Source organism: Rhizobium sp. WYCCWR 11146, assembly GCF_013591995.1.
In the GTDB taxonomy this organism is placed as follows: domain Bacteria; phylum Pseudomonadota; class Alphaproteobacteria; order Rhizobiales; family Rhizobiaceae; genus Rhizobium; species Rhizobium indicum.
On record NZ_JACCEY010000023.1, the window covers coordinates 391,275 to 440,157 of the forward strand.

Sequence of the window (48,883 nt, forward strand, 5' to 3'; positions counted from 1 at the left end):
TCGGCGAGACGTTCAGCACCGTGACATAGGCGTTCTCGGTCGACTGGATGAAGAGGCCGACAACTTCGCCGATGGCGTATTTGGCTTCAGCGCGATCGAAGGTGATGGTGACAGGCCCGGTCTGCGCCGGCGCTTCGGTCAATGTGCGTTCGTTCTGCGCCTCGACGGCGGGAACCACCGAAAAGAACGAAAGAAAGGTGGCTGCAGCCAGGATGGCTTTGCGGTTCGGCATTGAAAAACCTCCTCTTCGAACATCTCACACTGTGTTGAAGATGAGAATAGCACTGACTGGCGAAATTGGGATGGTTTCGCCTGTCTTGCTTGAGGGAGGGTTACAAATTATTTGGAGCCTGGAAGAATCCGCCAAGGCAAAGACGTGAGCAAGACTCACGCTCTGGAATGCCCGGGGCCTGTTATAGTCCGTTCAACTGCGAGGAGGCGGTTAGTTCTTGGGTTTCTGCCCGGCTGATTTCAAAATCGAGATCAGGTCGCTCATTCCCTCGGGCGAGGAATTGTAGAGCCAGAGAATATCCGGATTGTCGACCGTGAATTCCTTGCCGGGGCCTGAGCCCATGTCGCGGCCGGGCGAGGTCGCATCGGGCAGCTTCGCCTCGCCGGGCGCCAGCCCCTTGGCGCGCTCGTGTTCGGCGATGATCTCAACCGCCGCAGCAAAGGCCTTCTCGTCATGTTGGCGCAGCGCCGCCAGCGAGGGGTTTCGCGCCGCAAGCGCGTCCTCAGTCGGGCCGGAATAGGCAAGCTGGGGTATCTGCAGCGCCAGCAGAAGGCCGATCGACAAGGTTATGAGCCATGATTTCGTCATCGTCGTCACATCCGTCTTATTCGCGCCACTGCGCGACAAAAGCACGTCGCATTAAACTTGATTCATGCGACGTGCTTTCGCTCTTCGTTTTTATGCATGTCGTTGCCCCGGAACCGCTGCACCCTTCCGGGCGACATGCATAAGCGCCCCGAGAATAGGGAGAGGCCGGAAGGAAGGCAACGGCCCTCGGTGCCAATCGATTGGGAGGGTTGAAATCGGCTGGCAGCGGCGCTTTCGCTCTTTGTTTCATGCATGTCGTTGACCCCCGCTGCACACTTCCGGGCGACATGCATTACAGGATCTTCAATTGCTGCAGGCTTAGGCGCAGATCGCGCAGCATCTCGCCGAAGATCTCCTCGATCATTCCGGTCGACCAGACGACCATGGTGCCGTAGGGCGAGCGCTTGCGCTGCATGAAGCCCGCCGTCTCGAAATCGATCAACGTCTTGCGGCAGGTCTCGCTCGACATCACCGCGACAAGGAAACGGGCGAGATTGGACTGGTCGATCGCGCCTGATTTATCAGCCCAGTTCTGGATCAGCCGCGGCTTGGTGTCGGCGGTGAACATCGACGCGAGCGCACGATCTTGCGAGAGCCCCAGACGCTGCAGCTTGGCCGGATCGCGGGTGAGCGAAACCACGTAATCATTGTGCAGATCGGCGAAGCGTTCGATGTCCTCGGCGGTGTTGATGCCGAAGACCTTCATCGAATAGAGGAACTCGGCCATCAGATAGGTCGGCTCCGAGCGCAGTTGCGCCAGATGCTTGTCGTCCTTGCTGGCCGAGGCGGCGCAGACGCGATCTGAGAAGTTTATTCTCGCCGCGCGAACCTGCTCCAGCAAGCTTATGTCGAGCGCCAGTTCGTCACCGTTCCATTCCAGCATAAGCATTTCCTGCCGACAAATCTTCGAGACGATGATCTTGTACTATCGCCGGCGCAGATCTCCAAATCGTTTGGAAAGCAACGGCTTGCTGAGAAGTCATATCTAGCCTACCATTTTTGAAAGACGTGACGGTCCTTGGGGGTCGAGGCAATGCGTAGTTTTGGGTCGCATATTTTGTTTGCCGCGGCACTTGCGGTCGCCTCGCCGGTTTTCGCCAAAGATACGACGATCATCGAGCTTCGTGGCGGCGACGGCGCACGTTCGGTCGGCATCATTTCTTCCAACGAGGAAGCGGAGGCATCCGGGCCGGCGGCGATCACCGTTGGCGACGATGGCACCATCTACATCCTCGACCAGAACAACGGCCGCGTGCTCGCCGTCGACGCCGAACGCTCGCAAGCCGAGCCTGAGATCCTGCCGCTGCCGGGAAATGCCACGCCGGAGGACCTCGCCGTCGTTCACAACGAACTCTACCTCTGGTCCGACGGCGTCGTGCCGCTCGAGCGCTCCACCAATGCCGACGGCCGGTCGCAGACGCTGCGCGCCGTCGACGGCGGCGGTGATGCCGACGACTACACCCGCTCGGTCTTCGCCTCGATGGGCTCGGTATCGCCGGGGCCGCTGAACAGCATCATCGACGAGATCGGCCGCAGCACCAGCCGGCCCGAGGCCCGCACGCCGGTCATTCAATACGTGCCGAGCCGCGGGCTCGGTGATATCGTTGCCGAGGTCTCGGCTGCCGCAAACGACAAGGCGGAGATCCTGCTGCGGCGCAGCAGCTCGGAGGAGAATTTCCTTTCGCTGCAGCTGACTTCGGAAGGGCGGATCGGCACCGTCGAACTTCTCGACATCGACACGACAGGCAGGCCCTATGCGCTGGTCGAGCTCGTGCCCGCCGACCGGCCCGAGCGCACCGGCATGCTGGTGGTGCGCTTCACGCCGAACGGGGCGATGGACCGGGTTTACGATCTGCCGATCGAACCGGGCACGGTATTTTCCAGGCGCTTCGTGGCGATCGGCCCGCGCGGCGACGTGCTTTATCTGCGCTCGCAGGAAAGCCGGGCGCAGGTGCTGCGGCTCGACGGTCGGGAGCCCGGCCGCAAGCTCGCCGTCGCCCGCCCGGCCAAGCAGCCGACGGCCGGCAAGCCCGGCAAGACGCCGAAGGTAGCGATCGTGCCGAAATCGCGCAGCGACGTCATCGAGCGGGCAATCGGCTTCGAGACGCTGAATTGGCTGGTGACATCAACCGCCTATGGCAGGGATCCCGGCCCGGGCTGCGTCAACATGAACCGGCTGCGCCGCCCGATCTACCTGATCGGCAAGCGCGGCCAGACTGTCAAGGGTGTTCCCTACTGCTGGGGCTGCAAGACGCCGCTCGAAAATTTCGTCGGCGGCGTGGAGAAGGGCCAGACCGCGGGCAATGTCTGCACCAAGAGCGCGCCGCAATCCAACATTCTCGGCGTAGACTGCTCCGGCTTCGTCAGCGACGCCTGGGGCTTGAAGATGCACGTTTCGACGCGCGCCATACCCGGGATCACCAAGCGCCTCTCCGACCCCTGGTCGATGCGGCCGGGCGACGCGCTGAACAAGCCGGGCTCGCATGTGCTGTTGTTCATGCGCTTCACGGCCGACAAGAAGGTGGAGGTGATGGAGGCCTCGCCGAATGCCTGCAAGGGCCGCGTCTGCCGCAATACCTATTCGCTCGGCAGCCTGTTGATGCGCGGCTACCAGCCGGTGCGCTTCAAGGGGCTCGACGGCTGAACGGTGGGAGTCACGCCGCCGGTCTTGATGTCAGCCGCCGCTTCGCCATCGCCAGAAGCCCGTGCGCTGCCACGCTGTCGACATAGTCCCGATAGGCGGGATCCCGGCTCAGCATGCGCTCTTCGGCGCGAGCGCGCATGACGTAGATAAGACTGACGATCGCCAGCATGCCGGCCCGGGCAAGCCCTTCCGCAAGGCCGCTGGCGAGGAAGCCTGGGATCGCAACCAGCCACCAGGCGATGTTCTTCGAGACATAGGCCGGATGCTTCATGAAGCGATAGGGCCCTGATGTGATGATGCCGCGATGCGTGAGATTTGAAAATCGCGGCCCGAAAGCGACGGTCGCCCAGACATAGATGATGGTGCAGAGCAGCGTCGCGACGCTCCAGAAGATAAAGACGGTCGAGCCTTCCTGGATCACGGTCTCCCAGCCCGGTCCCTCGCCATAGGGCACGAAGGCATGTGAGATGGCAGGGAAGAACGGCTCATAACAGATGAGGCAGACGAGCCAGCCGAGTGCCGTGGTCTCCGTTGCCCTGACATGCCATCCGAAAAGCTTGAAAGTCGCGACATAGCCGCCGGCGGCAAGCACGACGTCGAGCAGAAAGGCAAGCTGCAACAGGCCTTCGAACCAGGCCGCCGAGAGCGGCGGAAACGCCCAGGCCGGCTTCTCGGCAAGATTGGAAAGAGCTGCCATGCCGCCCGAGAACATCAGGACGAGAAAGAAGCATTTGATCGCGAGCAGGCGCAATGCGAACAGCACGTCCTCCTCGCGAAAATCCTGCATCAACACCGCGCGCCCGACCTGATTGAGATAATCGTCGGGCTCCTCCGCGACCAGATCGGTGACCGCGACGTAGAGCATGGTTGCGCCGGCAAGTGCGATGGAAAGGGGAATAGTGGTGTGCCCAGCCTCGATGATCCATCGGACCGCCGATGACTGCGTGAAAAACGGAAAGACCGAACAGGCGATGACGACCACGCCAAGCAGCGCGGCGAGGCCGACAAGCTTCGTTCCGATGCGGCGCCAGAAGCTGGCGGCAGCCTCGTTTCGTCTCTTTCGCGATACCCAGGTCGAACGAGCAGCGAATGTGCCGTCGACGGCGATCCACGCCAAGAGAAGGCAGAACACGGCAAGCGCCATTGCCTTGCCGGGTTCAAGCTGCAGATAGGTCGAAAGCGCGATGCCGATCAGGACTCCGGCAAGGGTCGCCGCTTGGCTGACGAGAGGGCTCCCAGTTTCGGTATCCCTGTCTTGCGGTATCGGCACGCGCTCGGCCTTCTCGATTACGTTGCCGGCTGGACGGAGCCCCGAGTGCGCATCCGTGCCGCCCGGGTCGCAAGCGCCATCACGGCTTCAGCCGTAAGCGGAGACGCATCCTCCGGCAGCGAGATCATCGCAATATCGAGCTTGTCATAATCGACCATGTAGTAACCCGATGCGGTTTCGATGACTGCCTCCGGCCTGATCGCCAATAGATCCTGCGCCATCGTGCCGACGAACAGCGGGCCGCCCCAGATGTAGCGGAAGGCATAGACCGGTATGCCCTCAGCCGAGGTGCCGAGCCGACGAATATCGATCTTCAGTCGGCGATCGGACCAGCCCCCGCTGGAACTCGATGAACTGCTCGAACCAGAAGAACTGCTAGAGCCAGAGCCGCCGCCCATGCCGCCGCCCATGCCGCCGCCAGAGCCACCGCCGCCGGAATTCCCACTGGAACTGTTCTCGGAGCGGGCGAAAGCCGGTTGATTGCTCGTTGTGGGCACTCTTCTGACGGTGGACGTCGTTCTCCTGGTCGGCGTGGCGCTCCTGGCCACCGGCTCTTCGCTGGCAAACAGTGTCCTGGCGCCAGGATCGAAGATGCAGCTTTGCAGGATTGCGCCTGAGCCTGCGATGAATGTCGAGCACAATAGCATACGGATGATTAGCTTGCTGTTCATGTAGGGCGCCCCCGGACCGCCGTTTTAGAAGAGATCGTACCTCGGATTTCGCTTTACCCACGTCGCCTTGGCGAGCTTGACGAGCCTGTCATCGAGCGACTTGGTCTTAGGAATTGACTTTTTTTCCTGAGCGGTCAGCTCGGCGACAAAGGCGGCCTCCGCTTTTTTCTTGGCAGCGCCAGGCATCTTCTTGAGTTCCGCCAGCGCCTGGTTCTTCGGATCGCCGCTGCCCGGCATGTTGATAGCGGTCGCCAGCGCGAAATAACGGGACGCGATTGCAAGGCTGTCAGCGTCCGCCCCCTCATCCTTCGCGAGCATCGCGCGGTCGAGCGCACCCCAATAGTCGCCGCGTTCCGCGCCCATCTCCAGCCACTTCACCGCTTCCGCCTTGTCCACGGCAACGCCGACGCCGTCGCGGTACATGCGCCCGAGGTTTGTCGGGGCATAGGGCTGACCGCCCTCTGCCGCTCGCGTGAAAAGGTCGAGCGCTTTCGGGAGATCCTCCGGAGCGCCTTTTCCGAAACGGTAGACGAGCGCAAGATTGTTCAGCGAATAGATGTCGTTGCGCTGGACACCGGCTTCGTAGAATCGGACAGCCCGCTCAGGGTCGGCTGGAACGTTGACGCCGTTGAGGAAGATATAGCCGAGCTCGTTCATCGCATAGGTATGGCCGAGATCGGCGGCCTGCAGCATCAACCGCAGCCCGAGCTGCTGATCGGCCTTTGTGCCGCGGCCGTAATAGAGGGCCTTGCCATAGCTGTGCAGGGCAAAGGGATCGCCCTTGGCCGCTCCCCCCTTGGCGATCTGGCTTGCCTTGGCTGCGTCGCGCGGAACGGAGGCGCCGAACTCGTAAAAGCTCGACAGTTCGTAGATTGCCCGGACATGCCCGGCATCCATCGCCTTGTTGATCGTCGCAAAAGCCGTCTTGGCGTCGCGGTTGGCAAGCTGGGCACGGCCAAGTTGGTAGACGAAGCGCGCCACCTCGGGATAGGCCTTTATCGCCTCCGTGCAGGCCGGCAGTGCTTCATCGGCGTCGATCTCGTTCGGCAACTTGCCTGCCGTCACGCCCTGCAGGTCGAGCGGAGCCGCGGCTGATGTATCGCAGGCGTCGAGCGCCGGCTTGAAAGTGACGGTCGCCGGCGGCAAGTCGTCGTTAGCGGCCTGCAGCGTCAGGGCGAAAGGCTGGTTTTCGGTGCCGATCTGCGGCTCATAGGAAAGTGCGGGAATATCGGCTGCTTCAAGCACGTGGCCGAGAGCGATCACCCGATCTCCGGCGCGCAGCGTGCCCTTGTCGGGCAGGGCCGCGACCTTGAAGGTCATTTCCGCGACCGTTGCCGGCACGACCGGCAGGCTGGCTTCTACAGGGCCGACGCCGATCGTCGTGTCTACGTCGCGCGGCAGGATCGTCAAATAGGCGTCGGCATCGGCCAGCCGCACCTGCTTTTCCTGTTCGAGCTGGGCGATCTTGGCGCCGGCATCGGCCGAGACGGTGATCGCGACGACGCCTTGCGTCGCCTGGCCGTAAGGGTCGCTCACGGTATAGCCGATCAGGCCGACGGTTCCGGCGGCAACACCTGATGAATCATAGGTCAGCGCCGTCAGTGCCGCGGCTGGCATCTTCGCGCCCTGCTCGACCGGCTTGCCGTCGAAGCTGAGCTTGCCGGTCTTGGGAAGCTGGTTGAGGGTGACGAGCAGCGCCGAGCCGGTCTCGTCATGCGGCGGGGCGATCGGCAATTTGGTCGTGGTCGCACCCTCCGGCACGCTCACCTGCTGCATCGGTTCGACGCTCGGCGGCGGCGGCGCCGGAATGAAATAGAAGCTGTCCATCAGCGAGGAGTTTTCCCAGGGGACCTGCTTGCCGTCGGTCATGGCGATCACGTCGCGGCGCACGTCGGTCAGGACCTGGCGGATTTCCTTGTTGGGTTCGCTCGCCCGCTTGATGAAGGATTCGGAATAGGGGCTGAGCGCGCCCTCGCCATCGAGCGCCACCTGGCCGGGTTCGGTCGAAAAGGCGATCAGGCTGCCGAGATCGCTGTCGATGCGTGCAAGCCCGCGTGTGGCGCCGACCGGCTCCAGTTTCTCCGCCATCCAGAATTTCTGGGCATTGAAGGGATTGTTGCGGCAGGCGTCAAGGAAGATCAGTTGCACCCGCGAATTCTGCTTGAGATGGTTCAGGATGAGGTCGAGAGGCATGGTCTGCGTCTCGACGTCATAGGGCGTCTCCAGCGTCGCATCGACCGGCACGATGAAATTCTGGCCGCCCACCTGGATACCGTGGCCCGAATAGTAGATCAGGCCGGCCTCGGCATTGTTGGTCGAACGCAGGAAGCGGCGCACCGTATCTTCGAGCCCGATGCGGTCGACATTGACGCCGATCGTCACATCGAAACCGGCGGCGCGCAACGTGGTCGCGACCTCTTCGACATCATTGGCAGGATTGGGAAGCGAGGGCAGCGTCTTGTAGACCGAGTTGCCGATGACGAGGGCGACGCGGCGTCCGCTCTCCTCGGTGACGGCTGCATGTACCGTGCCGATAGATAGCAGCATTGCTGCGATGATCAGCAGATAAGCGCATAGTCTCTTGACGCAGTGAAACTTGGGCATGGCTCGATCGCAAACATTCTATTGTCTAAGTTCAATAAAATTTGCTGGCCTGCTGGTGCTGGGCCCCCTCCGCATTCACAGTTCAAAACTATTCCTCGGCGCTCTAAAAAGCAAGCTTCGCCGCCTCCAAGTGAATTGGAGCAGTCCCGTCAGATTGGAAGCCCGTCGTCGACTAGAAAGACTGTAAAAATCAGGAATTTAACATGCGGCCGGTGAAGGTTCCTTAGCCTCGAAACGTATAGTTGCTGATCGAGGCCGGTTTCATCTCGATGGAGAAGCCCGGCAGGGTGGGCGGCATGTAGGCGGCGTTCTCGATGAGGCAGGGGTCGAGGAAGTGCTCGTGCAGGTGATCGACATATTCGATGACACGGCCTTCTTTGGTCCCCGACACTGCGACGTAGTCGATCATCGACAGATGCTGCACATATTCGCAAAGGCCGACGCCGCCGGCATGCGGCCAGACCGGCAGGTCGAACTTGGCGGCAATCAGCAGCACGGAGAGGACCTCGTTCAGCCCGCCCATGCGGCAGGAATCGATTTGCACGATGTCGATCGCGCCCTCGGCGATGAACTGCTTGAACATGATGCGGTTCTGGCACATCTCGCCGGTCGCGACCTTCACCGGAGCGATCGCCTGGCGGATCTTGCGGTGGCCGGCGACATCGTCGGGGCTTGTGGGTTCCTCGATGAAGAAGGGCTTGGCGAAGGAAAGCGCCTTCACCCAGTCGATCGCCTGGCCGACGTCCCAGACCTGGTTGGCGTCGATCATCAAGTAGCGGTCGGGGCCGATCACCTCGCGGGCGATCCTGAGGCGGCGGATATCGTCTTCGAGATCGCGGCCGACCTTCATCTTGATATGGTTGAAACCGGCGTCAATCGCTTCCTGGCAAAGGCGGCGCAGCTTTTCGTCGCCGTAGCCCAGCCAGCCGGCCGAGGTCGTGTAGCAGGCATAGCCTTCCTTTTCGAGGATGGCGATGCGTTCCGCCTTGCCCGCCTCGGCGCGTTTCAGGATCTCGATCGCCTCCTCGCGCGTCAGCACGTCGGTGAGATAGCGGTAATCGACGATATCGGCGATCTCTTCCGGCGACATCTCGGCGACGAGTCGCCAGACGGGCTTGCCGGCCTGTTTGGCGAGCAGATCCCAGACGGCATTGACGACCGCGCCGGTCGCCAGATGAATGGCGCCCTTTTCCGGGCCGATCCAGCGCAGCTGGCTATCGCTGGTCAGATGCCGCCAGAAGGCGCCGGGATGGGCGAGAACTTCTGTGAGGTCGGCGCCGACGACAAGGTGGCGCATCGCTTCGATCGCCATGCAGCAAATGTCGTTGCCGCGGCCGATGGTGAAGGTCAGACCGTGGCCGGCAAGATCAGGCGCATCCGTATCGAGAATGACGTAGGCCGCCGAATAATCCGGATCGGGGTTCATCGCATCGGATCCATCCAGGCTTTGCGACGTGGGAAAGCGGAGATCGAAGACACGAAGGTCGGTGATGCGGGTCATGGTGTTTCTCCCGATTATAATGGGCCTATTATAGAGAGCCGATTGCAGTGGCCGGGCCGGCCGGCAAGACTGCCGCGCCGGCCGCCTCGCTGAAATCAGATCGTCCAGCCGCCGTCGATGGCGATCGCCTGGCCCGACGTGTAGGTCGCGCCGGCGAGATAGACGGCGAGATCGGCGATCTCTTCCGGCGAGCCGAGCCGGCCCATCGGCTGGCGGGCGATGAAGGCGGCGCGCGCCGCGTCGTAGTCGCCCTGCGCCCGCATGCGGTCCTGCAGCGACGGGCTTTCCACCGTGCCGGGGCAGATGGCGTTGCAGCGGATGCCCTGACCGACATAATCGGCGGCGACGGCCTTGGTGAGCCCGATTACGGCCGCCTTGGTGACGCCATAGGCGAAGCGGTTCGGCACGCCCTTGATGCTGGAGGCGACGGAGGCCATGTTGATGATCGCTCCGTCCTTGCGCTCGATCATGCCGGGCAGCACGGCGCGGATGGTGCGGATCATCGCCTTGACGTTGAGGTCGAAGGCGAATTCGAGATCGGAATCCTTCATCTCGAGGATCGAGCCGGCATGGACGAAACCGGCGCAGTTGAACAGCACGTCGACGGCTCCGATCTCGGCGACCAGAGCTTTGACCGCATCCTCTTCGAGCACGTTCAGTCTATGGGTGGAGACGCCGGTTTCCGCGGCAAGCGTCGCCAGCGCCTCGGTGTTGATATCAGTCGCGTGAACCTTGGCGCCGATTGCGGCAAAGGCTGCCGCCGTCGCCCGGCCGATGCCCTGGCCGGCGGCGGTGATGAGAACGGTCTTGCCGGAAAGTCTATTTGTCATATCACGGGCCTTTTCTGGAATGTCTACGCTGGACGATGGAGTGCGGTTCATGTCTTGGCGAAGCTCGGTCGTGATGGAACGCCTCGTCCATCATCGTCCGCCATTCGCCCTCTTTGCGCGTTTCGACCGGGTTCTGGCAAGATGCGCGCGGCTCTCTGTCTTAAATGGAGGAGTTGCCACTGTTGCAAAGGCAGACCAGCGCCGGATCCTACCGATCGGCTGCATGCGGACGCTTGACTTCGGCGACCTTCGCCGGCTCCAGGGCCGATGACCATTCCCATGCGCTGCATGGTCTTCCTCCCTGTCGCCGCCCTGTTCTTCAGTGATGATTTGTCTGTTTATAGACAAACAGACGATTGGCCAAGGGTCAAGTGCGAAGTTTTCCTTTTCCGGCTGCGGTTCTGCGTATATGCAGGGTGATATTCACAGGGGGAAGGAATGGAGACCGACGAGTCCGACCGCTACCGCGCTCCTGCCCTCGACAAGGGCCTCGATATCCTGGAACTGCTCGCCGGCGTTGACAGCGGTCTCACCCAGGCCGAAATCGCCAAGCGGCTCGACCGCAGCCCCAACGAATTCTACCGCATGCTCGATCGCTTGGTACGCCGCGGTTACGTCACCCGGCTGGATGGCGACCGCTACTCGTTGACGCTGAAGCTCTTCGGCCTTGCGCAGCTGCACGCGCCGGTGCGCCGGCTCGCCTCTTACGCCACCCCGCTGATGCGCGATCTTGCCCAGCGCACGCGCCAGGCCAATCACCTTGCCGTCTTCGATAGGGGTGCTGCCGTCGTCATCGCCCAGCAGGAGGCGCCGGACTATTGGGGTTTTTCGATCCGCATCGGCGCCCATATCAGCCTCTTCGACACCGGGTCTGGGCACGTGCTGCTGGCCTTCCGCAGCGAGGAGGAGCGGGAGATGATGGTCTCCGAACATGTGCGCAGCCGCGCGGACGTCGAACTCGGGCCCGAATTCTACGACCGTCTCGACCAGATCCGCGAGCGCGGCTACGAGATGATGGCGAGCGCCCAGACATCCGGCGTCTACAATCTCTCCGCTCCCGTTCTCGGGCCGGACCGCCGCTGCATCGCCGCCCTCACCTGCCCCTTTATCGCACTCGTCAATGCGCCGTCCGCTCCCGATATCACTCAGGCGATCACACTGGTGCAGAAGGCGGCGGCCCAGCTTTCGTTGCTTGCCGGCGCCGATGTCGTCAATTCCGGCTGACGGCTGGGAATTTCTATTTGAACAATCCATTCACCAGGGATAGTTTCACGACACCATTCTGGGAGGAAGAGCGTGTTCATCGACACCCATCTGCATATCATCGATCGCTCGGCGCTGCCCTATCCCTGGCTCTCCGGCGCGCCTGATCTCGATCATGATTTCCTCTACGAGACCTATGCGACCGAGGCCCGGCGCTGCGGCATCACCACGGTGCTGCATATGGAGGTCGATGTCGATCCTGCCGCCATGCAGGCCGAGACCGATCACGTCGCCAGGATCGCCAAACGGGAAGGCAGTCTGATTGCCGGCGCCATTGTCTCCTGCCGGCCGGAAGAGCAAGGCTTTGCCGCCTATCTCGAGCGGCAAAAGGCCGATCCCTTCGTCAAGGGGTTCCGCCGCGTGCTGCATGTCGTGCCCGATGATGTCTCCGAAGGCGCCCTGTTTCGCGAAAACATCAGGCGCATCAGCGGCAGCGGCCTGACCTTCGACCTTTGCACCTTGCCGCATCAGGCGGGCCGTGTGACCGCCCTCGTCGATCTCGCGCCCGACGTGCAGTTCGTACTCGACCATTGCGGCGTGCCGGATATCCGCTCGGATGCCTTTGAGCCCTGGAAGGCCGGCATATCGGAGATCGCCCGGCGGCCGAACGTCGTCTGCAAGATTTCCGGCGTGGTCGCCTATACCGATGCGAAGACATGGACGGCGCAAACGCTGCAGCCCTATATCGCACATGTGACCGCAAGTTTCGGCTGGGACCGCGTCGTCTGGGGCAGCGACTGGCCGGTCTGCACGCTCGGTGGCGGCCTCTCTACCTGGGTCGCGGCGACCCATGCGATGCTTTCCGGCGTGAGCGAGGCGGAGCGTTCCAAGTTACTTTTCGTTAACGCACAGCGCCTCTGGTCGCTCTGACGTCACAAAATAAAGCGACCGGTCTCCTGGACGTGCCATTTCGGCATGTTTTTTGTACCATTCCGGGACAAAAAGGGCCCGATTTTCGGGTTTAACTCTATCTACATGCAAGCAATTGCTAGCCTTATTTATCTCGGCTAAAAGTTGTTGACACGGATATGGCGAATAACCCCTTGTCCGCTGCCTTCAGAAGGGAAATGAGATGAAAGAAGAACCGCATTCCGTCGATGTTCACGTCGGAAAGACGATCCGCATCCAGCGTCTATTGAGGAAAGTTTCTCAGACGGAACTGGGCGATCGTGTGGGCGTAACGTTCCAGCAGATCCAGAAATACGAAAAGGGTTCCAACCGCGTTTCCGCCAGCATGCTGGTCGAAATCGCCGGCGCGCTCAAGGTCGATGTCAGGACGTTTTTCGACGATCTGTCGACCCCTGATACGGCCAACGACAACGCCGCTCCCAGCGAGGAATTCGTTATTTCGCGCGAAGGCGTGCTTCTCAATGCGGCGTTCTTTTCGATCAAGAACGAAGCGCTTCGCAAGAAGATCCTGAAGCTCGTCCAGGCGATTGCCAACACCGGACAGCTGGATACTGAAGCGGCCGAATAGACCGGTTGTCCTTCACGCGCTCCGAACGGACCGCATGAGGATCAATGGCGGTTGATCGAGATCAATAGCAATCGATCGGGCTCAATGGCGATCGATCAGGATCAGATTCTCGCTGGCATCCTTCATTGCGATCTTGGCTTTGCTGCCGAGCAGCTTCTCGAGATTGACGTCAAGCTCCCTGTCGGGGTCTATGCCGTCCCAATCGATGACGACCTGCAGCAGCGCCATGTTCGTCAGATGCGTCAGATTGCGCAGCTGAAGCTTTTCAGCCTCATCCTTGGCCGCCGACAGCAGCCGGAAGATCCTTGCATATTCGCTGCCGGTACCTTCGTTGTGTTGTTCAAACATCGTTCCCGCCCTCTTTGGTCGTGGAACCCTACGATTCCATCATTACTGCATCTTCCGCCGCGACCGTTATTCAAGCGTTACAGGAACCGCATTGCGCGTGACTTCGGCGTGCAGGAGCTCCCAGTGCGAGGTCGCAGCAAAGCGCCAGTCACGGTTGACAGGGCGGAATTTGTCCCGGCGCAGCCATTCCAGCACCAGTAACGCGTCGTTGCGCTTGCGCTCGACACGGCTGCCGCGGATGGCGGCGAGGATATGGTCGCGGCGCGGCTTGCGGAAATGGCACTCGTCGGCCACCTTCGCATAGGTGCGCTCGGAGAAATGCAGGAAGCGGCCGGCCAGCAACAGCTTCTTGCGCTCGCCGGGCGAAATCTCGCCTTTGGCGTGAAGCGCATCGATGGTCGGCTCGAAATCGACCCAGGGAACGGAAAGCGGCAGCCAGCCGAGCTCCTGCGGCGCATGCACTAGCGCGACGGCCTCGTCGTCGAGCAGCCGTCCGGACTCGTAATCTTCGAAGATCGAGCCCAGCCCGACCATGCCGAAGGGCTCGCATTCGGCTGCCCGCAACGCCCCCATGCTGGCGCCGCCGGCAACGGCGACATCGTGTTCGAGTGCGTAAAGTATTTCCTTGTGCCAGACCGAAGGCAGATCGCCGAAATAGCCGTCGACGAGACCGATCGCGGTGGCGCCGTCCTGAACGGCCTTCAGGATGTCGCCGGCGGCGGCCGGCGGCCGGAAATTGATGCGAGGAGACATGGCCCTTGCCGCGGCAAGATCGCTGCCAAGGCTCGGGCCGACGAACAGCACCTTCATGATTCGGCTCCTCTCATAGTGTTGACCGCGCGCAGGCCGAGCTGGATGTATTGGCCTGAGATATCGACCTCCAGTCCCGGCACGACCACCCTGACGACGGAAACCGGCAGGGCCGGGTGCGGAAACGGCACGACGACGATCTGCTCGATGCCGGTCGCCGCCAGCCGGTCGGCAATATGGCCGATGGTGTCCTGGATCGTCGCCGGGCGGCGATCGCGGGCCTGGAACGAGCGCATCCGGCCGCTGTCCTCGCAGAGTTCGACCACCTGCTGCATCGCCGCACTCCTGTCGAGCCGCTGATAGATGCGCGGCGAAAAATCGTCGCGGCTGCCGGCAATCGCGGTCAGCCGGCTCTGCGCCGCTTCGGTGATGGCGCGCAGCGCGGCGCGCACGGGATCGGGATGGCAGCCGCAGCCACCGCAGACATGCGACCAGCGCGCGTCGACACGGTCGGAAAGGTTGCCTGGCATGATGACGGCCAGAAAAGCGGGAACGCCGATATCCGTCGTCATGTCGAGCAACAGCAGTTTCATGCCGGCGCGGGTAATCCGGTCGGTCATGACGTCGATGACTGCATCGCCGAAGGAGGCGGGGTCGATGCGGCTCTCCTTCAGGCGCTCGGGCGATTTCAGCTGGGTCAAGGCCCAGGCGTCGCGCTCCACCAACTCGCAAAGCCCATGCAGGACCGCTTCGGACGGCGTGTTGCCGGAGGCGAGCCCATCGCTCGACTGCTCGAAGCCCGGCGGCCTCTCGCCGCGATGGTCGAGACCGACGAGCCACCAGGGCACGAAGACGCTGCTGCCGGAAAGAATGTCGAGCCCGGAGCACCAGGGAATGGGACCTCTGCCGATTTCGTCGGGCGCGCAGCGTGCGACATTGTCGAGATCGATCATCGCGGCACGCTCCGCCCGCATGCTCTCGACCGTCGCCTGCGTCAGGTCGGTGGGGGCAATTTCGGCGATCCGCGTCTCGACTGCTTCCATCGCCGCCGAGGCCATGGCGGCATCGTTGTCGATACCCTTGCCCTGAAAGACCGACAGCGTATGGCTGTTCGGCCTCGTTGCGAAGGCGACGGGGATGTTCACAACGTCGAGTGCGGTCAGCAGACCGACGCGCGTAATGCCGAATTCGCGCATATGCGGCCTGATGGCCGCCAATGTCTGAGCCGGCGTGACGGCGCGGTCATGATAGTCGCTGACGCCGGCCGATGATCGTTTGAGGTCACCGGCAAGCGCTTCAAGGTCGGTGAAAGCAGACATACCGATTTGTTCCTTAGCGGAACCTCAGCGCATGTGTCAGGCTCTCGAGCGCATTGGCGGAAACGGTGAGCTCGTCCTGCTTCATGGCTGCCTTGGCGGCTGCAGAGAAGCGCAGTGACTGTGTCTGAGCTGCGGTGGTGTCAGCATTCGTCTTCATGTTTCATCTCCGATTGGTTAGGCAGCGCCTTGCTGCCGTTAACCTTCGGAGGGAAACATTGCCTGCGTCATTTAAGCGTTACAGGCTTCATTAAAAGGCGGTGCATCAGGGAAGTCCGGCAAGTTGCAGGCCCTGTATCAGCGGTTCCGTATAGGCGGGATCGCGATCTGGGACGAAATGACGGATGTCCTCACTGCGGAAATCGGGGAAGTTTTCCAACACTATCCTGGCGTAATTCCCAGCCTTGCCCCTATCGCCTGCCATGGCATGCGAGGCGGCGAGCAGACGGGCCGTTGCCTGCTTCGCCTTCACCGGTTCCAGCGCCTCGATCGCCATTTCATATTCTTCGCGCATGAAGTGGATGCCGCCGAGGTTCCAGTAATAATAGTCCGGCGGCAGCGGATTGAGTTTGAAGGCAGCGCGGCTGAGCTCCAGAGCTCGATCGAAATCGCCATCATGGGAAAGCGCGTCGGCATAGTCGGCCAGGATGTCGGCATCGTTGGGATTGAGATCCTGGGCTTGCTGAAAATATTCCAGGCTTTCGTCGAAGCGGCGCCGATAAAGCGCCACGAAGCCGAGCTCGCGATAGGCCCGGCCGCTGTTCGGGTCGGACTGCTGTGCCTGCCGGGCAGCGCCGTTCGCTTCGTCGAGCAGTTCCTTGTCCCGCATGCCGCGGATCAGCCATTCCATGCCGAGCGCGCGTGACATGCCGGCATGGGCGGCGGAGAAATGTTCATAACGATTGAGCGAGGATTTGAACCATTTGCGCGCCTGGCGCAGATGCTGCAAGTCGGTCTGGGCGATCAGCCGCTTGCCTTCCAGGTAGAGACGGTAGGCGGACGGCGGCACGTCGCCGATCGGCATCGCCAGTTCGTGACGCTCGATCGTGTCGGCAAGCGAGGATACGATCCGTCGCGTCAGATGCGCGAAGGATTCGCTGATCTTCTGCATGACCAGCGGCAGTTCGATGGCCCAGATCACCTCCGATGTCGTCGTCCGCGTCAGCCGGCAGGTCGCATAGACATCCTCGTCGCGGCCCTGGATGGTGACGTAGACCGCATAGTCGAAGCTGAGGTCGAGCGGACCGGGCACGGCACGGGACGGATCGATCGAACGGCTGAGGATTTCCAGGCTCGTATGCGCCGCGATCACCTTGAAGCCGCGCTGCTGGCTGAGGCCGATGGTGACGTCTTCGAGAAGCGCCCTGCCGACGCGCTCCATCAGCGGATCGGTGAAGATGCTTTCCGGCGGCAGGATGATGATACGCGGCTGACCAAGCGGACCGACGGAAAGGTTAGGCGCCGACTGAGGATGTCCCGACGTTGCCTGTGCTGCCGGCACCAGGTTAAGTTCGCGGGCAAGAGCGGTGGTGCTTTCTTCCGGCTCGGTGTCGAAGTCGTCCTTCAGCTGGCTCTTGCACTTCAGATAGGCCTGACGCGCCGCTGCCGGATCGTTCATCCTGACATAGGTGCGCATCAAGGCGCGATAGGCCGTCTCGCTGGCAGGGTCGAGTTCTAGCAGGCGCCTGGCAAGCGTGACCTGCTCTTCATCCGATCTGTCTTCTGATGTCTCGACCAGCCGGGCGAGATGGGCGGAGCGCAACTCGTCGACCCGCTGGCGCTCAAAGGTCAGCCAGTCCTCGGCGCCCTGCGTCGGCGATTTGACGCCTTCGAGCAAGTCGCCGTTCAGCAGGTCGCCGTCTTCGGGTGCGAGCGGCCTTTTCTGTTTCAGGATATGAACGTCGACCTCCCAGCCATCGGCAAGGCCGATATGTGTTCGGGTCGCGGCAAGCAGCGGTGGAAGGCCGGCGGGAATGCTTTGTTCGATGCGCGCCAGCAGTTGGCGAAGGCTGCCCGCCCGCTTTTCCGGCAGCTCCGATTGCCAGAGTTGTCGCCTGACGGTTTCGCGGTCGAGTTCGAAATTGGGTTCGGCGGCGAGCATGGCGAGGAGAAAATAAGACTTCTCCGGCAAGGGGAGTTCCTTCCCCGCCGCCATCAATCGCGGTCTTCCGAGCAGGCACGCCCTGTTCGTCAGCATCTGCCGGATGTCCATCGCATCTCGGTTCTCACCCCTGAAAGCCAAGGCGCACAAGCGCACCGGCGGTCAAGAAATCATGTTAAAGCTATAAAGCCGCCGCGCATAGCGGCTTTGCTATAAAAAGAAGAAATTTCAGCGACTATTTGCATTTTCGCGTGTCGCTCGCCGAGAAGATGCTTTGCCGATATTTTAGATGGCAGACGTTTTGCGTTCCCTGGCGGCAGGTTATTAAGCTGTCGACGGTCCTTGTCACCCGCTATTCCCAACCAAGTCGCGGCCGCGCTACAGGCCGAGCGCCTTGATGTGCTCGATCGAACGCCGGGCGAAGCGGCGCCAGTCGGCCGGATTGTCATGCTCGGTGACGATATGCTCAGCTTTTGTCTCGCGGAAGAGTGGTACGAATTTTTCCCAGTCGATGATACCGTCGCCGGTCGCAGCCCAACCGTCTTCCGTCGTGGTGCCCTTCGGCGCCATGTCCTTCATCTGGATAGCGATAATGCGGTCGGCGAACCTCTTCAGTTCGGCGGCCGGATCGGCGCCGGCGCGGGTGATCCAGCCGCAATCGATCTCGAACCCGACAGTGTCGCCACCACCAGCGAAGATATGGTCGATCGGCCGCGAACCGTCGGCCAGCGCAAGGAATTCGAAATCGTGATTGTGCCAGGCAACCTTGAGCCCGTGTTCCTCCGCCTGCTCAGCGCCTTCAGCCAATTGCGCGCCGAGGTTCTTCCAATAATTCGCCGTCGTGCCGCGCTTTTCCGGCGCGACATAGGGCGGGATCATGATGGTGGCGCCCATCGTCAGCGCGATGTCGATGAAGCGCTGCGGCTCCTCGACCAGCCCTTTCAGCGGCATGTGAAAGCAGTGGCATTTCAGCCCGGCGTCGTCGAGCGCCGTGCGGAAAGCCTTGGCATCGGCCTCGTAGGCCGGAAGCCAGGGTTCGATCGCGTCGTAGCCGAAAGCCTTCAGCTCGGGAAACTGGGCAAAAAGCGGCGGAAAATTGCGCGAAGAGTAAAGCTGGTAGGAGATCGGATAGGTCAAGTCTTTGCTCCCATTCGTGCCGGCCTCAGCTTCGGCCGGTGGTGCTTTCCCGGATGACGAGATCCGGCTCGATCATGGTGACACGCGGATCGGGCAGCGCGTCCTTGGCGGCGACGAGCCGCATCAGTCGCTCGACGGCAAGTTCGGTGACGATATCGACAGCGTAGTTGACGCTCGAAATCGGCGTCGCCGCATGTTCGGCGAATTCGATATTGTCGAAGCCGATGATGGCGACATCTTTCGGCACGTTCACGCCGTTCTTCTGGCACCAGCGCAAGGCGCCGATCGCAAGGGAATCATTGGCGGCGAAGACGCCGGTCGGCCGGTTGGCGGTGCTCATCAGCTGGTCCATCGCCCAATAGCCCTTCATCACCGAATGGCCCTGCGGGTCGGCCGTCAGCACCGGCTCAAAGGTGATGCCGGCTTCCGAAAGCGCCTGTAGGTAACCTTCGCTCTTTTCCAGATTGCCGAGCGGATTGGCGCTGTCGATGATGCCGATCCTGCGATGGCCGGTATCGATCAGATGCCGCGTCGCCTTATAGGCGCCGCACCTCTCATCGACGCAGACCGCGTCAATGCCGGAATCCGGGTCGCCGACGAGCAGCACGATCGGATAGTTCGACTGGCGGATCTTGCGGATATGATCGAGCTTGCGATGGCTGCGGGGATAGATGAGCATGCCGTCGACCTGGCGCGAGCGGAACATTTCCAGCGCCCTGATCTCCTCCTCCGGATCGTTGTTGGAGGTGGCAAACAGCGTACCGTAGCCCCTGTCGGCCAGCTCCAGTTCGATCGCCTGCGCGGTGCGCATCAGCGTCGGATTGGTGATGTCGGTGAGGATAAGGCCGATCGTCTTCGTCTCGCGGCTGACCAGCGACTGGGCGATATGGTTCGGCAGGTAATTCAGCGCCTCGGCGATGGTGCGGATCAGCTGGCGCGTTTCCTCCGGGATGCGCGGACTGCCGCGAAGCGCCAGCGAGACCGTGTTCACGGAAAATCCGGTCTTGTCGGCAATGTCTTTGAGGCGGACGCTCGATCTGGTCATCGTGAGGGCGGCTATATGTCCTGATGCTTAATCTTCCTTCCATAACCTTCCCCAGTGGAAAGTAAAAGTTTCCACTGGGGAAAGCGGAAGCTTCCACGGGGACAGCCACGGGATACCACCCCATGGCTTTCCTCGATCCCCATTATTTTCCTTCGGCATGCAGCCGTTTGATGCCCTGATACTGCAGGCAGTCAGGATGCATCTCCATCAGCTCGATGCGGTTGCCGTCGGGATCCTCGATCCAGGCCTGGCGATTGCCGTCGAGCCCCGGCTTGATCTCGGCGGTGAGCTTGATGCCGCCCGCCTGGATCCTCTCGGCCGTCGCATCCAGATCATCGATGGTGAAGCACATATGGTTGACGCCGTTGGCGTTCCAGCCGGGCGCCCGGTCGTTTTCAGCACCAGGGAAAATTTCGAGATAGTGGTCGTCGGTGATGCGGAGATAGACGAGCCAGGTCGAGCCGTCCTCGTTCTTCAGGCGCAGCATCTCGGGAAAACCAAGGCGTTCGCGGTAGAAGTCGAGCGAGGCGTCGAGGTCCTTGACCTTGATGGCGACATGGCCGTAGCCGGTTATTCCAAGCATGTTTCCTCCTCACGGGCGGCGTCGGTCGCCGCCGTCAACGGTGTTTCGATCAACAGAAGCCAATTTTGAATTAACGATAATACAAGATCACAATTGTACGCACCGCGCGCAATTGTCAACCGCCGGCGGATTCAATCCCAATCAGGCCCCCAGTCGGGATCGATGGTGCGCTGGTTGCGGTCGAGCGTCTCTATGAGGGTGATCTCCTCCTGTTTCAGCTGCAGTTCGCCGGCTGCGAAATTCGAACGGATGCGTTCGGCCCGGCTCGACGTCGGAATGGCGCAATAGCCCTTGGCGAGTTCGAAGGCGATGATTACCTGCTCGACCGTGGCAGCGTGATTGTCGGCGATCGAGCCGAGCACCGGATCACCCGAAAGCGTGCCGCGGGCTATCGGCAGATAGCAGGTGACGAGGATGTCGTTCCGCTGGCAGTATTCCGCAAGTTTCTTGTTCTGGATCAGTGGGTTGAGTTCGAACTGATTGTTGACGATCCGCCCCTTTCCGCCGATCGCTTCTGCCTGTTGCAGCAGTGCGATGGTGAAGTTGGAGACGCCGATCAGCCGTGTCAGGCCCCTCTCCTGCGCCTCGACGATCTGTGAGAGATAGACCTCCAGGGGAATGGCGCCGTTGGGCGCTGGCCAATGAATGAGCGTCAGGTCGACCTGGTCGATACGCATCGCTTCCAGGCTCTTTTCGAGCGAAGGGATGAGCTTGCCTTCGCCGAAATGGTCGGTCGAGATCTTCGTCGTCATGAAGACCTCGCGTCGCGCAATGCCGGACCGGCGCAGCGCTTCGCCGGTCTCGAATTCGGTGTCATAGGTCTGCGCGGTATCGAGATGCCGGTAGCCCGTTTCCAGCGCGCAGAGGATGGCACCTATGCCATCCTTGCCGTTGCGGCCATAGGTGCCGAAACCAAGTTTCGGTATAAGTTGCTGATTTTGCATATGATATCCCTTTCTTTTCGGTCGTGTCCGGTCCGCTTTGTAGAGCTTATCGCCAGTTTCGAGCGATAGCAGCCAAAAATCGCCTGTTGACGCATGGGTATTTTTGATCTTAGTTTAACGATAATACAAGCGTGCTTCAGGTTTGGTCCGATGTGGGAGCGTTGGGTCTGGGAGGAAGAGATGCAACTACGCTGGAGCCGGATGATGCCCCAGCTGGCTCTCGCGCCGGCTGTCGCCGTCACCTTCGTCGCATTCATCGGCGCAATCGGCTGGACGGCATGGCTATCGCTGACGCGCAGCCGCCGCGTCCCGGAATATGAGATCAATTGGAGTGAGTGGACGCGCCAGTATGAGCGGCTCTTCAACGATGCCGGCTGGGCGATCTCGCTGCACAACCTGGTCATTCTTGGCATCGGCAGCGCCCTTGCCATAGTCTTCGGCTTCATCCTCGCTGCGATGATCGATCGCGAATGGCGCGGCGAGAGTTTCTTCCGCACGGTCTTCCTCTATCCGCTCGCCGTCTCGCTGATCGTCACGGGTGCTGCCTGGCGCTGGATCTTCAATCCGCAGCTCGGGCTTCAGAATTTCCTGCACGGCCTCGGCTTCACCTCGGTCAGCTTCAACTGGCTGGCGAGCCCCGAGACCGCCATGTACGCGATCATTCTCGCCTCGATCTGGCAGAGCTCCGGCTTCTACATGGCGCTGATGCTATCAGGCCTGAAATCGATCAACACCGAAATCTGGAGTGCCGCGCGCCTCGACGGCGTCAGCTTCTGGCGGCTCTATCTGGAGATCATCATCCCGATGATGAAGTTCACCTTCATCACCTGCGCCATCCTGCTCTCGCTCGGCGTCATCAAGGCCTATGACGTGATCGTGGCGATGACCAATGGCGGACCCGGCAATTCCACCTGGGTTCCGGCCTATTTCACCATCAACGCGCTCTCGGCCAAGAGCAATATCGGCTATGCCTCGGCCGCCGCGATCACCATGCTCGTCATAACCGCGCTGATCTTCCTGCCGCTGGTGCTGATCACCACCTGGCAACAGCGCCGGGCGAACGGGGGTTCGCGATGACCATGGTGACGCAAGCAGCAGTGCTGGAAGATGCGATGAACACTTCACCCGGCCCACGCCAGCCTTTCTTCCCCCGCAAGAAGAAGCGCATTCCCGGGCGCTCGATCGTCATATTGCTGTTTCTGACGATGTGCGCGCTGTTCTTCTGCGTGCCCCTCTATGTCGTCGTCGTCACCTCGTTCAAGACGATGGACCAGATCCGCGAGGGCGCGATCTTCTCGCTGCCGCATGTCTGGACGCTCGAGGCCTGGGACCACGCCTGGAACAAGGCCTGCTCCGGCATCAACTGCAACGGGTTGAAGGTCGGCTTCTGGAATTCGGTGCTGATCCTCTTCCCGTCGCTGATCCTGTCGATCGCGCTGTCGATCGTCACAGGTTATGCGCTGGCGCTCTGGAATGTGCGCTGGGCGAATGCTTTCCTGTTCCTGCTCTTCATCTGCGCCTTCGTGCCCTTTCAGGTCATCATGTATCCGCTGATCCGCATCACCGCGGCGATCGGCATCTATGGCACGCTCTGGGGCATTGCCGTCGTGCACGCCGTGCTCGCCATGCCGGTGCTGACGCTGATTTTCCGCAATTATTACAAGGATATTCCGCAGGAGATCATGCGTGCCGCGATCATCGATTCCGGTTCCTTCTGGCGCATCTTCATCGAGATCATCCTGCCGATGTCGGGCAATATCCTGATCGTCGTGCTCATCCTGCAGATCACCTCGATCTGGAACGATTATCTGATCGGCGTCACCTTCGGCGGGCTCGGCACGCAGCCGATGACCGTCATCCTCGCCAATCTCATCACCGTGTCCACAGGCGTCGTCGCCTATAACGACAATATGGCGGCCGCCCTGCTCACCGCCATTCCGCCCCTCGTCATCTATTTCCTCGTCGGCAAGTTCTTCGTTCAGGGGATCACTGCCGGCGCGATCAAGGGTTGACCCATGCCGCGTGTTTCCTTCGAACATATCGTCAAGTCGTTCGGCACGGTGACGATCCTCGACGATCTCAATCTCGCGGTCGAGGATGGCGACTTTCTGGTTTTGCTCGGCCCCTCCGGCTGCGGCAAGACCACGTTGCTCAATCTGCTTGCCGGGCTGCTCGAAGTCTCCGACGGTCGCATCATGATCGGCGAGCGCGATGTCACCGATCTCGACCCCAGGGACCGCGGCCTCGCCATGGTCTTTCAGTCCTATGCGCTCTATCCGACCAAGACCGTCTACGGAAACCTGAAATTCGGCCTTGCTGCGAGCCGCCTCGACCGGGCGGAGGTCGAGCAGCGCATTGCCGCTACCGCCAGGCTGCTGCAGATCGAGCCGCTGCTTGCCCGCAAGCCCGGGCAGCTCTCCGGCGGTCAGCGCCAGCGCGTTGCGATCGGCCGCGCCCTCGTCAAGCAGGCCGGCGTCATCCTCTTCGACGAGCCGCTGTCGAACCTCGACGCGAAGCTTCGCACCGAGATGCGTCTGGAGATCAAGAAACTGCACGACACGCTGAAACCGACCGTCGTCTATGTCACCCATGACCAGATCGAGGCGATGACCATGGCGACGAGGATCGCGGTGATGGATGGCGGCGTCATCCAGCAATTCGGTACGCCCGATGAGATCTACGGCAAACCCGCCAATCTTTTCGTTGCCGGTTTCATCGGCGCGCCGGCGATGAACCTCCGCCCGGCGCGGCTGAAGCTGGATGGCCATTGCGTCAAGGCGGGCTTCGATACCGGCGATACCATCGATCTCGGCGACTATGGTTTTTCGCAGCGGCCGGAAAGCGGCGCCGGGGTCGTTATCGGCCTAAGGCCCGAGCACTTCGTCGTCGCCGATCAGCCGATTGCCAATGCAGCGGCAAGCTTCGAGCTGCCGCTCAGACATGCCGAACGCACAGGCTCCGATGCCACCGCCTATCTCGGCTTCGGCGATCAATTGCTGGCGCTGCGCGTCGATCCGGACCGCGCCGCCGGCCTCAACGCCGGGGAGAAGCTGCGCGCCGATTTTCCGCGCGGCAAGGCAAACGTCTTCGACGCCCGCACCGGGCGACGCATGTGAATGAGCAACCAAAGGGAGGAATGGAAATGATGAACAGGATACTCGCCGGCATCACCGCCGCCATGCTTGCGGGCGCCGCCCCCTTAAGCGCGCAGGCGACCGATCTCGTGATCTACCACACCTGGTCGGCGCCGCCTGAAGTGGCGGCGCTGAACGTGCTCAAGAAGAACCTGGAGGCCAAAGGCGACAGCTGGACCGACCTCGCCATCCCGCATGACACCGGCTCCAACGTCAACCTGATGAACCTCGTTGCCGGCGGCAACCCGCCGAACCTGTTCATGGAGTCAAATCCCGGCGTCTATCGCGATCTGACGAAAGCCGGTCTCGGCCGGCCGCTGACGGATTTCTTCAAGGAGCATGGCTACCCGGACAAGTATCCGGATGCTGTGGCCCATTCGATGGTCGTCGACGACCAGGTCATGAAGGTGCCGACCGCGCTGCACATCGACGGCATGGTCTATTACAATATGGATGTCGCCAAGAAAGTCGGCATCGATCCGACGGCCTGGAAGTCACTCGACGAAATGTTTGCCGACTTCGACAAGATCAAGGCGGCTGGCGTCATTCCGCTGGCCGTTGGCGGCCAGCAATGGCAGGTGGGTTACCTCACCCATGCGCTGGCGGCGACGATCGGCGGACCGGACTTTTTCAACAAGATCTATGGCGAAAAGCCCGATCCCGCCGTCTTCGATACGCCGGAATTCCGCCAGGTCTTCGACTATCTGCGCAAATTCCAGCAGGCGGCAGACGAAGGCTCGGCCAATCGCGAATGGAACCTCACCACCAACCTCGTCATAACAGGCAAGGCGCTGATGCAGATCCACGGCGACTGGATGAAGGGCGAATGGCTGGCGGCCGGCAAGACCGCCGGCAAGGATTTCGGCTGCATCCAGATCCCGGGCGCCAAAGCCGTGGCTGCCAGCGTCGACAGCTGGGGTCTGCTCGGCGGCCAGCCTGCTGACAAGGACAAGGCCGAACTCGACTTTGCCTCGATCGTGGTCGATCCGAATGTCCAGGCGGAATTCGCCAAGGCCAAGGGCTCGACCCCGGTGCGCCTCGATGCGCCGCAAGACAGTCTCGACGCCTGCTCCAAGGAAGTGCTCCGCATCGTTGCCGATCCGAAGCATCAGGTACAGAACCCGCACGCGATCAGCGACGCCGACTGGGAGAACTCGATCTGGGACGTGGCCTTCAACTTCTGGAGCGATCCCGAGATGAGCGTCGACGACGCGATCGCCAAGATCAAGGAAAACTACAAGACCATTCTCGGCTAGAGCGGCTCGAGGTTTCCCCCGGAGGGGCGGTCCATTTCCGAAACGGCGGGCCGTCCCACCCCATTGCAGAAAGGAATACCGATGGACAAGCGTTTGCTTGATGAAGATGCCGTCATGCAGATCTGCTTCGTGACCGACGATGTGCAGAAATCCGCTGCCTGGTTTTCGGAACTGACCGGCAAGCCGGTGCCGCCGGAAGGCAAGGCTGCCGAGCCGGATGAGGCGCAGGCGATCTACAACGGCAAATCCGCCGAGGTCGGCTGCCGCATCATAATGTTCAAGTTCGGCAATATCGACGTCGAGTTCCTGCAGCCCGGCCCGGAGAAAAGCGCCTGGCGCGACCTGCTGGAGGAGAAGGGGCCCGGCTGCCACCACATCGCCTTCAAGACGAGGAATCTTACCAAGCGAAACCGCTATCTGGAAGACAAGGGCCACCGTCTGCTCCAGCGTGGCGAATTCGACGGTGGCCACGGGCGTTATGCCTATTACGACACGGTGCCCGATCTCGGCGTGATGATCGAACTGCTGGAATTCGACAGCGACAAGGAAGCTCAGCCGAAGCAGGCCTGAGGGATTACAGCGCCTGCGCAATCCGTCTCGGGCTAACCTCCGTTGCGGCCGCGGCCTCGACGAAATCGAGCCCGATATCCAGCACCGGCGCACTGTGCGTCAGCCAGCCGACGGAAATGAGATCGACACCGGAAGCCGCGATTGCCGCGGCCGTTATCGGCGTCACGCGACCGGACGCTTCGGTGATGGCCCGGCCGGCGACGATGGCGACGGCGTCGCGCAGCTGATTGGGCGTCATGTTGTCGAGCAGAACGGCATCGACGCCGGTCTCCATCGCTTCACGCAGCTGATCGAGGCTGTCCACTTCGACCTCGATCTTCACCATGTGGCCGACGCCAGCCCGCGCCCGGCGGATCGCTTCAGCGACCCCACCGGCGATGGCGACGTGATTATCCTTGATCAGCACCGCGTCATAAAGCGCGAAGCGGTGATTCATACCGCCACCGGCCCGCACCGCATATTTCTCCAGCGCCCGCAGCCCCGGCGTCGTCTTGCGCGTGCAGGCAACTGAGGCCTTGGTGCCGCGGATGGCGGCGGCGATCCCTGCCGTTACCGTGGCGATGCCAGAGAGGTGACCGAGGAAATTCAGGGCGGTACGCTCGGCACTCAGCAAGCCACGCGACGGGCCTTCGATGGTGGCGATCACGTCGCCGGGTTTGACCGCGTCGCCGTCCTGGAGATGGCGGCGCATGACGATCTCTGGATCGACGAGAGCGAAAGCGAGTTCGGCGGCATCGAGACCGGCGATCACACCCGGCTGACGGGCCGCCATCACCACCGTCGAACGGTGATCGCGAGGGATGACGGAGGCCGAGGTGATGTCACCGGCAAGACCCAGATCTTCGAGCAGGGCAGCCCGCACCAAGGGTTCGACGATCAGGCGCGGAAGGGGAACGAGGCTCATCTCAGGCACTCCTTGCAAGGGCATAGGGCGGTGTCGCGCGGGCGATCTCCAGAACGTCGGAAAGGCGCATCTGGCGACGGTTGGTGTTGGCGAGCTTCAGCGGAAAATCGGTGCGGGCATGGGCGCCGCGCGATTCCATCCGCAGGCTGGCAAAGACGGCAATCAGTAGCGCAACGATGGCCGGATCGGCGGCAGGGCCGTTGCCTTCGGCAAGCGGCAGCAGGGCGGCGATCGCGCCATGAATGGCGCCGGCATTGCGCAGCACGCCGAGATGGCGCGAAACGATCGGCCGGACGAGCGATGCATCGCCCGACGCCGGCAGTTTCTCGGGGAAGATCGTGCCGGCGGCACTTGCTGGCACGTCTGATATGTCGCGCGCTGCCCGCATGCCCATCACCGCCGCCTCCAGCAGCGAATTGCTTGCAAGCCGGTTTGCGCCGTGCAGGCCGGTCGAGGCCGCCTCACCGGCGACCCAGAGACCGGGAACCGAGCTGCGGCCATTTGCATCCGTGGCCACGCCGCCCATGTGATAGTGAACGGCCGGGCGCACCGGAATGAGGTCTTTGGCCGGATCGATGCCGGCCTCGCCGCAAAGGGCGGAAATGACAGGAAAGCGAGCGGCAAAGCGGCTGCCGAGAGCAGCGCGGGCATCGAGAAAGACTCGTCCGCCACGGGCAATTTCGGCGCTGATCGCCCGCGCAACCACGTCGCGCGGGGCAAGCTCGGCGTCGGATATGCGGGCCATAAACCGTTCGCCTCGTTCGTTGACGAGCAAAGCCCCCTCGCCGCGTACCGCCTCGCTGACCAGCGCCAGCGGACGGCGGCGTGAATCGAGTGCGGTCGGATGGAACTGGACGAATTCCATATCGGCGAGCGCAGCACCGGCTCTTGCCGCGAGCGCGATCCCCTGGCCGAAATTGCCCATCGGATTGGTGGTCGCGTCGTAAAGCCCGCCAATGCCGCCGGTGGCGAACACTACCCTTGAAGTCGGCAGAATGGCGGCGCCTTTTGCGGTCGCGCAGAGCAGGCCGGTGACCTGTTCGCCATCCATCAGAATCCGCCGCGCCTCGAAGCCTTCGAGCACTGATATAGCCGGCGTTTCCATCACCGCCTCGATCAGCGCGGCGATGATCGCCGCACCCGAACCATCGCCTTCGGCATGGACGATGCGGCGGCGATTATGGGCCGCCTCTAGCCCGAGCGAGAGTTCGCCCGCGGCATTCCGATCGAAACGAACGCCGGCTTGCTCCAGCGCGGCGATCGCCGCCGGTGCCTCGGCGATGATGTCGGCGGCAATGGCCGGATCGCAGAGCCCGTCGCCAGCGGCAAGCGTATCGGCAAGATGCAGTGCCGCGCTATCGTCGGCGCCCATGCTGGCGGCGATGCCGCCCTGCGCCCAGGCGCTCGACGTCTCCGCGCCAAGGGCCGCGCGGGTGACGATCACGGAAGGTTCAGGCGCCAGTGTCAGCGCGGTCATCAATCCCGCAAGCCCGCTGCCGACGATCACCGTGCGTCCGGCAAGATGGTCGAGAAGCTCGGTCATATCGCCAGCATCCTTTCGACGGCGCGGCGCGCGGCCACGGCGATCGCAGGATCGACGATGACCTCGTGGCGATTTTCCTCAAGGGCGGCGCGGATATTGGCCAGCGTGATGCGCTTCATATGCGGGCAGAGATTGCAGGGGCGAATGAACTCGACATCGGGATGGTGCACGGCGACATTGTCGCTCATCGAGCATTCGGTGAGCAGCACGACGCGCGCCGGCTTCTGCCTGCCGACATAATCCGACATGACAGCGGTGGAGCCGGCGAAATCGGCTTCGGCCACCACTTCGGGCGGGCATTCGGGATGGGCGAGCACGGTTACGCCGGGATGGTTTTCGCGCAGCTGGCGCACGTCCTCGGCGGTGAAGAGTTCATGCACCTCGCAATGGCCGTGCCAGGCAATGATCTCGACATCAGTCTCGCGGGCGACATTGCGCGCCAGATATTCGTCCGGGATCATCAGCACCTTCGGCACACCGAGGGATTCCACCACTTGCTTGGCATTACCCGAGGTGCAGCAGATATCGGAAGCAGCCTTCACCGCGGCCGAGGTATTGACATAGGTGACGATGGGCACGCCGGGATGGGCCTGGCGCAGCAGGGCGATATCCTCGGGCGTGATCGAATCCGCCAGCGAACAGCCGGCGCCGAGATCCGGGATCAACACTGTTTTCGCGGGGTTCAGCAGCTTGGCTGTCTCGGCCATGAAATGCACGCCGGCAAGCACGATGACATCGGCGTCGACCTCGATCGCCTTCCGGGCGAGCGCCAGGCTGTCGCCGACGATATCGGCCACCCCGTGGAAGATCTCTGGTGTCTGATAGTTGTGCGCGAGAATGACGGCGTTGCGGCGGCGCTTCAGTTCGAGGATCGCGTCGACGTCATTTTCGAACGTCATCCATTCGGCTTTGGGAATGACACGGCTGACGCGCTCGTAGAGAGAGGATGCGGAAACAGGGTAATTCATGACCGGCTCCTAATTATGCTCGCTTTGAGCATATCATAGGCAAAGAGATATTCTCACCGTGAGCATATGTCAATTGCGGGAGAGCGGTAATTTCGTTCCTGCCAGCGCCCGCTCTTCGAGAACGGTATGGCGAAAGCGGAAGAGCTTGGCCGGCCGGCCGCCGGTTTCGCTTTCAGTTCCGCCGGTTTCCTCGACCAGTTCCTGCTGTTCGATGAGGCGGCGGAAATTCTGCTTGTGCAGCGTCAGCCCCGCCAAGGCTTCGATGGTGCGCTGGAGCCTCAGCAGCGTGAAGCTCTCCGGCATCAGCTCGAAGACGACGGGGCGGTATTTGATCTTGGCGCGCAGCCGGGCGATTCCGGTTGCGAGAATACGGCGGTGATCGGCAAACATTGCCCGGCCGAGATTGGCTTCCGCCCCGCATCCGGCTTCCGAGACGAGCCCCGCCTCGTAGAGCAGTTCATAGCGCTGCAGGGCCAGATCCTCGTTCCAGCCGCCACCATCGAGGCCGAAGGTGAAATCCGCCCGGCGATGGCGATGGTCGCGTCTTGCCGTATCGGCATCGGCCCAGCTCCTCAGGCGCGCCATGATCTCGTCAAGCACGGCTGGCCGGCCCTGCCGGCGGTCTTCCCAGGGGAAATATTCGTACCAACCGTGCCATCCCGGCCGGCCGGCGCCCGACTGCTCGTTGACGAGGCCAAGATAGCTGATCGAGATCGTCCGCCCGCCTGGGATGTCGTTGTTCCGGTCGCGGTCGGCGAAGGTATAGAGCTGTTCGAGATAACCGACGGGATGTTCCGTCTGCTCCTGCACCCATTCGCGCAGGCCAGATTGCAGGGTGCGATGCCCCATTTCGAAAGGGCCTGACGGCAGCGCGTTGCCGGAACGGATGGTCATCACGCGCGGCTCGTCCCCCGTCACCGCGACGAGCACCGCAATCAATTCCGCATGCGCAAAGCCGATCGTCACAGGGGACCGAATACTCCGTTCCGAATGAATCGAACGGATAATTCCTGACACAGGCCGGGACGGAAGCCAATGGAGGTGAAGCGCCTTTGCGGCGCTTCCCACATCATCGAGGCAATAGAACGCGTTTGCCCTCAGTTATTGCCCGTGTCGCTTTTCAGCCGCTGCAGGAAGATTTCCAGTTCCGCGTCGTCGATACCGACGAGATGGCGCTTTTCCGGATAGGCGCCGGTCCTGACATCCTTCGCAAATTCCGTGAAGGCGGCGATGCGCTCGCGCTGCAGCCGGTCGTGTTCGGCGGCAAAGTCGCGATAGACCTTGGCGTGGCGCGGAGTGTGGTCGCGATTGGCGCCGAGCACGTCGTCGGCGAAGAGATATTGGGCGTCGCAGCCGCTGCCCGCGCCCATGGAGATCATCAGCATCGAGGTGTTGCTGCTGATGGCGGCAGCGACATCCCCTGGGACGACCTCGATTTCGGCGGCGAAGGCGCCTGCCTCTTCCAGCGCCTTGGTCTGCCGCCAGATTTCGGCCGCACTCGCCGCCGTCTTGCCGACGGCGCGAAAGCCGCCGGTCCAGGTCGCCTTCGAAGGGATCAGTCCGAGATGGCCACAGACCGGAATACCCTCGTCCCGCATGCGCCGGATCGTCTGCAGGCTTGCGGCGCAATAGACCGCGTCGCCGCCCGCCTTCAGCGCCGCGAAGGCCGCACGAAGATAGTCCTCGGCCGAGACATGATCGCCATATTCGAGCCCCGGAATGGCAAAGGGCGTGGGGGCTGCCTCGCGAAAGACCGGCCCGAGCAGCGAGGGCGGCACGGAGACGATGTCGATCCCTGCCTTTTCGGCGGCGTCCGCTTCCTCCAGTGAGGTAACGCGCAGCATGGTGAGCTGGCGTTTGCCTTTTTCCGAAAGCAGATCGGCGACGGTTGCGCGTCTATGTTTCTTCATCATCAATTCCTTTGAAAATATCGGGCGGCTCAGGCGGCCAGCAGGGATTTCAGCTTGATGTCGCTGGCTGCGAGTGCTGCCGGGTTGGGATGGGCGCGCGCTGCGATCAGCATTTCGGCGAGCCTGATGTCGCGGGCCACCGCATTGCCCGGCCCGATGCCGCTTGCGGCGATCAATCGTCCGTCGGCATCGAGATGGAAGAGAATGAAGGCGCCTGCGCCGAGTTCGCGGCGCTGATGCGTGGCAGCCCCCTCGGCGAGGCCCGATATCTGCAGCGTCATGTCGTATTGATCCGACCAGAACCACGGCACCGCCGAAACGGCTTCGTTGAGGCCGAGCATGTTGGCCGCGGCCAATGTGCCCTGCTCCTGGGCATTGCGCCAGGATTCGAGCCGCACCCGCCGGCCGCCATAGATCGACAGCGGAAAGGAGCAGCAATCGCCGGCCGCAAAGACATCAGGTGCGGAGGTCTGGAGATACGTGTCGACGACAATGCCGTTGTCGATTGCGAGGCCTGCCCTTTCGGCGATCTCGACATTCGGCCGTGCACCGATGCCGACAAGGACGAGATCGGCCTCGATCACCTCGCCGGTCGACAATCTAATCAGGGCTTTGCCGTTTTCCGCAGTCAGCGCCTCGATGGAGACGCCGCAGCGGATATCCACGCCCTCGGCACGATGGCGCTCGGTGAGCAGATGGGCGATCTCCTCCGGTACCCCACGCTTCAGCACGCGTTCCAGCCCCTCGATGACGGTGACCTCGGCGCCAAGCAGCCGCGCCGTTGCCGCAAGTTCCAGCCCGATAAACCCGCCACCGATGATGGCGATATGCCGCCCCGGCTTCATCGCATCGCGCAATGCCGCCGCATCGTGATGCGTCCTGAGCGAACGAATATGCAGGCTGCCTTCCGGTGCGCCGGGGAACGACCGCGCGGCGGCGCCCGTCGCAAGCAGAAGCTTGTCGTAGGAAAGCACGGTACCGTCCGAAAGCGTGACGGTCCTGGATGCGGGATCGACATCCCTTGCCTCGATGCCGGTCAGCAGGCGGATGCCGTTTTCGATATATTTTTCCGCCGCGGCGATGTATTTCGGATCGCTTGCATCGGTGGAGCCGGCCTTCGAAAGCGGCGGCCGTTCATAGGGTGGAAGCGGCTCGGCGCCAACCAGTGTTATCTCGCCGGCAAAGCCCTTTTCCCGCAAGGCGAAGGCGGCGCGCGCACCGCATTCGCCGGCGCCCAGGATGACGAAATGAACCACGCCAACCTCCCTCAGAGCGAGATGAAGACGGCGCCGTCTTCGATCTTGACCGGATAGGTCTTGAGATTGACGCAGACCGGTGCGCCCTTGGCTTCGCCCGTTTTGTAGTTGAAGCGGCCGTTATGCTTCGGACATTCGATGATCTCATCCATGACAAGCCCGTCGGCGAGATGGATATGTTCATGCGTGCAGAGCCCGTCGGTCGCGAAGAATTCGTCGTCCGGGCTGCGATAGACCGCGAAGGTGCGCCCGTCATGGTCGAAGCGGATGACATCCTCCTCGTCGATCTCGTCCTTTTCGCAGACCTGGATCCAATTTCCGCTCATCTTGTCCTCCCTCGATTGTCTTTATTGCGCGGCCGGGGCCAGCTCGTTGTGGAATTCCTCACGATAGGGCCGCGCGGTGGCCGGCAGTTCGCGCTTCAGGAAATAATCCTCGTTGCGCAACTGGCGCAGGAAGGCCGGGATCATCTCGCGATAGCCGGACCAGATCGACGGGTTCGGCGCCGGCAAGTCGTGCTTGATCATCGCGTGCAGCCTGGGCAGCGCGTGGTAGGGCACCATCGGAAACATGTGATGTTCGACGTGGTAGTTCATGTTCCAGTAGATGAAGCGGCTGATGGGGTTCATATAGACCGTGCGGCTGTTCAGCCGATGGTCGGTCACATTGTCGGCAAGACCGCCATGCTGCAGCAGTCCGGTCAGCACATGGTGCCAGGCGCCGTAAAGGCGCGGCAGGCCGATCAGCATCAGCGGCAGGATCGAGCCCATGGCGATTGCAGTTGCGATCGTCGCGACATAGATCGCCAGCCAGATACGGGCGATGCGGATGGCCTTTGGCTGCTCCATCTCCGGGATGAAGGTCTTTTCCGCCGTGCTGACGCCGCCGAAGGCATTGCGCAGCATGTCGATGATCGCATGCCAGGCGTCGAGGATGCCGAAAAAATTAAGCACCAGCCGGAAGAGATCGGGCGGCCGCATGACGGCTATCTCGGGATCGCGGCCGACGATCACCGTATCGGTGTGATGGCGCGCATGGCTCCAGCGCCAGGTCACCGGATTGCGCATGATCATGAAGCAGGCGATCTGATAGACGACATCGTTCATCCAGCGCGTCTTGAAGGCGGTGCCGTGACCGCATTCGTGCCAGCGGCTGTCGGTGGCCGAGCCGTAGAGCACGCCATAGGCGAGGAAGAAGGGCAGCGCGACCCACGAGCCCCAGAAATAGATGCCGAGCCCGGCAAAAATTGCCATGGCGCCGAGCCAGATGATCGTGTCGCGGATCGCCGGCGCATCGGAGCGTTGCATCAGCGCCTTCATCTCCTTACGGGGAATGTCGGTGTGATACCATTCGGCTGCCGCCAGCCCCGTCTCGACGGCGGTGCGGCCGCTTTCGCCGAGGAGGTCGTAGTCACGTTTCTTCGTCTGGGTCGCCATTATCCGCCTCCCGTTATGCCTTTGCCTGGGAGAATAGGTTGACTTTGGAAAGCGCTCAATGCAGGCTTGATATAATCTATCAAAAGCCATCATGAATGGCTTGCATTCATGATTGAATCCATCAGGAACGCCGATGCGCCGTCCCACCATATCCGATCTTGCCCGCGCCTCCGGCGTCAGCGTCGCCACCGTCGACCGCGTTCTCAACGCGCGCCACCGGGTGCGCGAGGAAACAGCGCGACGGGTCTATGATGCGGCGCAGTCGATCGGCTATCACGCTGTCGGCCTGATCAAGCAGCGCGTCTTCGAGGATCTGCCGCAATACAAGCTCGCCTTCCTGCTGCAGAAGCCGATGCAGCCCTTCTATCAGAGCTTCGTGCGTGAGATCGAAACCGCAGCGCGGGCGCTGACGTCCGCGCGCATCCAGACGCAGATCGACTTTCCGTCAGCCGCGACACCGGCTGCCATCGTCGAAAAGATCAAGACGCTCGGCGCCCGCAACCAGGCCGTTGCTCTCGTTGGCCCGGATTATCCGGCGGTGACGACGGCGGTCGAGGAGTTGAAGGAGCGCGGCATTCCGGTGTTCTCGCTGCTTTCCGACCTCGCAACGGGCGTGCGCGACGCCTATGTCGGCGTCAACAACCGCAAGGTCGGGCGCACCGCCGCCTGGACGATTGCGCGCACGGCACACAAGCCCGGTAAGGTCGCCTGTTTCGTCGGCAGCCACCGCTTTCACGGCCATGAGCTCAGAGAAATCGGCTTCCGCTCCTATTTTCGCGAGAATGCGCCTGAGTTCGATGTCGTCGACACACTGATCAATCTCGAGACAGCCGAAATCACTCATGAGGCGACGTTGACGCTGCTGCAGAAATATCCCGATCTCGTCGGCCTCTATGTCTGCGGCGGCGGCATGGAGGGGGCGATCTCGGCGTTCCGCGAAGAAGGCGTCGGCGGCAAGATCGTCCTCGTGGTCAACGAGCTGACGCCCGACAGCAAAGCCGGTCTTGCCGACGATATCGTCGCCATGGCGATCGGCACCCCCCTGCCCGCTCTCTGTAAGGAGCTGATGGTGCTGATGACGGGCGCCATCGAAAACGGCGAAACGGCTGTTCCCGGGCAGCTCTTCCTGCCTTTCGATATCCATATTTCGGAGAACATCTAAGCACTGATGGAATTCCATCAATCCGTACGAAATTCTCTCAGCAATGAAAGCCGGCGCCGGCGATGACGGATGGATTGCGACGCGAATTCCGATAGAGATTCGCTGACCCATTCACGAGGACTGCTCCGCCCTGATGCGGAGATCAGGAGGAGATACCGATCATGACTTCGATCCGTTTTGCGCTCAACCATATGGCCGCACCGTCGCTTGCCATCGATGATTTTTTCGCGCTGGCCAGATCGCTCGGCATCGATGCCGTCGAGATCCGCAACGACCTTTCGGGCAATGCCATCCTCGACGGCACCAAACCAGAAACGATCCGGCAAGCGGCTGCCCGCCATGGTCTGACGATCATCTCGATCAACGCCCTGCAGCGCTTCAACGAGTGGAACGCGACCCGGGCCACCGAAGCGCAGGAACTGATCGATTATGCCGGCGCGTCGGGCGCCAAGGCGCTCGTCCTCGTTCCGAAGAATGACGGCACCGGCTGCGCCGATGGCGAACGGCAGGCCAATCTGCGTCAGTCTCTGGTTGCATTGAAGCCGATGCTGGAGAAAGCCGGCATTATCGGTCTCGTCGAGCCGCTCGGTTTCGAGATCTGCTCGCTGCGCTCGAAGACCGAGGCGGCCGAGGTAATCAGGGAGCTCGGCGCGGAATCGACCTTCAGGCTTGTCCACGACACCTTCCATCATCACCTTGCCGGCGAAGCGGCGACCTTCCCTGAGCTGGCCGGCCTAGTGCACATCTCCGGCGTCAGCGATCCTTCCGTTTCCGTGGCCGATATGCGCGATTCCCATCGCGTGCTCGTGGACGGCGAGGACCGACTCGATAATGCCGGGCAGATCAGGGTGCTGCTGCAGGCGGGCTATAAGGGTCCGTTCTCCTTTGAACCCTTTGCAGCGGAGGTTCATGCGGTCAAGGACCCGGCCGGTGCGCTTCGCGCCAGCATGGATTATCTCAGCGCGCGGGTTTGAGACCTCGCGAACGTCGCCTGATGCCGCCATTGGTGTCGGAACTGCGCGGGGGACGATTGTCACGACTGGCCGCGCTGGCGCGGCCAGTCGCCTGACTTATTCCCTGCCTCTGAACCGGCGTTGGTAGGCCGGATCATAGAGTGAGCTCTCGCGAAAATCCTCGGTCGCCAGCGAAGGTCCGACGAAGATGATCGCCGTGCGTTCGATCGGTTCGGCGGCAACCTTTGCTTCGATATCGGCAAGCGTGCCGCGCAGGATGCGCTCGTCCGGCCAGGAGGCCTTGACGACGATTGCGACCGGGCAGTCGACGCCGTAAAGCGGCGTCAATTCCTCAACGACTTGCTTCAGCGCGTGGATTGCCAGATGGATCGCCAGCGTGGCGCCCGTTGCGCCGAACTTCGCCAGTGTCTCGTCGTTGGGCATCGGTGACGCGCGGCCGGAAACGCGGGTCAGCACCAGGCTTTGGGCCACAGCCGGGATCGTCAGTTCACGCCCGAGCGTCGAGGCTGCGGCGGCAAAGGCCGGAACGCCTGGCGTCATCGTATAGTCGATGCCGTGTTTTTGGAGCCGGCGCACCTGCTCGGCGACCGCACTCCAGACCGAGAGATCGCCGGAATGCAACCGGGCGACATCTTGGCCCGCCGCAGCGGCGCGAAGATATTCCGCCTCGATCTCATCGAGCGACATCGGCGCCGTGTCGACGATGCGCGCACCCGCCGGACAATATTGCAGCAGCTCGGGCGAGACGATCGAGCCGGCATAAAGGCAGACCGGGCATCGGGCAATGAGAGCGCGGCCGCGCACCGTGATCAGATCCGCAGCACCTGGCCCCGCGCCGATGAAATGCACCGTCATCTCGTCATCCTTTCGTCCAGCGCCACTGCGTTACCGGCATGGCCGGCCGCCAGCCGGTCATGCCGCCGACGGGCTGGGCGCGCGATATTTCGATCCGCGTGAGGAAGCCGCCGCGTTTGGTATGTTCACCGAGCAGCACCGCTTCCATTTCCAGCGTCACAGCGTTGGCAACGAGCCGCCCTCCCCGCTTCAGCGCGGCAATCGCAGCATCGACAACACCCGGTTCGCTGCCGCCACCGCCGAGGAAGATCACATCCGGCTCCGGCAGGCCCTTCAGTGCATTGGGCGCCGTACCCTCAACGACGGCAAGATTCGGCACCCCGAAGGCGGCCGCGTTGCGGGCGACACGCGCGGCCCGTTCCGGCGACTGTTCGACGGCGATCGCCTTCAGGCTGGGATCGGCGAGCATCCATTCGATGCCGATCGATCCCGATCCCGCGCCGATATCCCAGAGCAGTTCGCCATGACGCGGCGCGAGTGCCGAAAGCGTCATCGCCCGGATTTCACGTTTGGTGATCTGTCCATCGTGCTCGAACAGTTCGTCCTCGAGCCCGGCGGCAAACGCCAGGATGCGAGCCCCCTCCTCTGCCGCAATATCGACGGCGCAGACATTCAGGGGATCGATGTCCAGGAGGTCGAAATCCGTCGCCGTACCGCTTCTCTGCCGTTCCCGAACGCCGCCAAGCGCCTCAAGCACTGTAAGTCGCGACTGACCGAAGCCAGCAGCAGTCAGCAGCGCAGCCAGATCGCCAGGCCCCTTCTCGTCCGAGGTCAACGCTAGGACGCGCCGTCCGGGGTGCAGATGAGGCCGGATCAGATCGATCGGCCTTCCATGCAGCGAGATCGTCGCAACGTCCTGCAGCGGCCAGCCAAGGCGGGAGGCGGCAAGGCTGAAGGCCGAGGGTGCGGGGATGGTGCGCATCTCTTCTGGCGCCACATGGCGGGAGAGTGTCGCGCCGACGCCATAGAGGAAGGGATCGCCGGAGGCGAGCACGACAACAGGCGTGCCGCGCCTTTTCACGACGGCCTCGATCGAGCGCTCGAACGGGCTCTGCCAGGAAAGCTTTTCGCCTGTGATCAGCGAGGCAGCAAGCACGTGGTGCCGCACGCCGCCGAAGACGGCGGGTGCGGTCGCGATCAGCCTCTTCGCCTCTTCGCCCAACCCTTCTGGACCATCTTCGCCGATGCCGATAATAGTCAGCCAGCGCTGGCCGGACGCAGGAGCGACATCAGACATGGGAAGACCCCGCATCTTGATCCTCGGCGGCACCAGCGAGGCGCGGCTGCTGGCCGAGGCGCTGGCGGCGCGTGATGATTGCGATGTTCTGCTGTCGCTTGCCGGTCGCACCGAGAAACCGGCCGCGCAGCCTGTTCCAGTTCGCATCGGTGGTTTCGGCGGCGCTGCCGCACTTGCCGATTTCCTCAAGGCCGGCGGATATCGTCTGTTGATCGACGCCACGCATCCCTTCGCCGAGCGCATTTCGGCCAATGCCGCTTTCGCGGCCGAGACCACCGGCATCGCCGCGATCGCTCTGCGCCGTCCCGAATGGCATCGCATGGCCGGCGATCGCTGGCGGGACGTGCGGAGCATTCCGGCTGCCATCGAAGCGCTCGGCCCCTCCCCCCGCCATGTCTTCCTGGCGACGGGCCGGCAGGGTGCCCATCATGCGCAAGCCGCACCGCAGCATCACTACCTCGTTCGCAGCGTCGATCCCGTCGAACCGCCGCTTGTGCTTGATAATGTCGAGTACATCCTCGAGCGTGGTCCGTTCACGCTGGACGGTGAATGCGATCTGCTGCGGCAGCACCACATTGACGTCATCGTCGCCAAGAATAGCGGCGGTGCGGCCACCTATGCGAAGATCGAGGCAGCCCGCCTGCTCGGTATCGAGGTGATGATGGTAGCGCGCGCGCCGGCCTCGATGGTCAAGGCGGTCGACACTGTCGAGGCGGCGCTGGCGGCGATCGATCACCTGTTTCCTCCCGCCATGAAACGTGGCGTATAGACCAGGTCCAGTCTGCCTGGGCGCGTGACGATGCGTGTCTCGGCCGAGCCGATGATGATGCAGGTTGCCATATCGGCAATCGACGCATCTGCCTGCGACAGCTGCTGGACGGCGATACGTTCGTCCGGCCGCCCGGCTGCCCGCCCGAAAATAACCGGTGTTGCTGCAGGCAGATGGTCACGCAACAGCTTGAAGGCTTCGCCGAGCTGCCAGGGCCGCGCCCGGCTGATCGGATTATAAAGCGCGATGACAAAACCTGCCTTTGCCGCCAATACAAGACGATTTTCTATTATATTCCAAGGCTTTAGATTGTCAGACAGCGATATGGCGCAGAAATCGTGGCCAAGCGGAGCACCTGCTCTTGCCGCCACGGCCAGCATCGCCGTGATGCCGGGCAGGATGGTGAGATCGACGGCGCGCCATGCGGCCGGCCCGTTCTCGATCGCTTCGCAGACGGCCGCCGCCATGGCGAAGACGCCGGGGTCGCCGCCGGAGACGACGCAGACCGTGGCGCCATCGGCTGCCATGGCGAGGGCTGCCCCTGCCCTATCGAGCTCCTCGCGATTGTCCGAGGCATGCCGCAACTGATCGTGGCGGAGCTGCAGCCTGTCGAGATAAGGTCCGTAGCCGAAGAAATCCGTCGCCGCATAGACAGCGGCCAGCGCTTCCGGCGTCATCTGCTCGGGGTTGCCGGGACCGGTGCCGATCACGAAAAGCCTGCCGCTCATCGGCTGCCCTCCCAGCCCGGCACCAGCACGAGCGAAAAATATGGCGCATCGCCGTCGGTCCTGTCGGCAAGCTTTTCCATCGCCGCATTCGCCATGGTGCCGCGCTCGACATAGACGGCTTCCGCAAGCCGGCCGGCGGCCGCCAGTGCCCGGCGGATCTTCGGCAGGTTGCGGCCGACCTTCATGATGACCGCGGCTTGCGTATCGGCAAGACGCCGCGTCAGCTCGGTCTCGGCCATCGTACCGGGCAGTACGGTAAGCACGTCGTCGCCCTGGACGATCGGCATGCCCGCCAGCGACCAGCAGCCCGACATGGCGCTGATGCCCGGGATCACTTCCGTCGGGTAGCGTTGGGAAAGCCTGACATGCAGGTGCATATAGGAGCCGTAGAAGAGCGGATCACCTTCGCTGAGAACGGCGACAGTCAGCCCGGCATCGAGATGCCCGGCAACAGCTTTGGCAGACAGATCGTAGAATTGGGTGATCAGCCTCTGATAGCGTTCGTCGTTCTTGTCGATTTCGGTCGTCACAGGATAATAGAGCGGCAGCAGCGTCACCCCGGATTTCAGCAGCGGCTCGACGATCGCCTTGCCGTTGCCGCCCCTGCCCTGCTTGGCGAAATAGGCGATGACATCAGCGCCTTCGATGGCGCGCACGGCCTTGAGGGTCAGGAGCTCGGGATCGCCGGGACCCGTGCCGACGCCGATAAGACGACCGCTTGTGGTCATAGGCCTGGCCTCGCCAGTGCATTGATGGCGGCTGCCGTCATGGCGCTGCCGCCGAGCCGGCCGCGGACGATCGCAAAGGGTACGCCGTAGGAATTTTCCGCCAGCGCATCCTTTGATTCGGCGGCGCCGACGAAGCCCACAGGCATGCCGAGGATCGCCGCGGGTTTCGGGGCGCCGTCGCGCAGGAGTTCGAGCAGATGGAAGAGGGCGGTCGGTGCATTGCCGATCGCGACAACGCTGCCGCCGAGCCGATCGAGCCAGAGATGCATGGCGGCGGCCGAGCGCGTATTGCCGGTCTCGCGTGCAAGCTCGGGTGTCGCGGGATCGCGCAATGTGCAGATCACCTCGTTCAGCGCCGGCAGCCGCGCCCGAGTGACGCCCTGGGATACCATTTCCGCGTCGCAGAAGATCGGCGCGCCGCCTTTCAGCGCATCGCGTGCCGCGCTGACGAAATCGGCCGAGAACAGGAAATGCGCCGCCGCCTCGACCAGCCCGCAGGCATGGATCATGCGCACGGCGATTTCGGCTTGATCTTCGGTGAAGCGCGAAAGATCGGCCTCGGCACGGATGATCGCAAAGGAACGCTCGTAGATCGCATCGCCGCTGCGGATATAATCGTAGTCTGGCATTCCTATTCCTGTCGCAGCGCCTTCGAAACGCCGGTTGCGCCAAGCCGTGTAAGGCAGGCGGCGGTCGATTCGCCAGCGTCTTTGTTGTCTTCGATGGCCCGGGCGAGCCTCTCTATAGCGAAATCGATCCGACCGCCAGCGATCCGTTCGTCCGGCAGATCCGCTGCAAGCCCCTTGAGGATGAGGCCATAACCTTCCGCCGAGCCCGTCAGGGTCAGCGCCGGCCGAGCGTAAGCGCAGCCCTTGGGACAGCCGGACAGATGCAGCGTCAGCGAACCGTCAAAAAGGGCAGGTGCTACGGCAATGAGGTGACGCGCCAGGGTTCGTGTCTCGTAGAAGGCCGAGCCGCAGGCGCCAGCGCCGGCGCAGGCGGCGATATGCTCGCTGTTCTCGCCAGGTTGCGCGGCGAAGCCATGTCTGGCTGCGTCGATCTGCATAGCCGGCACGGTATCGGCGGAAAGCCCGATGAGGAAGAAACCGCGACCGGGCGCAAGCCGGATGGCTGTTGCGCCGCGGTCCGTTGCCAGGTCAAGCAAAGCGATCAGATCGGAGGCTCTCATCTGCCCGAATTCCGGCCTGACGCCGAGTATGGTTTTGCTGTCGTCAAGCCTGTGCGAGCCGGCAAGCGGCATCGCTGCCGCGCGGGACGGAATGAACTGAATGCCATCCAATGCGGGAAAACGTGTCCGCAGAAGCGCCGGGTCGATATCCCTTGCCCGCCTGCCCTGCCCGAGGTTCGCCAACAGGCTCAAAATTTCGCCGACGGCCGATATCGCCGACCCCGCGAGACCGATCGCGATCGGCGTTGAGGTTTCACCGTCGCCATTGATCGCGACAAGCCAATCTGCGGGGGATTGAGCGACGATACGGATATCGGCGGACAGTGCTGACAAGCCGAAGGCTCCGCCGCCGTCGACGACGAGCGAGAGTTTTGGCGCGAGGCGCGGTGAGGCAAGCTGATCGCGGAGCGTGCTGCGCAAGGCCATTTCCATTGCGGCCGGATCGCATATTTCTTCCGGGTCGATGCCGTGCAGCGGCGATATCTCGATCGCCGGCCCGTCCGGAACGGTGATCCCGGCGGCATCGACATCGGCAGCGAGCTGTCCGACGGTCTCGGGGCGCAGCCCGCGGATCTGCAGATTGCCGCGGGCGGTGATTTCCAGAATGCCGTTGCCATGGGCTGCGGCTGAGTGGGCAAGGCTTGCAAATTGCGACGGCGTCAACGCGCCGCCGGCCGGCCGCAGCCGTACCAGCAAACCGTCGCCGGTCGGCATGGGCGCGGCAAGGGCGGGGCAGGCGCCGCGCCTACGGATCTCCGCCGCCGGGCGATCGTGCAGATCCGCCTCGCCTGTCCTGTCGCTCGCCTTTGCGGCCTCAATGCTCATTCTCGATCCTCTGGCCACTTCTTACATGATCGCAACCGGGCCGGCAAAGCATGCTGGAAAGGCTTCGGGGTGGCTATTCGTCGAAATCCCGTCCCTTACGCAAGAGATAGATGTCCATGATCCAGCCGTGCCGCTGCCTGGCTTCGGCCCTGAGCGTCAGAATGTCGGTGGCGGTGTCGCCAAGTCGTCCTGATCTGACGATCTCGTCCTTGGTACCGAGATAGGCGCCCCAGAAGATCTCGGCGTCGGGATCGTCGATCTTCGCAAAAGCCTGTTCGCCGTCGAGCATGACGATGGTGCTGTCGGCCAGAAGCCCGTCCTGCGCCAGCCTGCGCCCTGTGGTGATCTCGATCGGTTTGCCGACGAGGTTGACCGGGATTCTGTGGCTGGCCGCCAGCGCCTGGATGCTGGTGATGCCGGGAATGACGCTGTAATCGAAAGCCACGCTGCCTTCCCGGCGCACGCGTTCGATGATGCGGATCGTGCTGTCGTAGAGACTGGGATCGCCCCAGACGAGAAAGGCGCCGCTGCCATCGTCCGGGAGACCGGAGATCAGCTCTCCATAGATGCGGGCGATCTCGCCGTGCCAGGCGTCGACGCTCTGCGCATAGGTCTTGTCTGCCTTCTGCCTCTGCGGCACCGCGAACTCTGAAATTCTGCCGGCCGGTCGTGTGATATAACGTTCGCAGATATCCCGCCGGATTTCGGCGAGCTCTCCCTTGCCGGCGCCCTTGACCGGCAGGAAGACCACGTCGGCCGCGTTCATCGCGTTGATCGCCTGTATGGTCAGGTGCTCCGGGTTGCCCGTGCCGATGCCGATGATATTGATATGCTTCAAGCGGATACTCCCCGTTGAGTCTCGGCGGTCTTGCCGAAAAAGCCTGGTCGTCGCAAGGGCTGAACGGGAGTTGGCCGCGGCCAACCCGGCCTGTAAGTGGCATCAAAGCCCTGTTGTTGCTGCAAATCCCGAATCGTGTCACTTTCGATACGCTTTTTGACGCTATGTTGACAGAAAAGCGCATCGAAAAGGATTGGGTGTTTTGGACAACATTAGCGTATCGACGACAGATGTACGGATCGAGCGGCATGCGAACCAGCTTTCGCGGCAACTGAAGCTCCTCCGCGACAAGCTGTTCCCGCCGCTCTCGCAAAAGACGCTACGAACATTCTCCTCCGGCGAGGCCGCCCAGATGATCGGCGTCTCGGACGGCTATCTTCGCCAGCTTTCACTGGATGGCAAGGGACCTCAGCCGGATCTTGCCCAGAATGGCCGGCGTTCCTACACGCTCGGCCAGATCAACGAATTGCGCCAGTTTATGGCCAAGCTCAAGCCGAAGGACGCGCTTTCCTATCAGCCGTGGCGTCGCCCTGGCGAAAAGCTCCAGACGGTTGCGGTCACCAATTTCAAGGGCGGTTCGGCCAAGACCACGACGACGCTCTATCTGGCGCAGTACCTGGCGCTGGCGGGTTACCGGGTGCTTGCCATCGATCTCGATCCGCAGGCTTCGCTCTCCTCCATGCTCGGCGTTCAGCCCGAATTCGACCTTTCCGAGGGCGACACACTCTATGGCGCAATTCGCTATGATGAGGGCCGCAAGCCACTGAAGGAAATCGTTCGCAAGACCTATTTCGACGGGCTGGATCTGGTGCCGGGCAATCTCGAGCTGATGGAGTTCGAGCATGAGACGCCACGGGCACTGAACGACCGACAGCGACCTGGCGAGCTATTCTTCCGTCGCGTCGGCATCGCCATTGCCGAGGTCGAGGCCGATTACGACATCGTGGTGATCGACTGCCCGCCGCAGCTCGGTTACCTCACGCTTGGCGCCGTCTGCGCAGCGACATCGCTGCTCATCACGATCCATCCGCAAATGGTCGACGTCGCTTCGATGTCGCAGTTCCTGCTGATGACGTCGGATCTGCTTTCCGTTGTGCGAAAGGCCGGCGGCGATCTGCAGCATGACTTCATCAAGTATGTCGTCACGCGTCACGAACCTTTCGATGCGCCGCAGTCGCAGATCGTCGCGCTGCTGCGCAGCCTCTTCAGTGATGATGTGTTGACGGCGACCATTCTCAAATCGACGGCGATCGCCGATGTCGGCCTGACCAAGCAGACGCTCTACGAGATCGAGAAGGGGCAGGTGCGCCGCTCGACCTATGACCGGGCGCTGGAATCGGTCAATGCCGCCAACGGCGAGGTTCTCGCCGGTATTCACAAAGCGTGGGGCCGCACATGAGCAGACGCGATCGCCTGAAGGGTCTTTTCGACGATACGGCGCAGGAGTTGGCCACGGCCAACTACGAGGAACCATCTTCGCGCGGATCGACCGGGCCGGTTCGGACGATGGCGTTGACCCTTGGCCGCATGGAAGAAGAGAGTAGGGCGATGCAGGAGGCCTTGCTCTCCGGTGAACGCATCGTCGAACTCGATCCTGATCTGATCGATTCCTCCTTCGTCCGCGACCGCCTTGCCGACCAGCCCCTCGATATGGAAGACGAGTTGGTGCGGTCGATCGCCGAGAACGGCCAGGAAGTGCCGATCCTCGTTCGCCGCCATCCCAATGATGAGGACCGCTACCAGATCGCCTACGGCCATCGCCGCCTGCAGGCGGTCAAGCTGCTCGGCCTCAAGGTGCAGGCGATCGTCCGTAAGCTCGACGATACCGATGTCGTCATCGCGCAGGGTATCGAGAATTCGGCGCGCCGCAACCTTTCTTATATCGAGCGCGCGGTCTTTGCCCTTAATCTCGAGCTCAAGGGTTTTGAGCGCCCGGTCATCATGAAAGCGCTGTCGACGGACAAGACGGAGCTATCGAAGCTGATATCCGTCGCAAAAGCCATCCCCGCCGAAATCGTCAGGTCGGTCGGAGCTGCGCCCGGTATCGGGCGGCGCCGTTGGATGGCGCTTGCCCAGGACTGGAATGGGATGACGGCCGCCCGACTTGCCAAGCTCATTGCCTCGGGAAGTTTCATGGCGGAGGAGAGCGACCGCCGTTTCGAGCTTTTGGTCGCCGAGCTCGCCAGGAAAGAGGCAAAGCCCGAGACCACGGAATTTGACTGGAAGCCGAAGAGCGGCGGCAAGATCGCCGGCCGAATCAAGAGCGCCGGCAATTCCTTCACGATCGCGTTGAAGACCGGCGACGCGCCGGACTTCGGCGCTTACATCTCACGCCGTCTCGATGAGCTTTACGAAGCCTATCGGGCCGGCAAGTTGCAAGCAGGAGAATAAGCCGCAAAAGAAAAAAGCCTCCGAACGTTGCCGCCGCGGAAGCCTTTCTCATATCTGGACAATCTGAGAATCGCACTTCCTCGAATCACTGTCAAGCGTCTTCGGCATCCTTTTGGGTGGTAGGTTTCTTTTGCCTTGAGAAAAGGTGAGGGACATGGAGCCTCAATATGTATCGACGCCCTTTGGGCGGCGGTCGATGACGCTTGGCATGCTGGCAAGTCAGCAAAGCGTCAGCAAGGTCGATCCGGACGCATCGGTCGACAAGTGGAAGATTTTTCGCGCGCTCTGCGAAGCAAAGGACATGGTCGGCGTATCTGACCGCGCCCTGGCTGTTCTCAACGCGCTGTTGACCTTCTACCCGAAGAACGAGATTGCCGAGGCCAACGGCTTCGTCGTCTTTCCGTCGAACGAGCAGCTGTCACTGCGCACGCACGGCATGGCCGGCACGACGTTGCGGCGGAACCTGGCGATGCTGGTGGAAGCCGGCCTGATCATCCGCCGGGATAGCCCGAACGGGAAACGTTTTGCCCGGCGCAACGGCGAGGGCGGGCTTGGAGAGGCCTTTGGCTTCAGCCTGGCGCCGCTCCTGGTGCGCGCTCGCGAGATCGAGGCGCAGGCGGCTCAGGTGATGGCCGCCAAGCTCGAATGGAAGCGTCTGAGGGAGCGCCTGACACTTTGCCGGCGTGACATCACCAAGCTCATCGAGATCGCGCTGGAAGAGGAAATTGCCGGCGAATGGATCGAGATGCAGAAGCATTTCAATCTGCTTTCCGCAAGCCTGCCGCGCCGCCCGTCGGCCGCCGAGATGGAAAGCCTGCTGGCCGATCTCGAAGCTTTCCGGGAATTGATCGTCAAGACGCTGGAACCGAAGTCGAAAACAGAAAAAGCAGACGCCAATGATAACCAAAACGGTCGGCACATACATAGTTCAAACCCACACGTTAACTCTGAACTTGAACCAAGCTTCGAACCGAAGCAGGGCGCAAAGCCGGAGGAAGAACCGCGGCATTGGCGCGAGCCGCCGAAATCCTTCTCCCTTGCCATGGTGCTGCAGGCCTGCCCTGAGATCATCGCTTACGGACCGGGCGGCGGCATTGGCAGCTGGCGCGACCTGATGGCCGCGGCCGTCATCGTCCGGTCCACTCTTGGCGTCAGCCCTAGCGCCTATCAACTGGCCTGCGATATCATGGGGCCGGAAAACGCCGCCACGGTGATCGCCTGCATTCTGGAAAGGGGCGGACATATCAACTCGGCCGGCGGCTACCTGCGAGACCTGACGCGGAGGGCGGAGCGCGGCGAGTTCTCGCTCGGACCGATGCTGATGGCGCTGATGCGGGCAAGTGGTCCGACGGCAAGGAAAACCGGATGAACGGCTATGAAAAAGCTTCGCGCCAGCTCAGACGGTTAGAAGGAGATGCGGCCGGTCGATCAGCCAGGTTAACGGCTTCCATTTCCCAAGGTTTGTTGAAATACGCTGTTAACCATGTCATACATGGCGGAAGGAAACACGCGTTTTGCTTCCATTTGTGAAAAACCGTAAAGCTTAACAATGCGCTACGATATCGACGGTATGATGCTTCAAACCCTGCTTCCAGCCCTTACCGCGGCGGAGGATGCGGTGGCGCGGCTGGACGAGCGGGTGTCGCGCTCGCCGGTCGGCGAGGGATTTGCCGAACGCAGCCATTTCTTCGATGCCGCCGGCGCGCTCTGGGTGGCCGGCGAACTCGTGCATGTCGAGGATCTCGTTTTGCATGATGCGCATATGGATAGCCGCGCTCCCACCCACGAACTGACGATCGCCCATTCCGTGCTGCGGGCACGTCGGCGCATCTGGACCGGCGAACCCGCCTGGGCACTCGGCGTCGCGGGTCTTGCGACGCTGACCGCGACCGGCGGGGAAGGGGAGGGGAAAGCGCCGGAGGCAAAGAGCGTCGCCGCTCCACTCGAGACCGACGAAGAGGGCGAGGATGAGGAGGGGCCGCTCGCTGCCGAGATGGCGGAGATCGATGCGCTTCTTGCCCGCTCGCAAAAGCTGCTCGACATCCATACCGGGAAAACGCCGGAAAGCGAGACGGTAGCCGTTACCCCGGCAAGGCGCAACGAGGATCCTCTCGGCTTGCTCGGTGACGACGAGTGGGACGAAGAACAGCGGCTTGCGGAGTGGCGAAGCGTCCAGCCATTGGGCGATAGCTTGCCGCCGGTGCTCGGCGCCGTCATCCTCTTCGAAGCCTGGGAAAGGATCGAGCCGTTGCGGCGTCAGCACTGGCTCGGCGGTCTTCTGGTCGCAAGCCATCTACGCGCCCGCGGCAAGGTCGCCTCGCATCTGTTTTCTTTCTATGGCGGGCTGAAGCTGGTGCGCCATGAGCGGCGTCGGGCGCGCGATCGCGCCACGCGGCTGCAAGCCTTTCTGGAGGCGATGCATCTGGGTGCCGCGGCCGGCCTTAAGGAAATCGACCGCTTGACCTTGGCGCGCACGCAGATGGAGCTGCGCTTTCGCGGCCGCCGTTCGAACAGCAGCCTGCCGGAACTTGCCGATTTCATCCTGTCGCGGCCAATGGTCTCGGCGGCGATGATCGCCCGTCAACTGCGCATCACGCCGCGCGGCGCGCTCAACCTCGTCAACGACATCGGCATTCGTGAAATCACCGGGCGCGGCCGCTATCGCGCCTGGGGTATCATCTAGCGCATAACCCCGAAAATCGGAACCGATTTTCGGAAAGGATTACGCGGAGATTCAAAGTGATAGAGCGTCCTTAGCGCGTCTGCAAAGACGCGCGGCGCTCTAATGTATGTCGCCCAAAAGTGGGCAGCGGTTTTGGGACGACGACATGCATCAATCAAAGACTCAAAGCGCGTCGCATGATTCCGATTTGACGCGATGCGCTTTAAAAACGGAAACGGGCGGG

At 62.3% G+C, this 48,883-nt stretch carries 47 protein-coding genes and 1 pseudogene; 16 read left to right on the forward strand and 32 right to left on the reverse strand.

The window, feature by feature from the left end; all coding sequences use genetic code 11:
* From HX899_RS35135 to HX899_RS19405, 3 genes and pseudogenes are all read right to left on the reverse strand, one after another.
* Positions 1-232, reverse strand: a pseudogene (locus tag HX899_RS35135) (hypothetical protein); the annotation flags it as partial.
* A 210-nt stretch (positions 233-442) separates the two neighbouring features.
* Positions 443-820, reverse strand: coding sequence for a hypothetical protein (locus tag HX899_RS19400; RefSeq protein WP_181293110.1), 378 nt, complete (start codon positions 818-820; stop codon positions 443-445).
* A gap of 292 nt (positions 821-1,112) precedes the next feature.
* Positions 1,113-1,703, reverse strand: coding sequence for a hypothetical protein (locus HX899_RS19405; protein ID WP_171604921.1), 591 nt, complete (start codon positions 1,701-1,703; stop codon positions 1,113-1,115).
* A gap of 150 nt (positions 1,704-1,853) precedes the next feature.
* Between HX899_RS19405 and HX899_RS19410 the strand changes: the two genes are divergently transcribed.
* Positions 1,854-3,464 carry a hypothetical protein gene (locus HX899_RS19410; RefSeq protein WP_181293111.1) on the forward strand — a complete coding sequence of 537 codons (1,611 nt, stop codon included), beginning with the start codon at positions 1,854-1,856 and terminating at the stop codon, positions 3,462-3,464.
* Positions 3,465-3,474: 10 nt separating this feature from the next.
* On the opposite strand, the gene HX899_RS19415 is transcribed toward HX899_RS19410, so the two are convergent.
* From HX899_RS19415 to HX899_RS19435, 5 genes are all read right to left on the reverse strand, one after another.
* Positions 3,475-4,734, reverse strand: coding sequence for an isoprenylcysteine carboxylmethyltransferase family protein (locus HX899_RS19415; RefSeq protein ID WP_181293112.1), 1,260 nt, complete (start codon positions 4,732-4,734; stop codon positions 3,475-3,477).
* Between the two features lie 17 nt (positions 4,735-4,751).
* A complete protein-coding gene (locus HX899_RS35140; RefSeq protein ID WP_246697139.1) occupies positions 4,752-5,405 on the reverse strand; it encodes a tail fiber domain-containing protein in 654 nt (217 codons plus the stop codon).
* A 24-nt stretch (positions 5,406-5,429) separates the two neighbouring features.
* A complete protein-coding gene (locus tag HX899_RS19425; RefSeq protein ID WP_181293113.1) occupies positions 5,430-8,009 on the reverse strand; it encodes a caspase family protein in 2,580 nt (859 codons plus the stop codon).
* A gap of 223 nt (positions 8,010-8,232) precedes the next feature.
* On the reverse strand, positions 8,233-9,510 hold the full coding sequence (locus HX899_RS19430; protein WP_181293114.1) for an L-fuconate dehydratase: 1,278 nt from the start codon (positions 9,508-9,510) through the stop codon (positions 8,233-8,235).
* 95 nt (positions 9,511-9,605) lie between these two features.
* Positions 9,606-10,340 carry an SDR family oxidoreductase gene (locus tag HX899_RS19435; RefSeq protein WP_181293115.1) on the reverse strand — a complete coding sequence of 245 codons (735 nt, stop codon included), beginning with the start codon at positions 10,338-10,340 and terminating at the stop codon, positions 9,606-9,608.
* A 438-nt stretch (positions 10,341-10,778) separates the two neighbouring features.
* Between HX899_RS19435 and HX899_RS19440 the strand changes: the two genes are divergently transcribed.
* The 3 genes from HX899_RS19440 to HX899_RS19450 all read left to right on the forward strand — a co-directional run bounded on the left by HX899_RS19440 (position 10,779) and on the right by HX899_RS19450 (position 13,080).
* Positions 10,779-11,564 carry an IclR family transcriptional regulator gene (locus HX899_RS19440; RefSeq protein WP_138389843.1) on the forward strand — a complete coding sequence of 262 codons (786 nt, stop codon included), beginning with the start codon at positions 10,779-10,781 and terminating at the stop codon, positions 11,562-11,564.
* 72 nt (positions 11,565-11,636) lie between these two features.
* Entirely contained in the window at positions 11,637-12,473 is an 837-nt protein-coding gene (locus HX899_RS19445; RefSeq protein WP_181293116.1) for an amidohydrolase, read from the forward strand.
* A gap of 202 nt (positions 12,474-12,675) precedes the next feature.
* The gene (locus tag HX899_RS19450) at positions 12,676-13,080 is read left to right on the forward strand and encodes a helix-turn-helix domain-containing protein (RefSeq protein WP_025397650.1); all 405 of its coding nucleotides are present in this window, start codon (positions 12,676-12,678) and stop codon (positions 13,078-13,080) included.
* Positions 13,081-13,161: 81 nt separating this feature from the next.
* On the opposite strand, the gene HX899_RS19455 is transcribed toward HX899_RS19450, so the two are convergent.
* From HX899_RS19455 to HX899_RS19495, 9 genes are all read right to left on the reverse strand, one after another.
* Complete coding sequence (locus HX899_RS19455) at positions 13,162-13,428, reverse strand: hypothetical protein (RefSeq protein WP_138331511.1); 267 nt, start codon at positions 13,426-13,428, stop codon at positions 13,162-13,164.
* A gap of 66 nt (positions 13,429-13,494) precedes the next feature.
* Positions 13,495-14,238, reverse strand: coding sequence for a TfuA-like protein (locus tag HX899_RS19460; protein ID WP_138389841.1), 744 nt, complete (start codon positions 14,236-14,238; stop codon positions 13,495-13,497).
* Entirely contained in the window at positions 14,235-15,497 is a 1,263-nt protein-coding gene (locus HX899_RS19465) for a YcaO-like family protein (RefSeq protein WP_181293117.1), read from the reverse strand. Before HX899_RS19465 ends, HX899_RS19460 begins: the two co-directional genes overlap by 4 nt.
* A gap of 13 nt (positions 15,498-15,510) precedes the next feature.
* Positions 15,511-15,654: a hypothetical protein gene (locus HX899_RS19470; RefSeq protein ID WP_171598191.1), complete on the reverse strand. Its 144-nt coding sequence runs from the start codon at positions 15,652-15,654 to the stop codon at positions 15,511-15,513.
* Between the two features lie 105 nt (positions 15,655-15,759).
* Complete coding sequence (locus HX899_RS19475) at positions 15,760-17,706, reverse strand: BTAD domain-containing putative transcriptional regulator (RefSeq protein WP_181293118.1); 1,947 nt, start codon at positions 17,704-17,706, stop codon at positions 15,760-15,762.
* Between the two features lie 267 nt (positions 17,707-17,973).
* Positions 17,974-18,732 (reverse strand): sugar phosphate isomerase/epimerase, encoded by a 759-nt coding sequence (locus tag HX899_RS19480; RefSeq protein WP_138331515.1) that lies wholly within the window; start codon positions 18,730-18,732, stop codon positions 17,974-17,976.
* A 25-nt stretch (positions 18,733-18,757) separates the two neighbouring features.
* Positions 18,758-19,777: a LacI family DNA-binding transcriptional regulator gene (locus tag HX899_RS19485; protein WP_138331516.1), complete on the reverse strand. Its 1,020-nt coding sequence runs from the start codon at positions 19,775-19,777 to the stop codon at positions 18,758-18,760.
* A 142-nt stretch (positions 19,778-19,919) separates the two neighbouring features.
* The gene (locus HX899_RS19490; RefSeq protein ID WP_138331517.1) at positions 19,920-20,360 is read right to left on the reverse strand and encodes a VOC family protein; all 441 of its coding nucleotides are present in this window, start codon (positions 20,358-20,360) and stop codon (positions 19,920-19,922) included.
* Positions 20,361-20,491: 131 nt separating this feature from the next.
* Positions 20,492-21,304 carry an aldo/keto reductase gene (locus HX899_RS19495; RefSeq protein ID WP_138389838.1) on the reverse strand — a complete coding sequence of 271 codons (813 nt, stop codon included), beginning with the start codon at positions 21,302-21,304 and terminating at the stop codon, positions 20,492-20,494.
* 180 nt (positions 21,305-21,484) lie between these two features.
* Between HX899_RS19495 and HX899_RS19500 the strand changes: the two genes are divergently transcribed.
* The 5 genes from HX899_RS19500 (at position 21,485) to HX899_RS19520 (ending at position 26,264) form a co-directional block, all read left to right on the forward strand.
* Complete coding sequence (locus HX899_RS19500; protein WP_032986887.1) at positions 21,485-22,381, forward strand: carbohydrate ABC transporter permease; 897 nt, start codon at positions 21,485-21,487, stop codon at positions 22,379-22,381.
* Positions 22,378-23,316, forward strand: coding sequence for a carbohydrate ABC transporter permease (locus tag HX899_RS19505; protein ID WP_171598186.1), 939 nt, complete (start codon positions 22,378-22,380; stop codon positions 23,314-23,316). The genes HX899_RS19500 and HX899_RS19505 overlap by 4 nt, the downstream gene beginning before the upstream one ends.
* Before the next feature lie 3 nt (positions 23,317-23,319).
* Positions 23,320-24,420: an ABC transporter ATP-binding protein gene (locus tag HX899_RS19510; RefSeq protein ID WP_181293119.1), complete on the forward strand. Its 1,101-nt coding sequence runs from the start codon at positions 23,320-23,322 to the stop codon at positions 24,418-24,420.
* Positions 24,421-24,449: 29 nt separating this feature from the next.
* Positions 24,450-25,694, forward strand: a complete 1,245-nt coding sequence (locus HX899_RS19515) for an ABC transporter substrate-binding protein (RefSeq protein ID WP_246697140.1) — start codon at positions 24,450-24,452, stop codon at positions 25,692-25,694.
* Positions 25,695-25,775: 81 nt separating this feature from the next.
* Positions 25,776-26,264 carry a VOC family protein gene (locus HX899_RS19520; protein ID WP_181293121.1) on the forward strand — a complete coding sequence of 163 codons (489 nt, stop codon included), beginning with the start codon at positions 25,776-25,778 and terminating at the stop codon, positions 26,262-26,264.
* Positions 26,265-26,268: 4 nt separating this feature from the next.
* Here the strand turns inward: HX899_RS19520 and nadC are convergent, their stop codons facing one another.
* From nadC to HX899_RS19560, 8 genes are all read right to left on the reverse strand, one after another.
* Entirely contained in the window at positions 26,269-27,192 is a 924-nt protein-coding gene (gene nadC, locus HX899_RS19525) for a carboxylating nicotinate-nucleotide diphosphorylase (protein ID WP_181293122.1), read from the reverse strand.
* Complete coding sequence (locus HX899_RS19530; protein WP_181293123.1) at positions 27,170-28,711, reverse strand: L-aspartate oxidase; 1,542 nt, start codon at positions 28,709-28,711, stop codon at positions 27,170-27,172. Before HX899_RS19530 ends, nadC begins: the two co-directional genes overlap by 23 nt.
* Positions 28,708-29,679, reverse strand: coding sequence for a quinolinate synthase NadA (nadA, locus tag HX899_RS19535; protein ID WP_181293124.1), 972 nt, complete (start codon positions 29,677-29,679; stop codon positions 28,708-28,710). Before nadA ends, HX899_RS19530 begins: the two co-directional genes overlap by 4 nt.
* Positions 29,680-29,748: 69 nt before the next feature.
* Positions 29,749-30,747 carry an NrtR DNA-binding winged helix domain-containing protein gene (locus HX899_RS19540; RefSeq protein WP_181293125.1) on the reverse strand — a complete coding sequence of 333 codons (999 nt, stop codon included), beginning with the start codon at positions 30,745-30,747 and terminating at the stop codon, positions 29,749-29,751.
* Between the two features lie 29 nt (positions 30,748-30,776).
* Entirely contained in the window at positions 30,777-31,592 is an 816-nt protein-coding gene (locus HX899_RS19545) for a 3-methyl-2-oxobutanoate hydroxymethyltransferase (protein WP_180195225.1), read from the reverse strand.
* A gap of 26 nt (positions 31,593-31,618) precedes the next feature.
* A complete protein-coding gene (locus HX899_RS19550) occupies positions 31,619-32,845 on the reverse strand; it encodes an FAD-dependent oxidoreductase (protein ID WP_181293126.1) in 1,227 nt (408 codons plus the stop codon).
* An 11-nt stretch (positions 32,846-32,856) separates the two neighbouring features.
* Positions 32,857-33,171, reverse strand: coding sequence for a MocE family 2Fe-2S type ferredoxin (locus HX899_RS19555; RefSeq protein WP_138331529.1), 315 nt, complete (start codon positions 33,169-33,171; stop codon positions 32,857-32,859).
* A gap of 21 nt (positions 33,172-33,192) precedes the next feature.
* Complete coding sequence (locus HX899_RS19560; RefSeq protein ID WP_181293127.1) at positions 33,193-34,281, reverse strand: fatty acid desaturase family protein; 1,089 nt, start codon at positions 34,279-34,281, stop codon at positions 33,193-33,195.
* A gap of 133 nt (positions 34,282-34,414) precedes the next feature.
* On the opposite strand from HX899_RS19560, the gene HX899_RS19565 reads away from it, so the two are divergent.
* Together HX899_RS19565 and HX899_RS19570 are read left to right on the forward strand one after the other, a co-directional pair.
* Positions 34,415-35,443 carry a LacI family DNA-binding transcriptional regulator gene (locus HX899_RS19565; RefSeq protein WP_181293128.1) on the forward strand — a complete coding sequence of 343 codons (1,029 nt, stop codon included), beginning with the start codon at positions 34,415-34,417 and terminating at the stop codon, positions 35,441-35,443.
* A 161-nt stretch (positions 35,444-35,604) separates the two neighbouring features.
* Complete coding sequence (locus HX899_RS19570; RefSeq protein WP_181293129.1) at positions 35,605-36,417, forward strand: TIM barrel protein; 813 nt, start codon at positions 35,605-35,607, stop codon at positions 36,415-36,417.
* Positions 36,418-36,513: 96 nt separating this feature from the next.
* On the opposite strand, the gene cobM is transcribed toward HX899_RS19570, so the two are convergent.
* Both cobM and cbiE read right to left on the reverse strand, forming a co-directional pair.
* A complete protein-coding gene (cobM, locus tag HX899_RS19575) occupies positions 36,514-37,272 on the reverse strand; it encodes a precorrin-4 C(11)-methyltransferase (protein WP_181293130.1) in 759 nt (252 codons plus the stop codon).
* 4 nt (positions 37,273-37,276) lie between these two features.
* Positions 37,277-38,509 (reverse strand): precorrin-6y C5,15-methyltransferase (decarboxylating) subunit CbiE, encoded by a 1,233-nt coding sequence (gene cbiE / locus HX899_RS19580; RefSeq protein WP_181293131.1) that lies wholly within the window; start codon positions 38,507-38,509, stop codon positions 37,277-37,279.
* Here cbiE and HX899_RS19585 point away from each other — a divergent pair.
* Positions 38,508-39,278, forward strand: coding sequence for a cobalt-precorrin-6A reductase (locus tag HX899_RS19585; RefSeq protein ID WP_181293132.1), 771 nt, complete (start codon positions 38,508-38,510; stop codon positions 39,276-39,278). The genes cbiE and HX899_RS19585 overlap by 2 nt on opposite strands.
* On the opposite strand, the gene HX899_RS19590 is transcribed toward HX899_RS19585, so the two are convergent.
* From HX899_RS19590 to cobF, 5 genes are all read right to left on the reverse strand, one after another.
* Entirely contained in the window at positions 39,242-40,006 is a 765-nt protein-coding gene (locus HX899_RS19590) for a precorrin-3B C(17)-methyltransferase (protein WP_181293133.1), read from the reverse strand. The two genes, HX899_RS19585 and HX899_RS19590, sit on opposite strands and share 37 nt — an antisense overlap.
* Entirely contained in the window at positions 40,003-40,734 is a 732-nt protein-coding gene (locus tag HX899_RS19595) for a precorrin-2 C(20)-methyltransferase (RefSeq protein ID WP_017957769.1), read from the reverse strand. Before HX899_RS19595 ends, HX899_RS19590 begins: the two co-directional genes overlap by 4 nt.
* A complete protein-coding gene (locus HX899_RS19600) occupies positions 40,731-41,363 on the reverse strand; it encodes a precorrin-8X methylmutase (protein ID WP_181293134.1) in 633 nt (210 codons plus the stop codon). The genes HX899_RS19595 and HX899_RS19600 overlap by 4 nt, the downstream gene beginning before the upstream one ends.
* 2 nt (positions 41,364-41,365) lie before the next feature.
* A complete protein-coding gene (gene cobG / locus HX899_RS19605; protein ID WP_181293135.1) occupies positions 41,366-42,748 on the reverse strand; it encodes a precorrin-3B synthase in 1,383 nt (460 codons plus the stop codon).
* A 73-nt stretch (positions 42,749-42,821) separates the two neighbouring features.
* Entirely contained in the window at positions 42,822-43,586 is a 765-nt protein-coding gene (gene cobF, locus HX899_RS19610) for a precorrin-6A synthase (deacetylating) (protein ID WP_181293136.1), read from the reverse strand.
* A gap of 202 nt (positions 43,587-43,788) precedes the next feature.
* Between cobF and repA the strand changes: the two genes are divergently transcribed.
* The 4 genes from repA to HX899_RS19630 all read left to right on the forward strand — a co-directional run bounded on the left by repA (position 43,789) and on the right by HX899_RS19630 (position 48,660).
* Positions 43,789-44,985, forward strand: coding sequence for a plasmid partitioning protein RepA (repA, locus tag HX899_RS19615; RefSeq protein ID WP_181293137.1), 1,197 nt, complete (start codon positions 43,789-43,791; stop codon positions 44,983-44,985).
* Positions 44,982-45,977, forward strand: a complete 996-nt coding sequence (gene repB, locus HX899_RS19620) for a plasmid partitioning protein RepB (RefSeq protein WP_181293138.1) — start codon at positions 44,982-44,984, stop codon at positions 45,975-45,977. Before repA ends, repB begins: the two co-directional genes overlap by 4 nt.
* Positions 45,978-46,131: 154 nt before the next feature.
* A complete protein-coding gene (gene repC, locus HX899_RS19625; protein WP_181293139.1) occupies positions 46,132-47,346 on the forward strand; it encodes a plasmid replication protein RepC in 1,215 nt (404 codons plus the stop codon).
* 180 nt (positions 47,347-47,526) lie between these two features.
* Positions 47,527-48,660: an RHE_PE00001 family protein gene (locus HX899_RS19630; RefSeq protein WP_181293140.1), complete on the forward strand. Its 1,134-nt coding sequence runs from the start codon at positions 47,527-47,529 to the stop codon at positions 48,658-48,660.
* Positions 48,661-48,883: the final 223 nt, after the last annotated feature.

Bases quoted from the DNA above. Each gene is read 5' to 3' on its own strand.
- repC (WP_181293139.1), top strand. From the start codon at position 46,132: ATGGAGCCTCAATATGTATCGACGCCCTTTGGGCGGCGGTCGATGACG.
- cobM (WP_181293130.1), bottom strand. From the start codon at position 37,272: ATGACGGTGCATTTCATCGGCGCGGGGCCAGGTGCTGCGGATCTGATC.
- HX899_RS19450 (WP_025397650.1), top strand. From the start codon at position 12,676: ATGAAAGAAGAACCGCATTCCGTCGATGTTCACGTCGGAAAGACGATC.
- HX899_RS19565 (WP_181293128.1), top strand. From the start codon at position 34,415: ATGCGCCGTCCCACCATATCCGATCTTGCCCGCGCCTCCGGCGTCAGC.
- HX899_RS19410 (WP_181293111.1), top strand. From the start codon at position 1,854: ATGCGTAGTTTTGGGTCGCATATTTTGTTTGCCGCGGCACTTGCGGTC.
- HX899_RS19555 (WP_138331529.1), bottom strand. From the start codon at position 33,171: ATGAGCGGAAATTGGATCCAGGTCTGCGAAAAGGACGAGATCGACGAG.
- HX899_RS19425 (WP_181293113.1), bottom strand. From the start codon at position 8,009: ATGCCCAAGTTTCACTGCGTCAAGAGACTATGCGCTTATCTGCTGATC.
- cbiE (WP_181293131.1), bottom strand. From the start codon at position 38,509: ATGTCTGATGTCGCTCCTGCGTCCGGCCAGCGCTGGCTGACTATTATC.
- HX899_RS19530 (WP_181293123.1), bottom strand. From the start codon at position 28,711: ATGACCGAGCTTCTCGACCATCTTGCCGGACGCACGGTGATCGTCGGC.
- nadC (WP_181293122.1), bottom strand. From the start codon at position 27,192: ATGCCCTTGCAAGGAGTGCCTGAGATGAGCCTCGTTCCCCTTCCGCGC.
- HX899_RS19510 (WP_181293119.1), top strand. From the start codon at position 23,320: ATGCCGCGTGTTTCCTTCGAACATATCGTCAAGTCGTTCGGCACGGTG.
- HX899_RS19600 (WP_181293134.1), bottom strand. From the start codon at position 41,363: ATGCCAGACTACGATTATATCCGCAGCGGCGATGCGATCTACGAGCGT.
- nadA (WP_181293124.1), bottom strand. From the start codon at position 29,679: ATGAATTACCCTGTTTCCGCATCCTCTCTCTACGAGCGCGTCAGCCGT.
- HX899_RS19515 (WP_246697140.1), top strand. From the start codon at position 24,450: ATGAACAGGATACTCGCCGGCATCACCGCCGCCATGCTTGCGGGCGCC.
- cobG (WP_181293135.1), bottom strand. From the start codon at position 42,748: ATGAGCATTGAGGCCGCAAAGGCGAGCGACAGGACAGGCGAGGCGGAT.
- HX899_RS19455 (WP_138331511.1), bottom strand. From the start codon at position 13,428: ATGTTTGAACAACACAACGAAGGTACCGGCAGCGAATATGCAAGGATC.
- HX899_RS19570 (WP_181293129.1), top strand. From the start codon at position 35,605: ATGACTTCGATCCGTTTTGCGCTCAACCATATGGCCGCACCGTCGCTT.
- HX899_RS19495 (WP_138389838.1), bottom strand. From the start codon at position 21,304: ATGCAAAATCAGCAACTTATACCGAAACTTGGTTTCGGCACCTATGGC.
- HX899_RS19590 (WP_181293133.1), bottom strand. From the start codon at position 40,006: ATGAGCGGCAGGCTTTTCGTGATCGGCACCGGTCCCGGCAACCCCGAG.
- HX899_RS19490 (WP_138331517.1), bottom strand. From the start codon at position 20,360: ATGCTTGGAATAACCGGCTACGGCCATGTCGCCATCAAGGTCAAGGAC.
- HX899_RS35140 (WP_246697139.1), bottom strand. From the start codon at position 5,405: ATGAACAGCAAGCTAATCATCCGTATGCTATTGTGCTCGACATTCATC.
- HX899_RS19400 (WP_181293110.1), bottom strand. From the start codon at position 820: ATGACGAAATCATGGCTCATAACCTTGTCGATCGGCCTTCTGCTGGCG.
- HX899_RS19435 (WP_181293115.1), bottom strand. From the start codon at position 10,340: ATGACAAATAGACTTTCCGGCAAGACCGTTCTCATCACCGCCGCCGGC.
- HX899_RS19520 (WP_181293121.1), top strand. From the start codon at position 25,776: ATGGACAAGCGTTTGCTTGATGAAGATGCCGTCATGCAGATCTGCTTC.
- HX899_RS19470 (WP_171598191.1), bottom strand. From the start codon at position 15,654: ATGAAGACGAATGCTGACACCACCGCAGCTCAGACACAGTCACTGCGC.
- HX899_RS19485 (WP_138331516.1), bottom strand. From the start codon at position 19,777: ATGACCAGATCGAGCGTCCGCCTCAAAGACATTGCCGACAAGACCGGA.
- HX899_RS19560 (WP_181293127.1), bottom strand. From the start codon at position 34,281: ATGGCGACCCAGACGAAGAAACGTGACTACGACCTCCTCGGCGAAAGC.
- HX899_RS19475 (WP_181293118.1), bottom strand. From the start codon at position 17,706: ATGGACATCCGGCAGATGCTGACGAACAGGGCGTGCCTGCTCGGAAGA.
- HX899_RS19630 (WP_181293140.1), top strand. From the start codon at position 47,527: ATGCGCTACGATATCGACGGTATGATGCTTCAAACCCTGCTTCCAGCC.
- HX899_RS19430 (WP_181293114.1), bottom strand. From the start codon at position 9,510: ATGACCCGCATCACCGACCTTCGTGTCTTCGATCTCCGCTTTCCCACG.
- HX899_RS19505 (WP_171598186.1), top strand. From the start codon at position 22,378: ATGACCATGGTGACGCAAGCAGCAGTGCTGGAAGATGCGATGAACACT.
- HX899_RS19595 (WP_017957769.1), bottom strand. From the start codon at position 40,734: ATGACCACAAGCGGTCGTCTTATCGGCGTCGGCACGGGTCCCGGCGAT.
- HX899_RS19500 (WP_032986887.1), top strand. From the start codon at position 21,485: ATGCAACTACGCTGGAGCCGGATGATGCCCCAGCTGGCTCTCGCGCCG.
- HX899_RS19405 (WP_171604921.1), bottom strand. From the start codon at position 1,703: ATGCTGGAATGGAACGGTGACGAACTGGCGCTCGACATAAGCTTGCTG.
- HX899_RS19460 (WP_138389841.1), bottom strand. From the start codon at position 14,238: ATGAAGGTGCTGTTCGTCGGCCCGAGCCTTGGCAGCGATCTTGCCGCG.
- HX899_RS19440 (WP_138389843.1), top strand. From the start codon at position 10,779: ATGGAGACCGACGAGTCCGACCGCTACCGCGCTCCTGCCCTCGACAAG.
- HX899_RS19585 (WP_181293132.1), top strand. From the start codon at position 38,508: ATGGGAAGACCCCGCATCTTGATCCTCGGCGGCACCAGCGAGGCGCGG.
- HX899_RS19465 (WP_181293117.1), bottom strand. From the start codon at position 15,497: ATGTCTGCTTTCACCGACCTTGAAGCGCTTGCCGGTGACCTCAAACGA.
- HX899_RS19545 (WP_180195225.1), bottom strand. From the start codon at position 31,592: ATGATGAAGAAACATAGACGCGCAACCGTCGCCGATCTGCTTTCGGAA.
- repB (WP_181293138.1), top strand. From the start codon at position 44,982: ATGAGCAGACGCGATCGCCTGAAGGGTCTTTTCGACGATACGGCGCAG.